This is a genomic window from Arthrobacter sp. MA-N2 (assembly GCF_000517125.1).
In the GTDB taxonomy this organism is placed as follows: Bacteria; Actinomycetota; Actinomycetes; order Actinomycetales; family Micrococcaceae; genus Arthrobacter; species Arthrobacter methylotrophus.
In genome coordinates this window covers 3530990-3588660 of record NZ_KI912155.1, presented here as the reverse complement: position 1 = coordinate 3588660, position 57671 = coordinate 3530990, and the positions used below count along the sequence as shown (strand labels likewise).

The window sequence follows — 57671 nt, the reverse complement described above, 5'->3', positions numbered from 1 at the left end:
ACAAGGACGTCACGAGTGCAGCCGTCGCCGAAACCTGGGCGGGTGGGGTCAGTGGCACCGGCAGCTTTATCTTCATGTACATGGGTACCGGTATTGGCTGCGGGATCGTCCTGAACGACGAGGTGGTCCGGGGAACCTCCGGCAACGCCGGAGAAATCGGCCATATCATTGTCGATCCGGACGGCCCCGAATGCGATTGCGGCCTGCGGGGGTGCGTCAAGTCTTCCTGCATTCCACAGGTCCTCGTGGCCGAGGCTGAAAAGCAAGGCGTGCTGAACGGTTCCCGTAAGAGCACGGAAGGCCCGGAAGTGCAGGAAGGCTTTGCACGGCTTTGCGATGCCGCGGACTCGGGCGACGAACGTGCCATTGCCATCATCGATAAGTCGGCGGTGCTGGTTGCCCGCGCGGTTGCTGTGGTGACCAACACCCTCGACGTCGAACGCGTTGTCTTCGGCGGCCCCTTCTGGGGCCGGATGGCAGAGCGCTACCTGGAACGCATCCCCGCCCTGCTCGCCGCAAACAGCGCTGCCAACAGCATCCACGGCATTGAGGTGGTCGGAACCGGAGTGGGCGAAGACGTGGGCGCCATCGGGGCAGCTTGTCTGGTACTGGAGCACACCCTTGCGCCGCGCGCCCAGCGGCTTTTGTTGGACGGTTAAGGCTTTCTCTTCGCCCTGTTCAGCAGGGCTGTGTTTTTTACATTCATATATATCGGCAAAAAGGCTGGGCCAGCTGAAGTGTGGGGGGCTGCAGCCGCGTGAAGATCGGAGCGTCATGCGTCGCCCAGTCCGGTTCGGAGTAGCATTGCTCGGCGTCGTGGCCCTTTTGGCCTCGGCTGCATGTTCCGCCAACCAACCCCAAGCCAACGACAAGAAGACGATCAAGATCGTCTATCAGAAGACCGACTCCTTCACTGCCCTGGACAAGGTCTTCCAGGACGCTAAACAGGAATTCGAAGCGGCCAACGCGGGCGTGAGTGTGGACCTTGAGCCCATCCAAGCCAACGACGACGACTATGGCACCAAGCTCGCATTGGCCCAGCGGTCTCCCGACACAGCTCCGGACGTCTTCTACGAGGACACCTTCAAGGTCCGCTCGGACGTCGACGCCGGGTACCTCCTGAAACTCGACGCCTTGCTGGCCACATGGGACGGATGGTCCGCCTTCAACGAGAGCGCCAAGGCCGCGGGACGCGGAGACGACGGCGGTATCTACGCTGTTCCGCTTGGCACCGATACCAGGGGCATCTGGTACAACAAGCAAGTCCTCCAGAAGGCCGGCATCCCTGTGCCGTGGCAGCCGAAAACCTGGGATGACATCCTGACGGCCGCCCGCAAAATGAAGGCCGCGGATCCCAGCGTGGTGCCTTTCAACATGTATGCCGGACAAGCCACCGGTGAAGGAACTGTCATGCAGGGCTTCTACGAGCTCCTTTATGGAACGGCGAGCTCCTTGTATTCAGACAGCGAAAAGAAGTGGGTGGTGGGATCCCAGGGATTCACCGACTCGCTTCAGTTCCTGAAGACCCTCTACGACGAGAAACTCGCCGTAGCGCCGGCGGACGCCCTCGATCCCAATGTGTGGAAGAAGGTCTTTGGCGAGTGGCTGCCACAAGGCAAGATGGGCGCCACCGTGGAAGGTTCGTACGCGCCGTCGTTCTGGCAGAAAGGCGGCGCCTACGAATGGGCCGGGTATGCGCAGGATATGGGGGTAGCCCGGTTCCCCACCCAGTTCGGGCAGGATCCCGGGGGAGTGAGCATGTCCGGCGGGTGGACGCTCGCCGTCGATGCCAAGACCAAGAATCCGGACCTGGCCTTCAAGTTCCTGACCACTGCCCTGAGCAAGAAGAACGCGCTGGCCTTCGACGTCAATGATTCCCAAATAGCGGTCCGCACCGATGTGGCTTCCGATCCCGGTTACCAGGCAGCCAACCCGTTCGTGAAGGACGTCTCCTCGCTGGTGGGGGTCACGCACTACCGCCCGGCCACCACGGACTACCCAAAGATCTCGCTTGCCGTCCAGGCCGCTACCGAGGCCGTCATTACCGGCAAGGAGAGCCCGGCAGCGGCCGCAGCGGAGTACGACGCGTCGGTCAAGAAACTTGTCGGTGATGCCAAGGTCGTTCAGAAATGACGCATGACAGCCCCTGAATCCCCGCAGGCCGGCGCCCTGCGCCGCAGATTCCGCTTGCTGCCGGTAGTGCCCTCGGTTCTGCTACTGGCCCTCTTCCTGCTGGGGCCCGTGCTGTGGTCCTTCTATGCCTCCTTCACCAACGCCGCGTTGTCCGGCAAGGCTGCCGCTAATCCTCAATGGATCGGCCTGGACAACTACGCCCGCATGCTGACGGATTCCGTCTTCCCGCTCTCGGCGTGGCTGACGGTGGTCTTCGTGGCCGTTTCGGCGATCCTCGGACAGAACGCCCTGGGCCTGGTCATTGCCTTGTTGATGACCAGATCCGGGGGAGCAACTGCGTCGTTGGTGGGTACGGCGGTGGTCTCTTCGTGGGTGCTGCCGGAAATCGTGGCGGCCTTCGCGGCATACGCGTACTTCAGCCAGGACGGCACGCTCAACCAACTCTTGGGGATGCTCGGTGTTCGTGGCGCCAACTGGTTGTACGCCTTCCCGATGGGTGCTGTCATCCTGGCCAACGTCTGGAGAGGGACCGCGTTCTCCATGCTGGTCTACAGGGCGGCGCTCTCCCAAGTCCCGCGGGACATTTCCGAAGCCGCCCTGATGGACGGCGCCCGGGGTTGGCAGCGCCTCGCCTTCATCACCCTGCCGATCATCCGCGGAAGCATCGCCACCAACCTCATGCTGATCACCCTTCAAACCCTCGCGGTGTTCACCCTCATCTGGGTGATGACGGCAGGCGGTCCTTCCAATGCCAGTACCACGTTGCCGGTCCTGGCCTACCAGGAAGCCTTCAAGCTGGGGGATATCGGATATGGCACGGCGATCGCTTCGGTATTGATCCTGCTCGGCATGGTCTTCGGAGCGGTGTACGTCAGGCTCCTCCGCGGGGCAAAATCGTGACATCCCTGCGCCGCGGGTTGTTGGTCACCGGGAGGCGTCCGACGGCGGTGGCCGGGGGACTGCCCCGTGGCCGGTGGGCTGCCAATGCAGCGTTGGCCGTGATTGGCATGTGCTTCGTGCTACCCCTGGCGTGGCTCCTGCTTGCCTCCGTGGACCCCCACGCCGGATACCAAACGCGGTGGCCGCAATCGCCGTCGTTCGCCAATTTTTCGGCCGTGCTGACGCCCGAGCTGCTGTTCCGGCCGTTGGCAAACAGCTTCCTGCTCTCTGCTGGAACCGCCATCGTGAACTTGGCAGCCGCCGTACTCGCGGCCTATCCGCTGTCCCGGTATCAGTCGCGATTCAACAAGCCGTTCCTTTATGCGATCCTGTTCGGCACCTCGCTTCCGGTCACGGCAATCATGGTCCCGGTCTACGGCTTGTTCGTGCAATTGCAATTGCTGGACTCGATGCCCGCGACGATCTTCTTCATGGCAACCACCACGTTGCCCATGGCCATTTGGATGACCAAGAACTTCATGGACTCCGTGCCGCTCGAGTTGGAGGAAGCCGCCTGGATGGACGGTGCCTCGGGACTGGCCACCCTGCGCAGGATCGTCCTTCCCCTGATGCGTCAGGGCCTGGGCGTGGTGTTCATTTTCGTCTTCATCCAGGCTTGGGGGAACTTCTTCGTTCCCTTCATCCTGTTGCTGTCCACCGCCAAGCAGCCGGCCGCGGTGTCGGTCTTCAGCTTCTTCGGCCAACACGGCGCCATCGCCTACGGGGAGCTCGCCGCGTTTTCCATCGTGTACTCGGTCCCGGTGCTTATCCTCTACGCGGCGGTGGCCCGGGGATCGGGCGACGCGTTTGCCCTCTCGGGGGCCATGAAAGGCTGAGAGGAGGCCTCGAGTCTCAGTCGATGTCCTCCACGATGGTGCCGTAGGGGATCGAATCGTCCAAATGCGCTTGGTGGCCGCTGTGGTTGTAAACCACGCGGACACCGTGAAGCTGGTCCGCGGCCGATTGCATCAGGATGGGGCGGACTGTCTGGACGAACCTTTCGTCTTTGTCGGCGAGGTACTCCTGGTAACTGACTGGAAGCTGGATCATGCCAAAAGAATAGTCCTGGCTGACCTTCATAGGGAGGGCTACGCTGGCAGGCTTCTCCAAGGGGACTTCCTGCCAGCCAGGCCCCGCTCGAGGACCCAGCGAAGAATGTTCAGAAATCGGGTGAAACGTAGCGTAAAACTGCGTCTTAATTCGGTGGACGATTTGTGGCGCCCGAAGCCTCGATCTAGAGTCGTATTCAAGTTACCGCGGTAACGTGTCAGCGATCCTCCGCCGGATCTGTCTCTTGAAGGCAGGCAGGAGGGTGTGGGTGCCCCCATGTGGGCCTGACATTTGCACACGGACAACTTCATTTCAGGCGTAACAGTCGCGGCTGCGCCCTGCTGGAGTTCGTTGCGTGTATCCCCAACTCAATTCACCGATTCTGCAGCGCAGGGACTTGGTTTCACGTCCCTCGGGCAGGCCCGCTGACACACAGCCAAGGACGCAAATGTCACCACCAAGCCTCATTGATACCCATCCCAACTTGACCGGCACTGCTCCCGTTGCCTTGTCCTACGAGCTCTTCCCACCCCGCTCTCCAGCGGCTGCTCAGTCTCTCTGGACCACCATCGGTGAGCTTGAAGCCACGGACCCGGACTTCGTTTCCGTCACCTACGGTGCCAGCGGCTCCAACCGGGACACCGCCGTCGAGCTCATCAACAGGCTCCTGCTTGAAACCACCCTGCGGCCCCTGGCCCACCTCACCTGCGTGGGAAATACTCCTCAGGAACTGGCCGAGATCATCGGTGAACTCCTGGACAACGGCGTTCGCGGCATCCTTGCCCTGCGCGGCGACCTGCCTAAGGATGGCGGACAGCCAGTCAACGGTTCGTTGCGGTATGCCCAGGACCTGATCGAACTGATTCGCCGCGTGGAACAGCGACGGTCGGCCCTGCTGTGTGCAGGCAAGATCGCCGTTGGCGTGGCCGCGTATCCCACCCGTCACCCGGAGTCGCCGAGCATCGAGCACGACGTCGAGGTGCTGCTCGCGAAGCAGCGCTCGGGCGCCGACTTCGCCATCACGCAGGTCTTCTTCCACACCGAGCAATATGCTGACCTGATCTCCCGGGCGCGGCGCGCAGGCGTCACCATCCCGATCATTCCGGGCGTCATGCCGCTGACGAGCCTTCGCCGGCTCAAGCGGCTCGGCGAGCTCACCGGCGTCGAGCCGGCACCGGAGCTCATCGAACAACTTGCCGCGGCGGACAACGACGCCGAACGGCGCAAGATCGGCGTTCGCGCCACGGTGGACCTCGCAAACGCTGCCCTCCAGGCCGGTGCTCCCGGGATCCACCTGTATACGTTCAACGAGCACGCCTGCGCCCTGGACGTGCTGGACAAGCTTGCTCTTCCCCGCCCGGCGCGCCCGGCAAGCAGGCTCAACGCCATCGCCCGCCGCCAAGAACTCGTCAGCTGAACAGCCAACGCTGGTCCGCAACCAAGACACTCCGATTTGTACCTACTGCCCAAGGAAACTCCCATGACTGAACAGAACACCCAGTTCCCCGCAGCCTCGCTGCTCGGCTACCCGCGCATCGGCCGCCGTCGCGAACTCAAGAAGGCCGTTGAAGCCTACTGGGCCGGAAAGATCGACGCCGCGGCCCTGGACGCCGCTGCCAAGGACATCCAGCTGACCATCGCCAAGCGCCTGCAGGAACTCGGCCTCAACGAAGCCGCCGCCGTGCCGGGCACCTTCTCCTTCTACGATCAGGTGCTTGACGCCACAGCACACCTCGGCGCCGTCCCGGCCCGTTTCGGCCAGCTGCTCAACGCCGAAGGTCAGCTCGACATCGATGGCTACTTCACCCTGGCCCGCGGCAACAAGGAACAGCAGCCGCTGGAAATGACCAAGTGGTTCGACACCAACTACCACTACCTCGTTCCGGAAATCGGCGCGGAAACCGACTTCAAGCTCGCCTCCAACCGCATCGTGGAGGAATTCGAGTTCGCCCTGGCCAACGGCATCGAGACCCGTCCGTACATCGTCGGCCCGGTCACCTACCTGCTGCTTTCCAAAGCCTCGGACGACGCTCCCGCGGGCTTCGCCCCGTTGTCCCGCCTCGAGGATGTCCTCCCGGTCTACGTTGAACTGCTCGGCAAGCTGGCCGCCGCAGGCGCCAGCTGGATCCAGCTGGACGAGCCCGCCCTGGTTGTTGACCAGGACACCCCGGCCGCCCAAATCCAGGCTGCCGTCGCCCGCGCTTACGAGGTCCTGTCCGGTGCCGCAGCGCGCCCGCAGCTCTTCGTCTCCACCCCCTACGGTTCCCTCGATGGTCAGCTCGGCACCCTTGCCGCAACCAACATCGATGCCCTGCACATCGACGTCTTCAAGGGCGCTGTCCCGTCCGCAGCTGCCCTGGCTGGCTTGGGCAACAAGACCCTGGTTGCCGGCGTCGTGGACGGCCACAACATCTGGCGCAACGACCTCGCCGTTTCGGCCGCGAAGCTGGACGAATTGAAGGCCGCCGCCGGCAAGCTCGCCGTCAGCACCTCCACCTCCACCCAGCACGTCCCGCATGACACTGCCGAGGAAACCCAGCTCTCGGAGCAGTTGCGCAGCTGGCTCGCATTCGCTGACCAGAAGGCAGTGGAGGTCAAGACCCTGGCGGACTACCTGGCCAACCCGGCTTCCGCGAAGGCCGCCATCGACGAAGCCTCTGCCGTGATCGCTTCCCGGGCTACGGCTGAAGGCGTCCAGCGTGCCGACGTCCGTGCGCGCACCGCGGCCCTTACCGAAGCCGACTTCAACCGTTCCGAGTACTCGGTCCGTGAAGCCGCACAGGAAGCGGCGCTGCAGCTGCCGCCGCTGCCCACCACCACCATCGGATCCTTCCCGCAGACCTCGGAAATCCGTTCGGCCCGTGCCCGCAACAACAAGGGCGACCTCACCAACGAGCAGTACGAGCAGCTCATGAAGGACGAGATCAAGCGGGTCGTCGAGCTGCAGGAAGAGCTCGGCTACGACGTCCTGGTGCACGGCGAGCCCGAGCGCAACGACATGGTGCAGTACTTCGCCGAGAACCTCGAAGGATTCGACGTCACGGTTCACGGCTGGGTCCAGTCCTACGGCTCCCGCTGTACCCGTCCGTCCATCCTCTGGGGCGACGTCACCCGTTCGGCTCCCATCACGGTTGCCTGGGCTGAATACGCACAGTCCCTGACGAGCAAGCCGATGAAGGGCATGCTCACTGGTCCGGTCACCATCCTCGCCTGGTCCTTCGTCCGCGACGACCAGCCGCTGGGCGAGACCGCCAACCAGGTGGGCCTGGCGCTGCGTGACGAGATTGCCGACCTCGAAGCCGCAGGCATCAAGGTGATCCAGGTGGACGAGCCCGCCCTGCGCGAACTCCTTCCGCTGCGCAAGGCAGACCACGCCGCCTACCTGAAGTGGTCGGTGGACTCCTTCCGCCTGGCCACTGCCGGTGCCGCCGACGCAACCCAGATCCACACCCACCTCTGCTACTCGGAGTTCGGCGTGATCATCGATGCAATCGACGGCCTCGACGCCGACGTCACCTCGATCGAGGCAGCACGTTCACGCATGGAGGTGGTCCACGACCTCGAAGCACACCACTTCGGCCGTGGCGTTGGTCCGGGCGTCTACGACATCCACTCGCCCCGCGTTCCGGGCGAAGCGGAGGTCACCGAGCTGCTGGCCACCGCAGTGAAGCACGTCCCGTCCCGCCAGCTCTGGGTCAACCCGGACTGCGGCCTGAAGACCCGCGGCTACGCCGAGACCGAAGAGTCCCTGCGCAACCTGGTCAAGGCCACCAAGACGGTCCGCGCCAGCCTGCTGGAAGCATCCAAGTAGCGCTCAAGTAGTACAAACCGCGGCGGCCGGTCACCTCGAAAGGTGACCGGCCGCCGTCGCACTTTCAGCTCTGACTCTTCCCCCGGAAACTATTCCCAGAGGATTTCGTCGTCCACCACGCCGTCCTCGTCCGCCGCAACCACCAGGAGCTCGTCGGTGAAGTGCGATCCCAGGGTGAAATCCAGGACGAAGTAACGCTCCGGTTGGCCGGGGTAGATCGCTACATGACCCAGTTTGAGGGCCCTGAGAAACACGTCTTTGTTGAGCTGCGTCTTGTCGCGGACGCCGAACACCGCCTCCAGTTGCTCTTCCTTGAGCTGGTTGGAGTGGAAGTGGAGGAACTGCTGGGAGTTGGTGCCGTCCTGGTCCAGTTCTTCGGCGATCATGTCGCGGACCTGGTCCACCAGTTCGGGGAGGTAGCCCAAACGGTAGTCCACCTTGTGGAGCGCCTTCTCGTCGAAATGGTCATGCGCCGTGACGTTCAAGTCCAGTTCGAGGGGATTTCCAGCGAACTCGTGGGAAGCCACGTAACAGCGCTCCCGCCCGTGGTTGAGCTCGATTTCCCCGAAATGCTTGCTCGCTACCTTGCTCATGTCTTCAAGATAGTCCCAAACAAGCGGCGTGTTCCAGCATCCTGGAAGATTTCAGCCGGGTCGCTTGGGCGTTGACTTTTGGGCTGATGTGGGCGTCGTCGCGGCACGTCTGGCCCGGACGGTTGCCGCGCTACCGTGAAGCGTGTCTGCCAGCAATTCGGTGAAGAGCTGCACTTGCGCTGTGCGCTTTTCGTTGATGAGCAGCGCGAAGACGTTGCGCGCGAGCCGGATATCCGGGACATCGAGAACCACCACACCGGGCGGCCGGTGCCGCAGCGCCAGCTCCGGTACCAGTGCGGCACCGAGCCCTGCGGCAGCCATCTCGAGGCTGGCGTGGAAGTCGTCACTGTAAGCCACCACGCGGGGGTGCAGATTGCAGCTGGCAAACAGCCGTTCGATCACCACGGCGTCGCTGGTCCCGGGGTGGTGCATGATCCATGGCATGTCCGAGAGCTGGGAGGCCTGCATTTCTGCCTCCTCCCGGATACCCCACGAGGCGGGGAGCACCACCCGGAAGTCGTCGTCGCCGATCCACTGCCGCTCCAAAGTATGCGGCCACGCCAGCCCCGACTGGCCCACTTGGTACACCAGCGCGAGGTCCAGTTCACCGCCGCTGCGCAGACCTTGGATGGTTTGGGATGGCTCTGCTACCCACACGCGGAGTTCGATGCCGAGCTTCTTCCAGCGCGGGTTCCGGAGGATGTCCGGCAGCACATAGGTGGCCAGGCTGGGGAAGATGCCCAGCCGGAGCTCTTGAACGGGGGAGTCCGTGCTTCTTGATGCGGCCGCCAGCAGGGTGTCGACGTCAGTGAGCACCTTGGATGCATGGCGCACCATGGTCAGGGCTGCTTCGGTGGGGACCACGCTGCGTGCGGAACGGTGGAAGAGTTCGACGCCGGTGTCCCGTTCCAGCGCTGCCATCTGTTGGGATACGGCTGAGGCGGTGTAGCCGAGCCGCCCGGCGGCTGCCGCGAAGGAACCGAGCCGCGTGACTTCAAGCAGCGTCCGCAGGTGGAGAAGGTTGACCATCAGTGATCCTTAGGCTCGGTGTCGGCCGAAATCCGTGCCCAGCCAGCATAGCGTTGTGAATTCGGTCGCGGCTCCTGCCGTGGTGACCGGCCCGGACGACAGGATGTGGCGGGCGACTCATTGAACGTCGTTGGCAGAGATGGTGCGACACGCCGGGAGCGGCGCGACACGCTGACGGTTAATTGTGGCTAAGTAGTCCACAGGGTGTGGATTTCGTCTTTGGATTTGGCGGATTCCCGGACATTTTTACCTTCTTGGCCTGTGGACTACCGGTGCGTAAAATGACATACTTGTAATACATCATCTTGGGGTTCCGCTGAGGCGCTTGCACTACATGTAGTATCGATTTACGGATTGAGCGGGAAACCAGCACAAGACATGAATGCAAGACGTGATAGATAGTTTGGCCGCTTCGCCGGCCAGCGGGCCAGTATCGGAGTGATCAGTTCCGGTCGGGGCCTGCCAATACGAAGAGCTAAAGACTTCAACAAAGAGGACAGGGACCATGACTGTGACGGTTTACACGAAGCCGGCCTGTGTTCAGTGCAACGCAACCTACCGAGCACTCGACAAGAAGGGCATCGCCTACCAGAGTGTCGACATCTCCCAGGATGCCGAGGCTCTTGAGCGCCTCAAGGCCCTTGGATACATGCAGGCTCCCGTCGTGGTGACCGAGCAGGATCATTGGTCGGGATTCCGTCCGGACAAGATCGAAGAGCTGGCACTGGCTGCCGCTTCCGTGGCCTAGTTTTCAAGACTCCGCCGCCACAACAAAGTATTCCAATGTAGTCGAGGTGACTCCCATGGCAGCGCTGGCAACAGCACCTGCACAAGCGGCGACTGAAGCCGTCCGCACGCGGAGTCACCTCATCTACTTTTCCTCCACATCCGAGAACACGAAGCGCTTCGTCCAGAAGCTCGGCGTCGACGCGGCACGCATCCCGCTCCACGCCAAGGACGCGCCGTTGCTCGCACTGGAACCCTTCGTCCTTATGCTGCCCACCTATGGTGGTACGAATGGCGAAGGCTCGGTACCCAAGCAGGTCATCAGGTTCTTGAATAACCCGCAGAACAGGGAACTGATCCGCGGCGTGATCGGGGCAGGGAACACCAACTTCGCGGAAAACTACTGCATGGCGGGAGACATCATCGCCACTAAATGCCGGGTTCCGCATCTCTACAAATTTGAACTCATGGGGACGCCTGAAGACGTCCAAAGGGTCAACGAAGGGCTGGAAAAGTTTTGGACACGACTGTCGCAGATACAGAAGTAACCAAGGGCGCTATGGATACCGCCAACGTCAAGAAGCCGTTGCCGGAGGCCTATAAGGGCCTCGGCTACCATGAGCTCAACGCCATGCTGAACCTCTACGGTCCGAACGGAGAGATCCAGTTCGAAGCCGATCGTGAGGCCGCGCACCAGTACTTCCTGCAGCACGTGAACAACAACACCGTTTTCTTCCATGACCTGGAAGAGAAGCTGGACTACCTGGTCAAGAATCAGTACTACGAGCGCGAGACCCTCGATCAGTACACGATGAACTTCATCCGTGAGCTGTTCAACCGCGCCTACAAGAAGAAGTTCCGCTTCGAGACCTTCCTCGGCGCCTTCAAGTTCTACACCTCCTACACGCTGAAGACCTTCGACGGCAAGCGCTTCCTGGAGCGCTACGAGGACCGCGTCTGCATGGTTGCCTTGCACCTTGCCCGCGGCAACGAAGAGCTGGCCAGCCGCCTCGTGGACGAGATCATCGATGGCCGCTTCCAGCCCGCCACGCCCACGTTCCTCAATGCCGGCAAGGCCCAACGCGGCGAGCTGGTCTCCTGCTTCCTGCTGCGCATCGAAGACAACATGGAGTCGATTGCCCGTGGCATCAACTCGGCGCTGCAGTTGTCCAAGCGCGGCGGCGGCGTGGCCCTTTCGCTGACCAACATCCGTGAGCATGGGGCGCCGATCAAGCAGATCGAGAATCAGTCCTCCGGTGTCATCCCGGTCATGAAGCTCCTCGAAGACAGCTTCTCCTACGCCAACCAGCTCGGTGCCCGCCAGGGTGCGGGTGCCGTGTACCTGCACGCCCACCACCCGGACATCTACCGCTTTCTGGACACCAAGCGTGAAAACGCCGACGAGAAGATCCGTATCAAGACGCTGTCCCTGGGCGTCGTGGTCCCGGACATCACGTTCGAGCTGGCCAAGAAGAACGAGGACATGTACCTCTTTTCCCCGTACGACGTCGAACGCGTCTACGGTGTGCCCTTCTCCGATATTTCGGTCACCGAGAAGTACTACGAGATGGTGGACGACTCGCGGATCAAGAAGACCAAGATCAGCGCCCGCGAGTTCTTCCAGACCCTCGCAGAGATCCAGTTTGAGTCCGGCTACCCGTACATCATGTTCGAGGACACTGTGAACCGGGCCAACCCGATTGCCGGCAAGATCACCATGAGCAACCTGTGCTCGGAGATCCTGCAGGTTTCCACGCCGTCCATCTACGCCGAGGATCTCAGCTACAAGACGGTCGGCAAGGACATCTCCTGCAACCTTGGTTCGATGAACATCGCCAAGACCATGGATTCTCCGGACTTCGGCCTGTCGATCGAGACGTCCATCCGTGCCCTCAGCGCGGTCTCGGACATGTCCTACATCAACTCGGTGCCGTCCATCGCGCAGGGCAACGCCCAGAGCCACGCTATCGGCCTCGGACAGATGAACCTGCACGGTTACCTTGCCCGTGAGCACGTCCACTACGGTTCCGAAGAAGGCCTGGACTTCACCAACATCTACTTCTACACGGTGCTGTTCCACGCTCTCCGTGCCTCGAACAAGCTGGCCATCGAGACAGGTCAGCCCTTTGCAGGCTTCGAGAACTCCACCTATGCAAGTGGCGCGTTCTTCGACAAGTACACCGAGCAGGAATGGACCCCGGAGACCGAGCGCGTCCGCGAGCTCTTCGCCGGCATCCATATTCCGACGCAGGAAGACTGGCGCGAGCTGAAGGCTTCCGTCATGGAGCACGGCATCTACAACCAGAACCTGCAGGCCGTCCCGCCCACGGGTTCCATCAGCTACATCAACAACTCGACGTCGTCGATCCACCCGGTGGCCGCCAAGATCGAAATCCGCAAGGAAGGCAAGATCGGCCGCGTCTACTACCCGGCTCCGTACCTCGACAACGACAACCTGGAGTACTACCAGGACGCGTACGAGATCGGTTACGAGAAGATCATCGACACCTACGCCGCCGCCACGCAGCACGTGGACCAGGGCCTGTCCCTGACCCTGTTCTTCAAGGACACCGCCACCACGCGCGACATCAACAAGGCGCAGATCTACGCATGGCGCAAGGGCATCAAGACGCTCTACTACATCCGTCTCCGCCAGCTCGCGCTGGAAGGGACCGAGGTTGAGGGTTGCGTCAGCTGCATGCTGTAACCGATAACGGTTGACTAATTGCGGCAACCGCCGCGCCATACAACTGAAGAGTACGACGCCGGGTGAGCGCCCGGCGTCGTACGCTTACCTTAAACAACACATACGTTAAGGGGACGAAATGACCGAGAAGGTCAAGCTGCTTAGCCACGTCGAAGCGATCAACTGGAACCGCATCCAGGACGACAAAGACGTGGAGGTCTGGAACCGACTGGTCAACAACTTCTGGCTGCCGGAGAAGGTGCCCCTGTCCAACGACGTCCAGTCCTGGCACACCCTGACGCCCGACGAGCAGCAGCTCACCATGCGCGTGTTCACGGGCCTGACCCTGTTGGACACCATCCAGGGCACGGTGGGCGCCGTGTCCCTGATCCCGGACGCGATCACGCCGCATGAAGAGGCGGTGTACACGAACATCGCCTTCATGGAGTCGGTGCACGCGAAATCGTACTCGTCGATTTTCTCCACCCTGTGCTCCACCAAGGAGATTGACGACGCCTTCCGCTGGTCCCTCGAGAACGAGAACCTGCAGAAGAAGGCGCAGATCGTCATGGACTACTACCGAGGCGACGATCCCCTCAAGCGCAAGGTCGCTTCCACACTGCTGGAATCGTTCCTGTTCTACTCCGGGTTCTACCTGCCCATGTACTGGTCCTCGCGGGCGAAGCTCACGAACACGGCAGACCTCATCCGCCTGATCATCCGCGACGAAGCCGTACACGGCTACTACATCGGCTACAAGTTCCAGAAGGGCCTCGAAAAGGTCTCCGAGGAGAAGCGCCAGGAAATCAAGGACTACACGTTCGAGCTGCTCTTCGAGCTGTATGAAAACGAAGTCCAGTACACGCACGATCTCTACGACGGCGTGGGCCTGGCCGAGGACGTCAAGAAGTTCCTGCACTACAACGCCAACAAGGCCCTCATGAACCTCGGCTACGAGGCCATGTTCCCGGCCTCCGTCACCGACGTGAACCCGGCCATTTTGTCGGCCCTGTCACCCAATGCTGACGAGAACCACGACTTCTTCTCGGGGTCTGGGTCGTCTTATGTGATTGGGAAGGCTGTTAATACTGAGGATGAGGACTGGGAGTTCTAGGGATTCTGTTGACCTAGTTGGAAGACTTCCAACTAGCTGCCACTAAAGCGGGCCCTGCACGGTAAATCATGCAGGGCCCGCTTTGTGAGCTCTCAGCAGACCTTGCCTTGCCTCACGTCCGGGAGCGCCCTCGGCGGGCGACCGCGTCGATCGTCACGGCCGAGACGAGAACCAGCGCGGTGACCACATACTTCGCCGGCGCGCTGTAGCCCTGCAGGCCCATGCCGTTGTCGATCGCTGCGATCACCAGGCCGCCGAGGACCCCGTGCAGCACCTTGCCTCGGCCGCCGAACAGGCTGGTGCCGCCGATCACCGCCGCGGCGACGGCGTAGAGCACCAGCGTGCCGCCGTCGTACGAGGTTGAGACCGAGCGGAGCCGGGACGCGTAAACGATTCCGGCGATTCCGGCAGTGAAGGAAGCGAGCATGAAGGCGATCGTTCGGATGCGCGCGAGATTCACGCCGCCCCGTCGTGCGGCCTCGGCATTGCCGCCAATAGCGTAGACGTAGCGGCCGAATCGGGTGCGGCCGAGCAGCAGCGTCCAGGCCGCGAGGACTCCGAGTACAACCAGCAGTACCCAGGGCACACCGCTGATTTCAACCAGGGTGCCTCGGTTGGTGTTGCAAAGCCAGACGACGGCCACACCGGTGGCGAGCACGGCCGCAATCTTCAGGGCGCTCACGCTGGCTGGCGGCGCGACGAGTCCGCTATCGCGCCGGCGGGCGTCCCTCAGCCAGGTCCAGGTGCTGAACACTCCGGCGACGACGAACATTACGGTCCAGCTGGTCAACGGGCTGAGGTTGCCGCTGGCGATGTCGTTGATGACGTTGTCGTTGATGGGCACCACGCCGCCGCTGCCGAGGATCATCAGCATCACGCCGAGCCAGCCGAGCTGGCCACCGAGCGTCACGACGAATGACGGCAGCCCGAGGCGGGTGATGATCGTGCCATGCAGCACCCCGATCCCGGCGCAGGCAGCCAGCCCGACGGCGATCGCCGCCCACCACGGCCAGCCGGTCGACTCCTGTACGAGTTCGGCCATGATGACACCGCCCACGCCGCCGACGTACCCGATTGACAGGTCGATCTCGCCGAGCAGGAGCACGAAGACCTGGCCCATCGCCAGCAGCATGAACACCGAACCCTGAATGAGCAGGTTCACCATGTTGCCGGGGGTCAGGAAGTTCGGGTTCAGCGATTGGAACAGCGCCGAGATCACGAGCAGGCCCGCGAGCACCGGCAGCACTCCGCTCTCACCGGCCCGAACCCGCGCCAGCGCCGCGCGGAAGTACTCGGGCAGCGACGTGGCGGTGATGTCGGGGTTCAGCGCCAGCGCAGCCTTTCGCGCGGCTGCCGCGGTCGTCGGCTCCTCATGGAGGGCACCTGCGACGGACGGGAGCGGCCCCTTGGCGGCGGGAATCCTGCGTTGCGAAGGCGTTGAGGGCGCGGGTTCCGGTCTTACCCGGTCGGAGACACCGGTGGTCATCAGGTCGACCACGATCTGCCGGTCCACTTCTGTGATGGGCCGAACCTCCACGAGCCGCCCGAGCCTGAGTACGGCGATGCGGTCGGCGACCTGGAAGACGTCGTTCATGTTGTGCGAGATGACGACGACAGCGACGCCGCGGTCGGCGAGCTGGCGAATGAGGTTGAGGACGACCTCAGTCTGGGCGACGCCGAGAGCCGCCGTCGGCTCGTCCATGATGACGAGTTTCGAGTTCCACAGCACAGACTTCGCGATCGACACGGACTGGCGTTGACCGCCGGACAGGGACGCGACCGGCTGCCGGATCGAACGCACGCTCGTCACGGCCAGGCTCGCCAGCGTCTCCCGGGCCGCTATCTCCATGCTCTCTTCATCGAGGAGGAGATGGCGCAGGCGCTCGCGGCCGAGGAACATGTTCTGCACGATGTCGAGGTTGTCGCACAGGGCCAGATCCTGGTAGACGGTCTCGATGCCGAGTTCGGCGGCCTCATGGGGTGAGTTCAACCTGACGGGCTTGTTTTCCCAAAACAGCTGGCCGTCGTCGGGGGCGTAAATGCCGGCTACGCACTTGATCAGCACTGACTTGCCCGCCCCGTTGTCGCCGGCCAGCGCGGTCACCTTCCCGGTCGGCACTTCGAGGGTGACGTCGGCCAGCGCCTGCACCGGCCCGAAGTTCTTGTCGATCCCCACGAGGCGAAGCAATGGACCGGCGTCAGGTCGGGCCGTTGTCGCCGGCTGCGGTGGCGTTTCAGGAATCACGCTAGTTCCTTTGTGAGCGCTGGGGGCCAGGCCGATCCGGTCCTTCCCTGTCCCCTGCAGGAAACGACCGGTTCGAGGGTTGCGAACTACTTGATGTTTTACCTACTTCGCTGTTCCGACTACTGGATGCCGGCCGCGGTGCATGCGTCCTTCACCTGTGAGATGCACAGCGCGGGGACCGTCACAGCGCCGTCCTTGACGACCGTCTCGGCCATGTTCTTCGTGGTAACCCACAACGGGGTCAGCAGGACCGACGCGACATCGGTTTTCGCCGTGTCGTCCGTCGTCTTGCCGTTCACCAGTGTAGAAGGAACGTCCACGCCCGCCCGAAGGTAGAGCGCAGCCGCGGCAGCGGCCTGGGCCTCAAAGTAGATCGGCTTGTACACGGTTCCGCACTGGTAGCCCTTCAGGATGTTCTGCAGGCCAGACAGGGACGCGTCCTGCCCTGTGGTCGGGAAGGTCTTGGCGGGGATCTGCTTGCTCTGCAGGTACGCGATCACCGCGTTGGCGTTGTCATCGTTGGGCGTGACGACCGCGTTGATGTTCGGATGGGCGGTGTACTGCTGGGCGAAGGTTGTCTGTGCTACCGAGGGTGTCCAGGTGCCGGCGGGCTCGCCGGCGTTCACGTACTCGCCGCTGTCGAAGTGCGGCTTGAGCACGCCGTTGTAGCCTTCGGCGAACAGCTTCGCGTTGTTGTCGGTCGGGTCGCCATCCATGATCAGGATGTTTGGCTTGCTGACCTTCCAGTCGCCGATGCAACTGACTTCGCCGTCGCCAATCAGCTGACCGACCTTGACGTTGTCGAAGCTGACGTAGATGCGATCTTTCGCGCCGCCCTTGACGAGCCGGTCATAGTCGATCACCTTGACGCCGCGCGCGGTGGCGGCCGCCTCGATGGCCGCGCCCGAACCCGAGTCGAGAGCGTCGACCAGCAGCACGGATGCCCCGGCCGTGATGTCGGCCTCGGCCTGCGTCTGCATCGTACTCGCGCTGCCCTGCGCGTTGTCGATCTTGAACTTGGTGGAGTCCAGCCCTGCCGCCTCGAACGCCTTCTTCAGGTACGGGGCGTCGAACGTGACGTACCGCGCGGAGGTTGTGGTGTCGGGCAGTAGGACGCCGACCATGCCCTTGCCCTGCGAGCCGAGCGACGTGAGTTGTTTCATCGCTGAGAAGTCGGCGGTGAACGCAGACGCGGAGATCTGCGGTACGGCGCCTCCGGAGCCCGTAGCGCTCGGCGTGGAGGATGGGCTCGGGGAGCTGCAAGCGGCGATCGCCGTGATGGTGAGGGCTGCAACGAAGGTGGTTCTGACGCCTCGTGCTGAATCCTTCAAGTGTTTCAACTTCATCTTTCCTTCCATTGGTTGCGGCTGCAGGCGACTTGGCCTGGCCGGGCCGGGATCTGGGCGTTGTTGCCGGGCGCAGGTCGATGCTCGAGATCGCGGCCATTCTCACCAACGGACGTCGACATGTCAGCACCCCGCTGACTGGCGACTCAAGGTCCAGAGGCTCGACATCCCAAGGTCCTTTCGGGAGAAAACATGCCCGGTATTTCGGCATGCTCGTCGTTGTTGTTCTATGGCTTCGTTGTAGACCTGAAGTCTGTTCTTCGCAAGGCTTCGTCCCGGAGCGTAGCGACGCCGAGGTGACCGTGGGGGGGGATCGCGAGCATCAGGCTCACCTGCAGCGCTTTGAGTTGGGCGTGTGTGAGTTCCTGTTGGGTTTTCGGCCGCTCCGCGATCGCGCGCAGTTTGCCGAGGTTCACACTGTGATCGTCGCCGTGCTTTTCATTCACTTCGCGGGCTCTCGAATCCTCAACCGCTGCCAGCTTGGCCAGGAGCTCATCCACCGTTGTCCCGGCCCTCTCAGCCCCCTATTCCTCGTTCCCTGTATGAGGATCGAATTGATCAGGCGCTCTGGAAAACCACACCTTCTGATAGAGGTTCGTCGAGGGGCGTGGGCCAGCCAAGATTGTCCGTGTCGTCCATGTCGCATGCTGGCCATGGGTGTGTGTCCAGGAAGGAGTGCCAGTGCGGGAAGGGGTCCGGGGGCATTTCGGGCGGTTCTTCGTCCGGGCGTGGTTGTGGGCCTGGTTGTGTGTCGGTAATCGGGATGTGTTCTGGCCAGTGGGGTGGTTCCCAGTCGTGGTGTTCGCTGGGGTAGTGGCGTTGTGAGGGTGATGTCCATCCCGGTGGACTATTTTTGCTGGCTGTGGTGGGGGTCCATGCGGTCCGGTGTTTGAGGCGGTGGTGTTTGGGGCAGGGTTGGGCCAGGTTGGAGATGCCGGTGGTGCCTCCGTGGGCCCAGGCCTGGAGGTGGTCTGCTTCGTTGTCGAGGGAGTGGTTGTTGCAGCCGGGGAAGGGGCATTTGCCGTCGCGGAGCCGGAGCCATTGGCGTTGGGCTTTGGTGATGCGGTAGCTGGTGCGTCCGATTTCCAGCGGGGCGCCGTCGCGGGGGTCGGTGAGGACGCGGTGGAAGGAGTCGGCGCCGTCGGTGATCAGTTGGCGGGCGATGGAGGGCGGGATGGGCCCGTATCCGTCCAGCGTGGCTGGTTCCTCGGTGGCGCCCAGGAGGGACAGGACCGGGACGGTGATCAGCACCTGCGCCCGCGGGGACGGCACACGCCCCGCGCCGCCGGCTCCGGTCCCGCCGGTGCCCCTGCCGCCGTCGTGCACTCCGTTACCGCTGTGATCGGTGAGGAGCCAGGTGGCGGTGAGGTCGGCGCGGAGTTGGGCGAGGGTCCGGGTCTCGTCGGGGTTTTGGAGGGCGCGGGCGGCGGTGGTGGTGCGGTTCCAGATCGCCGCGGCGGTGGCGGCCGGGAGGTGGGCGGAGATCCATGCCATGCCGTCCCTGTCCGGGACGTATTCGATCCGCCGGTCCTCGGCTTTGGCGGCGTGGCGTTTTTCGATGCTGACCCGGTGGTGGCGTTCGCGCCAGGTGCGGGCCTTGGTGCGGAACCGGGACGGGACGAGGTCCCCGGCGGGGCAGCCGCGGGCGGGCTTGGGGGCGTCGGGGTCCAGGAAGTGTGCCTCGAGGGCGGCGGTTCCGGCGGGGTCCAGGGTGTCGGTTTCGTCGATGATGATCCGGGCGTGCTGCCAGGAGATCGTCCCGGACCCAAGGGCGGCCAGGGTCAGTGGCAGGGCCGTGGTCAAGGCGTGGGAGTCGGACAGGAGGGCTCCGGCGGTTCGTTCGCTGACGGTCAGGACACAGGCCACCTCGGCGACCAGGGCGAGTTCGTGGGCGGTGCGGTCCTGCGGGGAGGCGGCCGGTGGCGCAAGCGCCCTGGCCGTCCGGACGTAGTCGGTGGCGAGCTTGGCCTTCAGGGCGGCGGTCCGGGCTTCCAGGCGGGCCACTTCGGCGAGGCCGTCCAGGCAAGCATCCGCCAGAGTGCGCAGGGGATCGGCGCTGTCAGCGCCTGCTCCGGTCAGGGAAGCGAGCACGGCAACGGACGCGGCAACGGCCTCCACGGCCGCGCTGCTGTCCACACTGTTGTCCGCGCTGCTGTCCACACTCAAAGCTGTCCCTCCATCCATACCCACAGCATCGCAGCAGGCACCGACAATTTAACGCGGTCGGGAAAGCTCGGCCTCCAGCTCGCTGATACTGGGCAGCGTTGCGGCGAACTCGGGAAGCGAGCCCGCGATTTCCGCTTCCCAGTCCGCAATGCCGACAGGTTTGTTGAACCCACGCAGAGCGTATTCGGCCACTACATTGTTCTTGTTTTTGCACAGCAACAGCCCAATGGTTGGCTGGTCGTCGGGGTGCGCAAGCAGATCGTCCACGGCAGACATGTACATATTGATTTGGCCAAGGTATTCCGGTTTGAAGGCGGTAGCTTTCAGTTCAATCACCACGAAGCAGCGCAGTTTGAAGTTGTAGAACAACAGATCGGTGAAGAACTCATCGCTGCTGATGGTGAGCCGCACCTGCCGACCCACGAAGGCAAAGCCTTGGCCAAGTTCCAGGAGGAACTTTTCAACGTGCCGGATCAACTGATTTTCAAGATCCCGCTCGTCCCGCTTACCCGTCATGGCAACAAAATCAAAGACATAGGGGTCCTTGAATGACTGTTGGGCCAGATCAGAGCCCGACGGCGGCATGGTCGCCTTGAAGTTGGTGATCGCCTTGCCGGAGCGCTCGTGGAGCCGAGTTTCGATTTGAACCGCCAAGATGCTCCGCGACCAGCCCTCGGCCAGTGCCTGATCGGCATACCAGACCCTATCAGCATGGTCCTCCAGTTTGTCCAGCAAGAGGACGTTGTGCCCCCACGGCAATGTTGCAACGGACTGTTGCAACATTGGGAAGTCCGGCCAAGCCTCCGCAAAGGACTTCATGTACCGCAGGTTCCGTGGCGAGAAGCCCCTTGCCTCCGGAAAGGCGGAGCGGACGTCGGCCGAGAGCCGTGTGACCACCTTGCTGCCCCAACCTTCCGCGGACTCCCGCTCAGCCAGTTGCTTGCCGATTCTCCAATAGGCAACGAGCATCTCGCGGTTAGCGGCCGAGATTGCCCTTGACCTGCCGGAAAAGACCTGGCGAGAAACGGCGGCCAGCAATTCCGGGTACCAATCAGGCATGCCGGAAGTCGCGGGTGTTGATTCAAACGAAGCTGGTATGGACATACGTCTCGGATCCTCTCGGGCGGCAATCTCACCGTGAAACTATCCGCAGGCCCAGACATTCTGTGCCGGACATGAGCTCGTAGCCACTATCCCGTTGCCCACGGGAGGTGCTTTTCTGGGAGGACATGCTTTCCCGCGCCAAACCAGTAGGAGACAAAATGCCCATCTGCCAAACCGCTACTTACCAGGTTCAGCCCGATGCCGTCGGGCAGGTCAAAGCGGCCATCGAAGTATTCGTGGACTACGTCAGGGCGAACGAACCGGGAACTCGGCTCTACTCTGCTTGGCAGGACGCCGAAGATCCCACGAAGTTCGTCCATCTGTTCATTTTCGAAGATGAGGGAGCCCACGAAGCCCACGGGAAATCCGCAGAAGTGGCGGCATTCGAAGCCGTCTACCGGCCTGTTCTCACTGCCGGTCCAGTGGTGTTCAAAGACTTCTCAATGATTGCAAGCAACATCTGAACCGCACCTCGGGGGATTACTCACGGTGAACAAGTTTGGGGGGCCGGCGGCGTCTGGGGTAGAGAGCCCCGAGCCCCGGGCTCAAGGGGCCTCCCGCCGTCGGCCCCGTCCCATACCGGTCCCGGAGGGCCGGTAGCTCATCGAGGTGCCGAATGTGCTCCTCTATATATTCAACCGTCTTTTCCTACGATGGGAAACGAGTGGCGTGTACTCGTTTTAAGCAGGGCTCACTTGATGGGCTATGACCAGCGCTTCCGTTTCGGGAAGGGAATCCTGTCCAAGTCGTTCGCTGCCACGACCGGAATCCCGCCGGAACGCGCCCGGGCTTGCTCGGCGAGCTGCCCGACGTCGGGATAGCGCGACGAGAAGTGGGTCAACAGGAGCATGCCCGCTCCGGCGGTGGCAGCCAATGCGCCGGCTTGCCCGGCCGTGAGGTGCCGGTATTGGGCGGCGAGGACGCCGTCGTCGTCGCTGAACGTGGATTCCGCTACGAGAAGATCGACCCCCTCGGCGAGTTCCTCCGCACCGGCGCAGGGCGCTGTGTCCATCACGAAGGCAAAGCTTTGCCCGGGCCTTGGCACGCTCACCTCCTCAAGGCGCACGTCACCCAGGCTCCCGTCCCGTTGCAGGAGGCTGACGTCCGGCCCGGTAATCCCGGCCGCCGCCAACCGCTCGGGCAGCAGGCTGCGGCCGCCAGGCTCCGTAACCCTATAGCCGTACGTCTCGAGGCGATGCAATAGCGGGCGCACCTCCAGTCCCGAAGCGATAGGTCCCGCGCTTCCGTGCGGATGGAGGCGGAGGTCGACGCCGGGGGACGCGACGGCCACGAGCGCACGGATCATGTCCTCCCCGGAAGCGGGATAGTGCACGTGAATCGGATGCGCCACACGGTCCAGTGCCATGCGCGAAAGCACGCCGGGAAGCCCCAGGCAGTGGTCGCCGTGGACATGGGTGATGCAGATGCGCGTGATTTGGCTGCTCGAGACACCAGCCTGGATCATCTGACGCTGAGTGCCTTCCCCGGGATCGAAGAGCAGGCCCTCGCCGTCCCGGCGGAGCACATAACCGTTATGGTTGCGGGTTCGGGTCGGGACCTGGGAAGCGGTGCCGAGGACGACGAATTCACGCATGGAACCGAGTGTCTCATTGCGGGGCGCGTTTACCCAGTGACCTTGCCTGGCGCTGGTCTTGGGAGGAAGATATGCGGCAAACTCAGGAGGCCCTCCGTGATCCAGCTCGGCAAATTTGAAAAGTACTTGGTCGAAGAGTTCTTCGACGACTACCGCGCGGGAGACATGTCCCAGCGGACGTTCATTCGTCGGGTGGCTTTCATCACCGGGAGCATGGCTGCCGCTTCCTCGACGATGCTGCAACTCGGATGTACTCCGGATGAGATCCCGCGAGGCACCGATCCCATGCCGGGCCCCGAGACCGCAGGAGCGGTCGCGTCCGCGGGGGCAGTACCAGGGGCGAAGAGCCCGCTATCCGTCCCCGAGGACTCGCCCGGCCTGGTGACGGCCACCATCCGGTTCCCCGCTGGCAAAACCGGGATCAGCGCCTATCTCGCCAGGCCTGAAGGGGCCGACGCCGGACCGGCGGTGCTTGTGTGCCACGAGAACCGCGGACTTACCCAGCACATCCAGGACGTCGTGCGACGCTTCGCGAAAGCCGGATACGTTGCCTTGGCCCCTGATCTTCTGAGCAGGGAGGGAGGAACCTCAAGCCTGGATCCCGACGCCGTACCAGGAGCGTTGACGCGTGCCGGAGCCCAGCGCCATGTCTCCGACTTTGCTGCCGGTTTCGACTATCTCCGATCACTTGATTTTGTTGACGGGAACCGGATCGCGATGAATGGCTACTGTTTTGGCGGTGGAATCACGTGGCAGGCCGCAACGGAAATACCCGCGCTTAAGGCCACGGCAGCCTTCTACGGACCCGCACCCGATCTGGACAAGGTCCCGGCCATCAAACCGGCAGTCTTCGGCGTCTATGCCGAACTTGACCAGCGCATCACTGGTGCAATGCCGGCCCTGCGGGATGCGCTCGCTGCCACCGACGTCCATCACAGACTCACGGTCTATCCCGGCGTCGACCACGCCTTCCACAACGACACCAGCGAGCGGTACAACGAAACGCAGGCCACGGCTGCCTGGCAGGACATGCTGGCCTGGTTTGGTGAGTACGTCTGACCGACGCTATTGCGAAAGAATGTTCGCATGAGTGACGCCGCCGGGTTCATCGATGAGGCTTTACGCCGTGAAAGCTCTTGGATCCGTGCGGAAGAGGCGCAGGCGCGGTTGGGAGACGGACTTCGCTGCTACGGATCTTCGATGGGTGCCATCAGGGGAACAGTTCGCGACGCGCTCCGCCGATACCAGGGCCTCTCGCATGACGAGATCACCGCCTTGAGCTCCGAGTTGTGGGACCCTCCGGTCTTCGAACGTCGACTCGCGGCGATCGTGCTGTTGCAGAGCACCGTCCACCTGCTGACCAACACCGATCTGACGCGCTTGGAGGGTTTTGTGCGCGAGGGGAGGCTACGCGAACTGGGCGATCCGCTCGCAGTGGACGTCATCGGACCCTTGATTGCCGGACTGGAGGGGCAGGGCAAGGCCCGGGCTGACGGCGTCCTGGATCGCTGGGCTCGGGATTCGGACGAGTGGCTTTGCCGCGCGGCCCTGCTGTCTCCACTGAGGGCGCTCCGTTCCGGTGGCGGGAACTGGGATGCGTTCGTGCGGCAGGCCACCGTAGCACTCGAGGCGGTTCGGGAGACGGACCAGCAATCGGAGGTGGTCAGTGAAGCCGTTTCCACCGTGCTGAACGAGGTTGCCAAGCGCAGGCCCGAGCTGCAGTTCCCCTCGTCGGTGGCGTGAATCCTAGTGCCCCAAGGCCTGGGCAACGGTTTGGACGGATGTGGTGCCGTTGGCGGTCCGCGCAGCCAGCCAGGTGACAAAGGTATCAAAGAGGCTCGGGCTGATGGTGAGCGTGGGATCCGTTCCGACGGCGATGTGGTGGAATGTCAGTTGGAGCCAACCGCCCGTCGACTCGGCATTGGTGACCAGATCCTCCAGATTCTGCAGGGTCCACGTGCTGTCGACTTCATCCGGGGCCTTGGTCACCAAGGGGTTTTCAGGAGGGAGGGTCTCAGCGAACGGGCAGCCCGCACAGCTTGCGGGCGAGGTGATGTCGCCCAGGCCCCGTCCGCTGGCAAAGCCGCAGTTGGCCACATCAGCCTGAACGGCAGCGTTTTCAGCGGCAAAAGGATAGGCGAAGTCGCTCACTTGGAAGCCCCAACTCGAGAGGGTTGATTTGCCGTCGCAGATTTCCGCGGTGGCGGCTGCCGTGCTGAGAGTGGTCAGGTCCGGGTGGGTGACGGTGTGGCCGCCGATCTCATTGCCATCGGCGGCGATGTTGTGCAGATCCGTCTGGGTGAGGTAGCCCGGGCCACCGATCCAGCTGGTGGTGATGAAGAAGGTTCCTTTCAGCCCATGGGCCTTCAGGACCTGCTCGGCGGCGAGCTGATTGTCGTTGCCATCGTCGAAAGTGAGGCTCACGACTGTCCGCGCTGCGGCATGCGCGGGAACTACCGCCCCGACGAAGGCCCCAGCGGTGAGTAGCAGGGCGCCAAGGGCGGCCATTATCTGCTTGTGCTTGATTGTGCGCATGGCTCCTCCAAGAGACGAGGACCCCAGTGCTCAATATGAAAAAAGGCTACGCCCTAAATCGTGCAAGGTGAACACCAAAAATTGCCAATGGCCATATTCGTGGCTGCCTTGAGGTTTCAGTCGAAACGGGAGGCTCGCCGCCAGCTGTTCCCCTCATTGGCTAAGGCTCGTAATCTGATTCTGGGAGGTGGTTCCTGTGGAAGCAGCCCAGGGAGATCGAATCATCATTCATAGCAGGACTGTCGGAGCGTCCGATCGGCACGGCGAAATCCTCGAAGTTCGCGGTGCCAACGGCGCGCCGCCCTATTTCGTGCGCTTTGACGACGGACACGAGACCGTCCTGTATCCAGGTGGCGACTTCACTGTCGATCACGCGAGAGGGACGAAATAAGCCCAGCCCTTCTTCTCTGCTGAGGTAAGGTGAGACTTACCTGTTGAGAAGACCGGGGGAGGGCAAACGCGTGGAAAAGATCCTCGACCTGCCCTTCGAAATGGCGCTGATGGTGCTCTTCGCGGTGGTGATGCTGCGGGTCAACGCCATGTACTGGATCGGCCGTGGCACGGCGGCGGGCATGCGACGCAGCCGGGTCGCCAGTGCCTTGCGTCGCCCCAAAGCAGCCAAAGCACAGGCACTCATACAGCGCTTCGGTCCCTACGCCGTCGTACTGACTTTCCTTGCTGTCGGACTCCAAACCGCTGTCAACTTGGCTGCGGGAGCCGCGAAGATGCCACTCAGCCGGTATCTCCCGGCAGCAGCGGCGGGCTCGGCAATCTGGGCTTTCGTCTACGCGACCGTTGGACTGGCCGCCATGGAGGCGTGGCTCGCCATCATGGCCGGATCCCCTATGGCAGCGGTACTCCTGGTCCTCTGCATTGCCGGGCTTGCCGGAGTTGCTGCCCGCCTGGTCATGCGGCGTCGACGTCGGACGGCCGTGGCGCCAGAAGATACAGTGGTCTGAGTTCCACTACCGGACCGGCGAAAGGGCAGGCTTTGAGTATTGAGCTTCCGGACCTCGCGGAAGGAAACTTCTACTACGAATCACTCGGAAACGGGCGGTTCCGCTCCACCATCCACGCCCAGGGCGCGTGGAATCCGCATGAGCAGCACATGGCTCCTGCATCGGGCATCATGGCTGATGCGCTGCTCCGCCATGATCCGCGCGACGACGTCCGCATAGCCCGCCTCAGCTACGAAATCCTGGGATTGATCCCGGGAGGCGAATTCACCGTCAGTACCAGCACGCTCCGCCCCGGCAAGACAATTGAACTGATCCAGGCGGAACTCTCGGCGGTAGGCCGCGTGGCTATCCGGGCCACCGCGTGGCGCATGGCCACGAGCGACACGAGCACAGTGGCTGCCATTGAAGACCTGCCAATGCCGGCCCCGGACGAGTGCAAGCCGTGGGACGGTGCGAGCGTGTGGCCCGGTGGCTACATCCGGTCCCTGGAAATGCGGATAGCAGAAGGACACCGGGCAGGCTCGGGCAAAGTCTGGATTCGTACCGAACACCCGCTGACCGCCGCTGCGGACAGCCCTGACGTCGCACGGCTCGTGGGACTCGTGGACACCGCCAACGGCATCGCCGCCCGCGTTTCGCCCGGCAAGAACAGCTACATTTTCCCCAACCTCGACCTCCAGATCCACATGTACCGTGAACCCGCAGGGGAATGGCTGGGCTTGGACAACATGGTCTCCTTTGGCAGTGACGGCATCGGCCTGACGTCCACGGTGCTGCACGACGTCAGCGGCCCCTTCGGCCGCGCAGAGCAGATCCTCACGCTGAGGAAGAGCTGATGGCCGGGGAACTCCCCGGAACACAGCGCACGCTGACGGTGGTGCGCCAGGAAGAATCGCTCGGGGCCGCTGATGACCTGGACTTCGGGATCGAGCTCCTGACCCGTGCCCGTAGGGGAATGCTGGCACCCACGCTGCGGTTGTACCGCCCGCGACCCACCGTGGCGTTCGGGCAACGCGATGCCAAGCTGCCGGGATTCGAAGCCGCATCCGAGGCTTGCCGTGACCTGGGTTTCGAACCGTTGATCCGCAAGGCAGGTGGGCGTGCCGCGGCTTACCATCGGGGCACCCTCGTGATCGACCACGTTGAGCCGCACCCCGATGCGATTGCCGGAGCCAAGGCCCGTTTTTCATTCTTTGGCGAGCTCCTGGCAGGTGCGCTCCGTCGCGTCGGCCTGCACGCCGCCGTCGGGGAGATCCCCGGCGAGTATTGCCCCGGCGAGTTCAGTGTCCACGGCCTGGATCCGGATTTTCCGGCACACCAGATCAAACTGATCGGCACGGCGCAGAGGGTGGTCTCCGGAGGCTGGCTGTTCAGCTCGGTAATCGTCGTGGAGAACTCGGCCCCGATCCGCGAGGTCCTCACCGCGAGCTATGAAGCCCTCGGGCTGGAGTGGGATCCTGCCACCGCCGGGGCCGCCAACGACCTCCTACCGCAGCTGGACGTACCCGCGGTCGAAGAAGCCGTGGTCCAGGCTTACGCCGGATACGCGGAACTGCTCGACGGCGATTTCCAGAGCCTGCTCCCTGTGAAGAACACCAGCGCGCCGTTGTAGACGGATACCGCCAGGACTACGCTTGAGGCCACGACCACGTGGTTCCGGGCGGAGGCATCCTCCCGGGAACGGGATGTGCCGCCCTCCTGAAGTGAGGTAGAGCAGTGGACAAAAAACCAGCCGTTGTTCACGATTCCGACGCGGACCTCACTGTCGGTCCGCCGAAGCGATCCGCCGCGGGTTTGCCCAGCGTGGTGGAATCACTGCCGCATTCGCTGAGACAAATGGGTCCGTCCCGCACGTGGAAGTCGCTGCGGGCGGTGAACCAGAAGGACGGTTTCGACTGCATGGGCTGCGCCTGGCCGGACCCTCCGGAGCGGAAGCTGGCCGAGTTTTGCGAGAACGGTGCGAAAGCAGTCGGGTGGGAGGCCGATCCGCTCAAGGTTCCGTCCGGTTTCTGGGACGAGAACGACGTCGATTCCCTCGCCCAGCGCTCCGAATACTGGCTGGGACAGCAGGGCAGGCTCGTGGAACCCGTCTACAAACCAGCAGGTTCGAGCCACTACCGTCCCATCAGTTGGGACAATGCGTTCCGGATTGTGGCCCGGGAACTGAACGCGCTGGAATCGCCGGACGAAGCCACCTTCTATACGAGTGGACGGACCAGCAATGAAGCCGCGTTTGTCTACCAACTCTTCGTCCGCGCCTTCGGAACCAACAACCTTCCCGATTGCTCCAACATGTGCCATGAGTCCACCGGGCTCGCGCTCGGCGAGACCTTGGGCGTGGGAAAGTCCGCCGTCAGCTACACGGACTTTGCCAAGGCGGATTTGATCATCATCATGGGCCAGAACCCCGGGACCTGCCATCCCCGGATGCTCACCGCCCTGGAAGAGGCGAAGTTGGCCGGAGCCAGCATCGTGGCGGTGAACCCGCTCCCGGAGGCCGGGCTCATCAACTTCAAGAACCCGCAACGGCCCCGTGGATTGCTGGGCAAGGGAACGGACTTGGCGGACCAGTTCCTGCAGATCCGCCTCGCAGGCGACATGGCGTTGCTTCAAGCCGTGTCCAAACGGGTCTTGGAAGCAGAGACGGCGGCACCGGGGGCGGTGCTGGATCACGCGTTCATCGAGGAGCACTGCCAAGGGCTCGAAGAATTCCGGGCCCACATCGAAAAACTGGACGAGCAGGACGTCTTGGCCGCAACGGGCCTGAAAACCGAAGAGATCGACGAGCTTGCCTCCCGCTACCTGCGCGCGGAGAAGGTCATCATTACCTGGGCCATGGGCCTCACGCAGCACAAGAAAGCCGTCGCGACCATCAAGGAGATCGTCAATCTGCTGCTGCTCCGAGGGAACATCGGCAAACCCGGTGCGGGCCCGTCGCCCATCCGCGGCCACAGCAACGTCCAAGGCGACCGCACCATGGGCATTTGGGAAAAGATGCCCGAACCGTTCCTCAACGCCTTGCAGCAGGAGTTCGGCTTTGACCCACCCCGGCGGCCCGGCGTCGATTCCGTGGACAGCATCCGCGGCATGCGGGACGGGAAGATCAAAGTCCTGGTGGCACTCGGTGGAAATCTCGTCCACGCGATGTCGGACACGACGGCGGCCGAAGCCGCCGTCCGTAAAACCCGCTTGTCCGTACAGATTTCCACCAAGCTCAACCGTTCCCACGCAGTGGTGGGTGAACAAGCGATGATCCTGCCGACAATGGGCCGGACGGAAATCGACCGGCAGGCCGGCGGCGAGCAGTTTGTCACCGTGGAAGACACGGTCTGCGCGGTGCACCGCTCGGCGGGACGGTTGGAGCCGATCTCCGGCAAGGTCTTGTCCGAAGTGGCGATCGTGTGCCGCATGGCCGGCACGGTACTCGGCGACAAAGTCCCGGTTGACTGGCAAGGTTTTGAGGCGAACTACGATTCCGTGCGCGAGCACATTTCCCATGTGGTACCCGGCTTCGAGAACTTCAACCAAAAGGCCCGCAGCCGCGACGGTTTCGTCCTGCCGCACGGTCCCCGGGACGAGCGGAGGTTCCCCACAGCCACCGGGAAAGCGATGTTCACTGTCAACGACCTCGAGACCATCCAGGTCCCCCAGGGACGACTCCTGCTCCAGACCGTGCGCTCCCACGACCAATTCAATACGACCACCTACAGCATGAATGACCGCTACCGGGGCGTGAAGAAGGGCCGCATGGTGCTCTTTGCGCATCATGACGACCTGGCTGAACTGGGCCTTTCCGACGGCGGCTACGTGGACGTACACAGCGAAGCCGACGACGGCGTAGACAGGGTCCTGCGTCGGCTGCGGTTGATCGCGTACCCCACGGCGCGCGGATGTGTCACCGCGTATTACCCCGAAGCGAATGTCCTTGTTCCCTTGGATTCGACGGCCGAGGGCAGTAACACCCCCGCGTCCAAGTCAGTGGTGGTGCGGCTGGAACCAGCCGCACCACCGGAGCTTGGCGCGGGCTAGTGGCCGCGGGCGATCCACTCTTCGAGGTGGGGTGCTTCGGCTCCAACCGTGGTGGAGTCGCCGTGGCCGGTCAAGACAATGGTCTCTTCCGGCAATGTGAGGATCTTGGAGCGGATGGATTCGATGATGGTCGGGAAATCGCTGTAGGAACGCCCGGTTGCACCCGGTCCGCCCTGAAACAGCGTGTCACCACTGAACAGCGTTCCTTGGCTCTCCAGGTGGAAAGACACGGAACCGGGCGAGTGGCCCGGGGTGTGAATGGCCCTCAGCCGGGTATCCGCGATCTCGAAGTTCTCGCCCTCGGTGATCTCGGCGTCGGGTTCTGCCTCCGGGTAAACCGCCTTCCACAGCATCCAGTCGTCGCGGTGCAAGTGGATGGGCGCATGGACCAGGTCCCGGAATGCGCCCGCGGAACGGATGTGGTCGTCGTGTCCATGCGTGAGCAGAATGGCCTTGACCTTGCGGCCGCCGATCACCTCGAGAATGGCCGCCGGCTGGTGCGCGGGATCGATCACGATGCACTCGGAATCGTCCCCGACGATCCACACGTTGTTGTCCACATCCCATGTGCCGCCGTCCAGTGAGAACGTCCCGGACGTGACGACGCGTTCAACGCGCACACTTGTGGTCCCGTGGGACACAGCCTCGCCCGTCACAGTTCCACCACCGATCGGAGGACGGAACCGGAGTGCATCTTGTCGAAAGCCTCTTCGATGTCTTCGATACCGATTCGCTCCGTGACGAAGGCATCAAGATCGAGCTTGCCCTGCCGGTAAAGGCTGACGAGCATGGGGAAATCGCGGGAAGGCAGGCAATCGCCGTACCACGAGGACTTCAGGGAGCCGCCCCGGCCGAAGACGTCCAGCAACGGGAGTTCGAGCGTCATCTCCGGCGTCGGGACCCCCACCAGCACCACAGTGCCGGCGAGGTCGCGGGCGTAGAAGGCCTGCTTGTAGGTTTCGGGGCGGCCGACGGCGTCGATCACCACATCCGCGCCAAAACCGCCGGTGAGTTCGCGGATCTGTTCCACCGGGTCGCCCTGGGAGGAATCCACCACGTGGGTGGCCCCGAGCTCGCGCGCACGCTCCAGTTTCTTGACATCAATATCGACCGCGATGACGGTGGTGGCGCCGGCCAAGGCAGCGCCGGCGATGGCGGCCACACCCACTCCGCCGCAACCGATAACGGCCACCGAATCGCCGCGCTTCACGCCTCCCGTGTTGATCGCGGCACCGAGTCCAGCCATCACGCCGCAGCCGAGCAGGCCGACGGCGGCAGCATCGGCGTCGGGATCAACCTTGGTGCATTGCCCCGCGGCGACGAGTGTCTTCTCGGCGAAAGCGCCGATTCCCAAGGCGGGGGAGAGGACGGTGCCATCCTCAAGGGTCATCTTTTGCGTGGCGTTGTGGGTGTTGAAACAGTACTGTGCCTGTCCGCGCTTGCAGGCGCGGCACGTGCCGCAGACTGCGCGCCAATTCAAGATGACGCGGTCTCCGGGAACGATGTCCGTGACGTCCGGGCCGACGGCGCTCACAACGCCGCTTGCTTCATGGCCGAGAAGGAAAGGAAAATCGTCGCTGATGCCGCCCAACTTGTAATGCAGGTCGGTGTGGCACACCCCGCTGGTCAGGATGTCAACCAAGGCTTCGCCGGGGCCAGGATCCGGAACAAGAATTGTTTCCAGAGTTACGGGTGCGCCCTTCGAGCGGACAATTGCGCCCCTGACTGCATGGACCATGGATAATTCCCCTTTGAGGTTTGTGGACGGGGGACGCGGTGCCGCGTCCTATCTCCCATCTGTTTATCACACGACCCGCTTTGAAATCGCGGGGATCTCAGGCAGCGAGACGCGCCTCGACTTCGGCCGCCGAGGGGTTGGTGGCCGCAGTGCCGTCGGGAAAAAGGACCGTGGGAACCGTCTGGTTACCGCCGTTCAGTTTCTCCACGAGTTCGGCAGTACCCTCGACCTCTTCGATGTTGACCTCGGTGTAGCCGATGCCCTTGGCGTCCAGCTGCTTCTTGAGGCGGTTGCAGTAACCGCACCAAGTGGTCGAGAACATGGTGATGGTGCCGGATTCGGGAGTGAAGTCCACGGATTTCTCCTGTCGTCTTTGTTATGAGCTACTCGCATCAACGGTAACCCGCGGGGCGCTATTCCTTCGCGCGCACGTGTCACATGACACCCACCATCGACGGCACTTCCGATGTGAAGTGACTTTAGGCCCTGCAAGACCGTCCGGAATCCCGTCAGGCTTCAAGAACCAGCAGTTCCTCTTCCCGGCAGGAGTAAGTCATGGACCAAGAAGCATCCACAGGCAAGATCGTGGTCGGAGTCGACGGATCTCCCGCTTCAATTGAGGCCCTTAAGCACGCTCGGAGTATTGCCGTGCCGTTAGGGGCCCAGGTGGTCGCCGTGGCGTGCTGGATGTTCCCGCAGGTCTACGGCGGATACGTAGCGCCCGACGTCGGGGACTACGAGAAGGAAGCCCAAGGAATACTTGAGGAATCCTTGGCACGGGCGTTCGGCCCGGCTCTCCCCGGAAACGTCACCTCGCGTCTCCTCTGCGGTCCAGCCCGGGATCTGCTCATCGACGCCAGCAAGGATGCCGACATGCTCGTTGTTGGCCGACGGGGCCATGGCGGATTTGCCGGTCTGTTGCTCGGCTCGGTCAGTTCTGCCTGCGTGGCCCACGCCCTTTGCCCCGTCCTGGTAGTTCGTGCCCCCGAGAACGGTTGATGGGGCGCGGGTATGAACCTTCCTGGGCACCCAGAGCTGGTCACGTGGTTGCTCGAAGGAGATCCGGCACTGAGGTGGCAGGTATTGGAAGACCTCACCGATGCTTCAGATGCCGAGGTTTCGACTGAACGGCAGCGCGTCGCATGGGAGGGCTGGGGCGCTCGTCTCCTCGCCGAGCAGGACGAGGCCGGCACGTGGGCGCAGGGACTCTACCTCCCTAAATGGACGTCCACGACGTACACGCTTCTACTTCTTCAACGGCTCGGGCTCGCACCTGGAAACATCCAAGCCCTGGCTGGCTGCAAGCGACTCTGGGATGGCGCCAGGTACACCGACGGAGGCCTTAACCTGGTCTACCGTTCCCCGGAAACTTGCGTGACCGGGATGCTGGTCCTGCTGGGCTCATACTTCGGTTACCAGGACCAGCGGCTCGGTGCGGCCGTGTCTTGGCTGCTCCGGGATCAGCTGTCCGACGGCGGATGGAACTGCCAAGCCAGACGGAAAGGCTCCCGTCACGGCTCCTTCCACTCGACTATCACCGTCCTTGAAGCCCTCCTTGCCTATCGGCGTTCGGGAGGTGCGGTACTTGTGGATGCCGCGGCCGACTGCGCAGAGGAGTTCTTCCTCCGCCATCACCTGTACCGGTCCCATAGAACCGGGGAGGTCGCGAATGAGGAGTTCCTCCGCTTCCCGTTCCCTCCCCAATGGCATTTCGATATTCTCCGTGGACTCGAATACTTCAGAGCCTGCGGCAATGCACCGGACCCGCGCCTTGCTGACGCAGTGGAACAGGTCCGCCTGGCGCGCCGTCCGGACGGCACCTGGAAGCGTTATCGTCCCTACCCAGGATTCCGCTGGTTCCCCCTTGAAGAACCCGGGGCAAGTCGCATCACGAGTTTGCGGTGTCTCCGGGTGCTGCGCTGGTGGGATGCGCGCTAAGACACGGCGGCGGCGAGTTCTTCCTCCAAACGTTCGACGTCTTTCCGGTGGCACAGTTCTGTTGCCGGGGTCATCGCGGCTGCGCTTCCCGCGGCGAGGGCAGACCTGAAAGCGGCCTCAACCGGGCACCCCTGCGCCAAGCGCAGAACCAGGGCTCCGAGAAAACTATCACCGGCTCCGACGGTGCTGAGCACCCGCACTGACGGCACGGGCAAGCGGATGACCCCTTCCTTGGACGCGAGAATCGCTCCGGCGTCGCCCAGTGTCAGAGCGACATACTCCGCCGATCCGCTGGCCACCAGTGCCGAGGCCGCCTCGATCTGGTTCCGTTCGCCCTCGAGCGGTGCGCCGAAATGTTCGCCCAACTCACGCTTGCTGGGTTTGACGAGAAAGACGCCCTCGGCAAGCACTTCGGCGAGCGGTTGTCCCGAGGTATCCACAACGAATCGCGCACCGCCCTTCCGGACGAGACGGGCGAGCTGCGCATAGAAATCCTCAGGCACTCCCGGCGGAAGGCTGCCGCTGGCCACCACGTATCCGCCCGGCGAGATCGACCGGCCCACAAGCTGCAGGCAGGTGCGCCATTCGTCTTCGCTGAGCTCTGCGCCCTCAAGCACGAAACGGAATTGGTTCCCGGTCGAATTCTCATCAACGGTGAAGTTTTGCCGGGTGCTCCCCTTGATCGGGATGACCAGGGAAGGGACTTGCTCACCTTCCATCAGCCGTCGGTAGGCTTCCCCCGGAGGACCGCCTGCGGTGTACACGGCCAAGACCTGCCCCCCGAGCCGCTGGATTACGCGGGCAACGTTTACGCCACCGCCGCCCGGATCGAGGCGGCTAGTGCCGCACCGCAGCTTATGACCGCTGTAGACCCGATCCGTTGACGTGCTGACGTCCAGAGCAGGATTCATGGTGACAGTGAGGATCGGTTTCGCGCCCGATGGCTGGGAGGCTTCCATAAGACCCAGCATAGGAGACTGCGATCTGGTTCGATCCCCTCGTAGCGTCAGGGTCGAAAGGCCCTTGATCGCTACACCCATCGCGCTGGCCGCCATCAAGCCAAAGATCGCCGTGGCCCTGGCCGCACTTCTCAACCTCGTCGGTGCTTTCCATTCGACGGAAATCATCTTCGCATGCGTTGTTCGGTGGCCTTATCGGCGCAGCAGTCGTAGGCATGGGTCTTGGAGCGGTGGACTTCGATGCCCTGACCGCCAAGGTCATTCTCCCCGCGGTGCTTGCCCCGGTGATTGCAGCAGAAGTCGTCAAGTTGCCCAAGAATGGCAAACCCCGGGTGGTCAGGACCCGGGAGTGATCGCCTGGACAGAGATCGCCTCAGCCGCCGCAATGCGCGGGAGCGTGCGAAGGAAGCTATCCGGGTTGAGCGAGATGGAATCAATTCCTTCGGCAACCAAGAACTCAGCAAACTCCGGATAGTTACTGGGACCTTGCCCGCATATTCCTATCCTGATGCCGGACGCGTGCGCCTTGCGGATAACGTCCCGAATCATGGCCATCACGGCCTCGTTCCGTTCGTCAAACAGGGCAGCCAATTGTGCAGAGTCGCGGTCAACGCCCAGGACCAGTTGTGTGAGGTCGTTGGATCCTATGGAGAATCCGTCGAACCGGGCGGCAAACTGCTCAGCCAGGATGACGTTTGAGGGGATTTCGCACATCATGTAGATCTGAAGCCCGTTTTCTCCCCGGACCAAACCGTTCTCTGCCATCACAGCCAAGACGCGGTCTGCTTCATCCACCGTCCGGCAGAAGGGCACCATCACCATCGCATTTTTGAAACCGCAGTGTTCGCGGAGCCTCTTGATTGCCGCGCACTCAAGATCGAAGCCGGCCCGGTATTTTGGATGGTAGTAGCGGGACGCACCCCGGAAGCCGATCATGGGATTCGCTTCCGCTTGCTCGAATGCGGAGCCTCCGATCAAGTGTGCGTATTCATTGGTCTTGAAGTCGCTCAACCTCACGATTACTGGCGCGGGGAAGAACGGTGCAGCGAGCTTGGCAAGCCCGCGCGCGAGGGTCTCCACGAAGTATTCCGCCGGGTCGTTGTAACCCTTCGCCAATTCAGCAACCGCTCGGCGTTCCTCGACGCTGGTGATTCGCCCGGGAAATGCTGCTGCCATCGGGTGAATCCGGACCATGTCATTGATGACAAATTCCATGCGTGCCAGTCCGATACCCTGTGCGGGCAGGCGCCACCATTTGAATGCCGCTGAAGGGCTCGCGATGGTCAGCATGACATCGGTTCGTGTTGGTGGAAGAGAGCCGAGGTCCACTTCCTCCGTGGTGCTTGCCAAAATCCCGTCGTAGACATGCCCGGTGTCGCCGTCAGCGCACGACACGGTGACCGATTGTCCATCCTCAATGACGGACGTCGCGCTGGAAGTCCCCACGACAGCCGTGATACCGAGTTCGCGGCTCACGATGGCCGCGTGGCTGGTAGCTCCACCCCGGTCCGTAATAATGGCGCGGGCGCGTTTCATAACGGGCACCCAGTCTGGATCGGTTTGTTCCGTGACCAGCACGGCGCCGTCGATGAAACGGTCGATGTCCGAGGCTTGCCTGATGACGCAGGCTGGTCCTGAGGAGATGGAGTCGCCGATAGCGGCGCCTTCGACCAGAAGACGTCCCTGTCCCGTTAGATGGTGTGTCACCAGCAGTGTGCTGCTCTTGCGGGCCTGAACCGTCTCCGGCCTGGCTTGGACTATGAAAAGTTCGCCGGATTCTCCGTCCTTGGCCCATTCCATGTCCATGGGACATCCATAATGGTTCTCAATCCGGACTGCCCACCGGGCAAGTTGGACGATGTCCTGATCTTGCAGGACAAATGCTTGTTGCTCGGATTCGGTGTTGTCCACCATTACTGTCCCGCCATCGTCGCCGGTCCGGTAGACCAGCTTCTGCAGCTTGGTGCCTTTGGTCTTTTCGATGACAGGCGAGAGCGTAGGGGAGGCAAGCAGGGGCTTGAATACGCCGTACTTGTCAGGGTTGACCGTACCTTGGACCACGGTCTCGCCCAGTCCCCAGTTGGCGCTGATCACGGCTGCGCGCGGAAAACCGGTTTCGGTGTCGAGCGAGAACATGACGCCCGACGCTCCGATGTCGGACCGGACCATCAGTTGAACGCCGACGGAAAGTGCTACGCCGGATTCGCCAAAATTCATCAGTTCGCGGTAGGTAATTGCGCGGTCTGTAAACAATGACGCAAAGCAGCGCAAGCACGCATCCAGCAATTGTTGTTCGCCCCTCACATTGAGGAAAGTTTCCTGCTGACCGGCGAAACTGGCATCCGGAAGGTCTTCCGCCGTCGCGCTGCTTCGGACCGCGACGGCGGGATCGTGGCGACCCGCGCGCGCAGCCAGTTCGCGGTATTTTGCTCGAATGCCCTCCTCAAGATCAGGGGGAATCTTCCCGTCGAGAACCATGGAGCGCATGGCCGCGCCGGTGCTTCTTAGGTTCAGCGTCCCTTCCTGGTAGTCCGAGGCAACCTTTGATAGCCGCGGCCCCAGTTGGTTCCATGACAGGAAATTCCGAAATGCGGCAGCGGTCGTAGCGAACCCGTCCGGGACCCTGATTCCCTCGCTGGCCAGGGCGTGGATCATTTCTCCCGACGAGGCATTCTTTCCACCGACTTCCGGGACATCCGTGGCTCTTACGTCCTCCAGCCAGACCACGCTGCGTGCATCCATCATGATTTCTCCTTGATACATTTCGGATATTCGTCTCAGGAAGCCGTGGCCTATGAGTGACGCGGAGGTCAGCATCGAGACTGGCTTCGGCAAGGACCGCTGGCCGGGACGGGGCGTTCCCGGACATTTCGAGTCAACACCCGGGGATGGTTGTCGACTAGGGGACAAAGACACCATCGCGGAGCCGTGGGGGACCTTGGGCCCTACCCGCCGCGGAGCCTCTGGAACAGACTGACGGAAAAGAGGAGGCATCAATGCGCGCGTGGTGGGTGGGCCAACCGGGCCCGATTGATTCAATGCCACTTGTATGGGGTGAGCGTCCGGATCCAGTACCGGCACCGGGAGAGCTGCTGGTCCGGGTCCATATGTGCGGGGTATGCCGGACTGATCTTCACCTGGCCGAGGGCGACCTCATGCCACGGCGCCCCAACGTGATCCCCGGCCACGAAGCGGTTGGCACCGTCCTCGAAGCGGGGGAAGGTTGTACACGGTTCAGGCCCGGCGACAGGGTTGGCGTAGCCTGGCTCGGGAAAAGCTGCGGATCCTGCCGGTATTGCCTTCGTGGAGACGAGAATCTGTGCATCTCGCCCACGTTTACCGGATGGGACCGAGATGGCGGATACGCGGAGCGGCTGACCGTGGCGGAAGACTTCGCATACGCCATCCCGCCGGTCTTTACCGACGAGCAGGCAGCCCCTTTGTTGTGTTCAGGGATCATCGGGTATCGCGCTCTCAAGCGGGCAGCCGTTCCACAAGGCGGACGCTTGGGCATCTATGGTTTCGGCGGATCGGCCCACCTCACCGCGCAGATCGCACGCCACCAGGGTGCGTCGGTGTATGTGATGACCAGATCGGCGGCGGCCCGTTCATTGGCGCGCGAACTGGGAGCCGTGTTTGTCGGGGGCCCCTACGACAGCCCACCCGATTCGCTGGATTCCGCGATACTGTTCGCCCCGGTCGGGGAGCTCGTGCCGGCGGCCTTGCAGGCTTTGGACCGCGGAGGAACCTTGGCCGTGGCAGGAATCCATCTCAGCGACATTCCTGCGCTCAACTACCAACGGGACCTCTTCAACGAGAAGCAGCTGCTCAGCGTCACAGCGAACACCCGGGAAGACGGAGATGAATTCCTGGCTTTGGCCGCAGAGATTCCGCTGGCCCCGACCACAACCATCTATCCGATGACCGCGGCCGACAAGGCCTTGAAGGACTTGTCCACCGACCGCATCACCGGATCAGCTGTGCTCGACATGTTGCGCTGACTACTGTTGCGCTGACTACATAGGGTTTATTCCATACCAGCGCGGGTTGCCTCGTCGAGCGGAGAGGTCCATCTCATAGGCTGGGTCAGCGTGAATCGCCGTCCCGTCACCGATTCCGGGACGATTCTGATCAAATAGTCCTTCCCGATCCCTTGCCACGGGAACAAAGAGCGGCTGATTGAATCAAGGGCTGGTCCCGGCGATGTCTCCTTCCGGGCCTTTCCTCTGACGACGACGCTCCACGCCACGCCGAACTCGGCACTCACGCTGTCGGCTTCCAAAGCGACGGTGGAATCGGCGTCGATGGCTTCCTGCTTGGTGCCTGTCCCCGTCCGGAACACGAGGGATTCGCCATCCACCTTGTAGTTCACGGGGAAGATATCCGGATGGCCGTCCACGGTGAGCGCCAGGCGCCCCACTGATGATTCGGCGAGCAGCCTCCAGCACTCCTGAGGCTCAAGGATGTCCGCCGTTGGGATGTTGTCTTTGCTAGTCATGCTGCCCATGCTAGGGCGTTGTTCCGACGGGCAACTAGGGCACAAGGACCCGATTCATTTTCGCCCGACGAAATGACCTTTGGCACTGGCCAACCGTGAGGATACGGGCGATCCTGACCACAGCCGATTCAGCGAGGACAGGGGACAAACCGTATGGTCACCGGGATTTACGTGAGCGCTGTTGCGCCGGAATCCGGCAAATCACTGGTTTGCCTGGGACTGGCCGACACCTTGCATCGCCATGCCGACAGGATCGGCTTCTTCCGCCCGATTGTCGAGGGCATCGACGCCGACCACGATCCGATGATTCTCATGCTTCGGCAGATGTACGGGCTCGACCCATCCGTCTGCCTGGGTGGAATCACCCTCTCAGCGGCCCTTGGCATGCTGGGAGCCGGCAAAGGCGACGAGATATTCGGGGATGCCGTCGTGAAATACGGCCAGATCGCGAAGCAATGTGATGTGGTGATCGTCGATGGCTCAGACCTGAGGGGACACGACGCGGCCGCCGAATTCGACCTGAATGTCCGGCTGGCCAACAATCTGGGATTGCCCGTCCTGGCGGTGGTGGGCGCCAAGGGTTTGTCCCCGGACGAAACCGCGGACGCCGTCGACGTGGCTCGCAAGCAGCTGGCCTCGATGCACTGTTCTCTTCTGTCTGTCATGGTCAATCGGGCCGACGCCGGTGCCGTCGGCGACATTCATGCCGCGTTGCGCCCAGGCGCCAGCAGGCGCCCCGTCTACGTCATCCCGGAAATCGCAGAAATTTCGCGGCCCACGGTAGGCGACGTAGCGGCTGCCCTTCGCCTCGGCCAGGTGGCCGGCAGCACCGAGCTTGACCGCGACGTCGGTCAGGTCATGGTGGCCGCCATGAACGTAGGAAATTTCCTGAGTGGGCTCGGCGCAGGGGACTTGGTGATTGTGCCCGGAGACAGGGCAGACGTGATGGTTGCATGTTTGGCGTCTGCCTTGTCACCTCAATTTCCCACGCCCAGCGCCATGATCCTGACCGAAGGTTTGGCCGCTGACGCCAATGTTCGTCCGCTGCTCAACCATGCCCCGTTTCCGATATTCGCCAGCGACAACGGCACGTACACCACAGCGCACCTGGTCGCCGGGGTGCGCAGCGAAATCCATGCAAACCAGCATCGCAAAGTGGCTGCGGCACTCGGCGCATGGGTCCGCTGCGTTGACGAGGCCGAGGTTCTGGAGAGGTTGTCCTTGCCCAGGCCCACCACCATCACCCCTTTGCGTTTCCTGCACGAACTCATCGAACGGGCCCGCGTGCAGAAGCGCAGGATCGTCTTGACCGAAGGGGAGGACGCCAGGGTGCTCCGTGCCGCTGAACTGCTGCACCGGCGGGACGTCTGCGAGCTGATCATCCTGGGGAACAAGGCCGCCGTGGATGGGCTGGCCGCGGCCCAGGGGATCGATCTTGACGGGCTGGCCGTTGTGGACCCGGCAACGTCGAGCCTCCGGGAGCGTTTCGCCGAGGAGTACCAGCGACTGCGGGCGCACAAGGGAATGGGCTTGGCGCGCGCCCGGGAAATCATGATGGAGGGTGCCTACTTTGGCACCATGATGGTTCAACTGGGTGAGGCAGACGGGATGGTTTCCGGAGCTTCGCACACCACGGCGAACACCATCCGTCCGGCGTTGGAATTCGTGAAGACCCGCGACGGAGTCCGCACAGTGTCATCCGTATTCTTCATGCTCTTCCCGGACCGTGTCCTGGTTTACGGGGACTGCGCCGTCATTCCCGAACCGACGGAATGGCAGCTTGCCGACATTGCGATCGCATCTGCGGACACCGCTTCACAATTTGGCGTGGAGCCCAGGGTAGCCATGCTGTCCTATTCCACGGGAGGTTCGGGCGCAGGCGGTGCAGTGGAGAAAGTGCGCCGCGCTACTGACTTGGTCCGGGCAGCCCGGCCGGACCTTCCCGTTGAAGGACCAATCCAGTACGACGCCGCCGTCGATGCGGCCATTGCCAACTTCAAACTGCCCGCATCCGCCGTGGCCGGCCAAGCAACGGTGTTCATCTTCCCCGACCTGAACACCGGCAACAACACCTACAAGGCGGTGGAACAGTCCTCGGGGGCGGTCGCCGTCGGGCCCATCCTGCAGGGTCTTCGCAAGCCAATCAATGATCTCTCCCGAGGTTCAACGGTGGAAGACATCATTAACACGGTTGCCATCACAGCGATACAGTCCCAGACGGTGAGCGCCAGCCCGGAGCCACCGTCCGCGCACGCCCAAAGAGATGAAATCGGCGCGCGGCTCCATGGGACCTGAGTGTCCGGTCCTAGAGCGACTCTTCGACGGCGACCCCGGACTGGAACTCCCGGCCGTCCGCTTCGCTGAAGGCCGTCATCACGTGTCCTTTGCCGAGACCGTTGATCGCCGAGAGGGGAAAGTTGCCCGTAATGGTGTTTCCGGAGTGCTCAACGCCGTTGAGGTCGTAGTTCTCTTCGGCGCTTTGGTCGTGGTTAAAGGAGAAGAAAGCGATTGGCTCCCCGTTCATGAACTCGATTCCCAGTCTTCGTTGAGAGGAATAGTCCGGACTCGCCGCTACGAGGCCCACAACGAAGGCGCCGGAACCAGGGATGTTCCCCTCGATCTCGAACTTGGCCACCAGCGTGGCTTCCGTGGCGGTGATGCTGGCCTGCTTCAGGAGTGCGTCATGGGTGCTCATGGCTCAATCCTGCTCTGTGCGACTCCTGCCGTCCAGACCTGATTCTGGTTTTGTCCGAGCCGTGGCGTTAGACGGAATTGATCGCACACCACGCCGTAATCGGCCCTGACCAGCCAGGAGACGTGGTGATACAGGTAATGATGGGGCCTCCTTCACCGGCCGGAAGGCTTCTACGGTTGAGGCATGAAGCGTTTGCTCGTTCCGTCCGCCGCGCTGTTGTGGGGCCTCCAGTTCGCCTTCCTCAACCCAGCACTGGCGCTCCTGCTGGTGGCCCTGTTCAACGCGAGCCCGGCCGAAGTGGGCTGGGTGCTGGCGGTCTACAACGCCAGCGGCTTCGTGGCTTCCCTGCTGTTGCCGGCTTACGCGGACCGTGCAATGGATTACCTCCGGCCCATGCTTGCTTGCGGAGTTCTGACCCTGGTCTTGGCCGCAGTCTTGGCGGTGAGCACTTCGCTGCCGATCGCCGTCGTGGGCTTGATAGTCCTGGGCGGTCCGGCGGGGGTGGGCAGTTCGCTCCTGTTCGCGCATCTCAAGCATTCAGGTGCAGGGACCGCAGATGTCGTGAACACGCGCGCCATTGTCTCCTTCGCCTGGGTGGCGGGGCCGCCCTTGGCGACGTTCATCATGGGCGGCCTGGGCAATCGCGCGATCTTGCTTGCCCTCGGAGCAGTTGCGGTGCTCAATGTCGTCACGACGGCCGCCATGATTTACCGGCGGCGGTCGGTCCCCATCGAGACCCGTCCCCGGGCCGACGCCGACGCCGGGCAACTGTTCTCAAAAACGGGTGTCGCCGCCGTCGTGGTCAGCTTTATCGCGCTGCAGGCCACCAACAGTGCCGCAGTGTCCATCATGGGCCTTTTCGTCACTCGAGGGCTCGGCGTGGATGTCATCTGGGCCGGGATCGCACTCGGCGTCTCGGCCGCGCTTGAGATTCCTGCGCTCTTCCTTATCGGCCGGCTATCCCGGCGCTTCTCCAGCCGGGCACTTATTGCTTCCGGATGCGTGGCCGGATTCGCTTACTACGCAGCCATGGCCTTTGTCTCCAACCCTGCCACCCTCATTGCGCTGCAGATGCTGAACGCCTGGTTCTTCGGGATTGTGGCCGGTGTGGGGTTGACGTTGTTCCAGCGGCTCATTCCCCGTCCGGGCCTGGCCTCCGGCCTGTACACCAATACACGGCGCGTCGGCGCTATCATGTCAGGTCCCGTCATCGCCCTAGGGTCGACGACGGCGATCGGTTACCAGGGGGTGTTTGCCACCTGTGCCGCGCTCACCGTCCTGGCGCTGCTTGTGATGGTGTTGGCCGGCCGGGAGCCCCGGCGGCTGCCCCGGAGAGAGCGCCTCGCCACCGCGGCCCGGAAAGCGGGTTTTGAAGTTAGCGATTGATCCTGACCGCGCGCAGGATGATTCCGACGGCGAACATGGCGACGCCGAGGCCGGCTGAGAGCGGCGGGAGAGTCGCTACCAGGACGACGCAAGCCAAGGCCCCGAACGCTTGGAGTGCCTTGGGGTACTTGCGGTTTTCGGCCGGCTGGGTGAACGCAGCAATATTTGCGACCAGATAGTAGATGAGCACCCCGAAAGAGGAGAAGCCGATCGCGCCGCGCAAATCCGCGACCGCTACGATCATGCAGATCACGACGGCCAGGGCGACTTCGGCCCTGTGCGGGACCCGATAGCGGGGATGGACCGCCGCGAGCCAGTGCGGCAGATCGTGGTGCCTGGCCATGGCGAGCGTGGTTCGTCCCAAGCCTGCGATGAGTGCCAGCAGGGCACCCAAGGCTGCTACTGCGGCACCTGCGCGGACCACGGGGACGGCCCACGGCAGGGAACCGGTTCCGACCGCAACGGCGAGTGGTGTTGGCGTGCCTGCCACGCCGTCCGGACCCAGAGCCGCGAGAAGGGTTACGGCAATGACGGCGTAGAGAACCACCGTGATTCCCAAAGCAATCCCGATGGCGCGCGGGATGGCGCGTCGGGGATCGCGGACTTCTTCCCCCATGGTTGCGATCCTTGCGTAACCGGCGAAGGCGAAGAACAGCAAACCGGACGATTGGAGAATCCCGTACCAGCCATGTGCCAGCAGCCCATCGCCGAGAATGTTGCCTGGTGCGGGAGAGGAACCTCCCCAGCAGGCTGCGACAGCAATGGCGAGGGCCACCAGCACGGCGAGAACCAGAACGCGGGTCAGGCCCGCGGTCCGGGTGACGCCGTGGTAATTCACCACGGCGAGGACGACGACGGCGGCGATCGCCACGGGTCGTTCCCACCCCGCCGGGGCGGCATAGGCAGCGAAGGTCATGGCCATGGCCGCGGCACTGGCCGTCTTGCCGATCACGAAGCCCCACCCGGCCACGAATCCGGCCCACGGTCCCAGCCGTTCGCGACCGTAAATGTATGTTCCGCCCGACGTCGGGTAGACGGCCGCGAGCTGGGCGGACGATGTCGCGTTGCAGAAGGCCACCGCGGCCGCGACGACGAGGCCGAGCAACAGCCCCGAGCCTGCGGCGGAAGCTGCCGGAGTGAAGGCCGCAAAGACGCCGGCGCCAATCATGGAGCCCAGTCCGATGACGACTGCGTCAAAGGTACCCAGCCGGCGGGCCAGGGCTTGGGGGTTGCTCATGGGGGTTCTCCTTCGGCGTTCACACCAAGCTTAAGTCCTGCGGTCCCATGGAATGTGCAGCGGATTCGTCGGCTGGATGCGCCTAGGATTTCCCCGTGAGTGTCAGGATGATGAGGACACAATTGAGGCCCACAATGAGTGCCGCGCTGGTCCATCCGGCAATCTTCAATGCCGTTGAATCGGTGTGGATGCCCATGATCTCGCGCTTTCCGGTGAGCCGGATCAACGGAATCAAGGCGAAGGGAATGCCGAAGCTCAACAGGACCTGGCTCAGCACGAGTGCAAGGGTGGGTTCTATGCCCGCGCCGAGGATGACCAAGGCCGGGACCAAAGTGACTACCCGGCGAATCACCAACGGTACGCGGATCTTGAGGAGGCCACCCATGACTGTTGCTCCGGCGTAGCATCCAACGGATGTTGAAGCCAGTCCCGAGGCCAGCAAACCGACGCCGAAGGCCGCGCCGATGACCGGGCCAAGCGCCGAAGTGACTGCGGCATGTGCCCCAGCGATGGTGTCGGTTCCCTCGACTCCCCGCAAGCTGGACGCGGCCAAGAGGAGCATGGCGATGTTCACTGCCCCGGCCAGCGCCAAGGCCCCCACGACGTCCACGCGCGTTGTCTTGATGAGCCTCGTCCGCACGGCTGGATCGTCCGAGAAGCCATGCCTGTCACGTGCCAGGGCCGAGTGCAGGTAGATGGCATGCGGCATGACCGTGGCGCCGAGCATGCCTGCAGCGAGGAGGACGGTATCCGTACCTTCGAAACGCGGCACCAAACCTGCCAAGACACCCCCGGTCTCCGGAGGATTGACGAAAAGCCCCGAAACGAAACCGATGGCGATGACCGCCAGAAGCATCATGATCGCGTATTCGAAGGACTTCTGGCCGCGTGAGGACTGCAGCCCCAACAGCACCATGGACGCGAGCCCGATGATGGCCCCGCCCATGAGGAGGGGCAGCCCGAAGAGGAGGTTGAGGGCCACGGCGCCGCCAATGACTTCTGCCATGTCGGTAGCCCCGGCAACCACCTCAGCCTGAACCCAGTACAGCCTGCGACGGCGGGTTCCCAGCCTTTTGCCGAGTAGTTCCGGAAGGCTGTGCCCGGTGGCCAAGCCCAGTTTTGCCGACTGGTATTGCACCAGGACCGCCATGATGTTTGCTGCAACCAAGACCCACACGAGCAGGTAGCCGTAGTTCGCGCCGGCCGTCAGGTTCGCCGCGACGTTTCCCGGATCCACATACGCGATCGCGGCCACGAAAGCCGGCCCCAACAAGAGCAGCCGGGACCGCCATCGGGACTTGACCGCTAGTTGCTCGACAATCGTTGTAGCCATGGTTTCCTCAACATCGGGGATGTGCACATGATGAGGATACCGTTAAGTTAGGCATGCCGAAAAGAAGGTTTTAGGCATCCCATAGTTAGCCCCGCCCAACTAACTCGCACTTGTGGTCGTTTTCGGGGCTGAGAACGACAACAAGTGCGAGTTAGTTGGGTTCAGGCGTGGGTAGGTTCTTCGACCAGCGCGGTGGCGATGCTGTCGGCATCCTCGAGGGCGGCGAGATACCGCTCGGCATCCAGGGCCGCGGCGCATCCTGTGCCGGCCGCTGTAATGGCTTGACGGTAGCGATGGTCCACCGCGTCTCCGCAGGCGAAGACTCCGGAGAGGTTGGTGACGGTGGTAGGGGAGTCGACCTTGATGTAACCCTCGGCATCGAGCTCCACCTGCCCCGCAACAAGAGACGTCCGGGGGACATGTCCAATGGCCACGAATATGCCCGTAGCCGCAAGTTCGCGCGTTTCACCGGTGCGCGTGTCCGTCAATGTCAGGCCAGTGACCTTGGGGTCGCCGTGAATGGCGCTGACGACCGAATTCCATGCGAAGCGGATTTTCGGATTGTCCTTGGCCCGCTGGGCCATGATCCGGGAGGCTCGGAGCTCTCCTTTTCGCACGACGACGGTCACCGTCTTCGCGAAGCGCGTCAGGAACGTCGCTTCTTCCATGGCCGAGTCTCCGCCGCCCACCACGACAATGTCCTGTTCGCGGAAGAAGAAGCCGTCGCATGTGGCGCACCACGAGACGCCGTGTCCGCTGAGCTTTTTCTCCTCTGGCAGGCCGAGTTCCTTATAGGCAGAGCCGGTCGCGAGGATCACGGCCGGTGCTTCATGGGTGTCGCCCGATCCGGTGACCACGCGCTTGAGGTGCCCGGCCAAGTGGACTTCCGTGGCGTCGTCGAACACTATCTTGGCGCCGAAGCGCCCGGCTTGCTCCTGCAGCCCGTCCATGAGGTCCGGGCCCTGGATGCCGGCGGGGAAACCGGGGAAATTCTCCACCTCAGTGGTGTTCATCAGCGCACCGCCGGCGGTGACCGATCCGGCAAGGACCAAGGGGCTCAGACCCGCCCGGGCGGCGTAGATCGCGGCGGTGTACCCGGCAGGTCCGGATCCAATGATGATTAGCTGCTTTTTGCTCATAGACAAGTGCAACAAGGACGAGGACTTCAATCAAGGGCTCGTCAATCCCAGCGCATAATGGGTGAATGTTCACCGAAGCCGAAGCCGAAGCCGAAGCCGTCCTGATCCGGCCCATGAAGCTGGACGATTGGCCCGAGGTCAGCGCGATCTTTATGGAGGGGATCGAGACCGGGCAGGCTACGTTCGAAGCGGCCGTCCCGGAGTGGGAACAATTCAACACGGGCCGCCTCCCGGATCATCGCTTCGTTGCCGAACTGGCGGGCCAAGTGCTGGGGTGGACGGCGGTTTCGGCGATATCGGCCCGCCCGGCATATGCCGGCGTCGTCGAACACTCCGTGTATGTCGCCGGGTCTGCGCGCGGACAGGGCGTTGGAAGCCTGCTCCTGAAAGCTCTGGCAGCATCCACCGAGCGGCATGGAATCTGGACCATTCAGTCCAGCATTTTCCCCGAAAACCAGGCCAGTATCCGTCTTCATCTGGCCCAGGGCTTCAAGATCGTCGGCCGACGCGAACGCATCGCACGCATGAGCGCCGGGCCGCTGGCCGGCCAATGGCGCGACACCTTCCTGCTTGAACGCCGCTCATCTCTGCTTTGATTTCGGAACCTGCGGGTCCCACGCCCGCTACCTGGGCGGGCCCTGCTGCGCACGGACGACAAAATGCTCAACCCGACGGTCCGGAACCAACCAGATCAGTGCCACCACCGTGTACGTGGCGACGGCGAGCAGCGGCTGAACGAAGCAGAGGCCAAGCCCGGCAAGGTAGATCAGGGGCGAGGTCTTGCCCTTCCAGTCCCGGCCAAGCGCCTGAGCCAGCGCACCTTGCCTGCCCTGCTGACGGATCAACGACTGCTGCAGGACGAAGTAGGCAACTGCCGCGCAGAGCAGGTTGAACCCATAGGCCAACACCGGGACTTGCGCGAAACCGGACTCATCCATCCACCGGGTGCTGAACGGGAAGAGGGACAGCCAAAACAACAAGTGCAGGTTCGCCCAAAGGATCGCTCCGTTGACCCGATCGGCCAAGTGGATCATGTGGTGGTGGTTGTTCCAGTAGATCCCGACATAGACGAAGCTGAGCAGGTAGCTAAGGAACGTGGGGAGAACACTGAGGAGGCCATTCCAGCTCGGTTCCGGCGGCACGCGCAGCTCAAGGACCATGATGGTGATGACGATCGCGAGGACGCCGTCGCTGAATGCCTCGAGCCGGTTCTTGTTCATCGGGTTGCCTTCATGAGCACATCATCGTTGCTGCGGCCTCGAGTCGCCAGACGGTACTCCAAGGGGCCGCCGCGCTCCGGAACCGGATGACCGTGTCCCGAAATGACCGTGTCCCGAATTGACACTGTCCCGAAACGACCCTGTCCCGAAGCGCAGCGGCGAAACTTCGGCTTAGACCAGCGTCGACACGTCAATAACGAAGCGGTACCGCACATCGGAGGCGAGCACCCGCTCGTAGGCGCCGTTGATCTTGTCGGCCGGGATGACCTCGATCTCGGCGCCAAGCCCATGTTCGGCGCAGAAATCGAGCATTTCCTGGGTCTCCCGGATGCCCCCGATCGCGGATCCGGCGAAGGACCGCCGTCCCGTGATGAGCGAGAAAACGTTGACCGGCAGCGGTTCCGCCGGGGCCCCCACATTCACCAGCGCGCCGTCGAGCGTCAGCAACTGAAGGTAGGAGCTGATGTCGATGGGGGCGCTGACCGTGTTGATGATCAGGTCAAAGGTTCGAGCGAGCTTTTCGAAAGTGGCCGGCTCGCTCGTAGCGAAGTAGTGGTCAGCGCCCAGTCGCAGGCCGTCTTCCATTTTCTTCAGCGATTGGGACAGTACCGTGACGTCGGCGCCCATGGCGTGTGCCAGCTTGACGGCCATGTGGCCCAGCCCGCCGAGTCCGACGACGGCGACCTTCTTGCCCGGGCCGGCACCCCAATGCCGAAGCGGCGAATAGGTGGTGATTCCTGCGCACAGCAGGGGAGCGGCGGCGTCGAGCTCGATTCCTTGTGGGATACGCACGACGAAGTCTTCCGTCACCACGACGTGCGTGGAGTAGCCGCCTTGGGTGATGGTCCCGTCGCGGTCTACGGCGCCGTAGGTGCCGGTCATGCCTTTGAGGCAGTACTGCTCCTCGCCCTTGCGGCAGTTCTCGCATTCGCGGCAGGAGTTGACCATGCAGCCGACGCCGACCCGATCGCCGATCGCGTGCTTGGTGACTTCGGAGCCGATCGCACTGACAATTCCGGCGATTTCGTGGCCCGGGGCGAGAGGGTAGGACTGCGGTCCCCAATCGCCGCGGACGGTATGGATATCTGAATGGCAAATGCCTGCGTACTTGATCTCGATCAGCACGTCATGGGCGCCGACGTCGCGGCGCTCAATGGTGGTGGGGACGAGGGGTTCGTTCGCCGAAGGGGCGGCGTAAGCGTTCACGGAAAACATGTTTCTCCTGTTGGTGGACGGAGGTTTGGTGTTCGCGGTGTCTGGCGCGACGGCCCGTTGGGGGCAGCTGGCTCCGGGGTTCAGAGCGGCACTATCCATCAAACAGGAGATTTCCGACGTGAGGGAGGCCCTGTTGGTAGGGGTACTGGCAGGGCCTCCCTCACGCAGCTGCTAGCTGTTACCGAGGAAGATGGGGTTCGTCAGTGCCGCCATGGGGCCGAGCGGAATGACCGTACCCATCTCCGTCCCGCTGCCGGAGGTGCCGTCGATCTTCGGATGCCTGACCTCTACACGCACGTACGCGGCGAGCTGCGGGGTGGTAATCCACGTGCTTGTTCCTTGGCCGGACGCGGGAAGCGTGACCTGCTGGGTCTGTCCTTCATCCGTGATGAAGCGTACGACGCCGTTCGGCACGCCTGTGATTTTCGCCGTCACCGTGACCGGCGTGTCTGCCGCGACGTTGAGCCGGTCTCCCACGGAGGCGCTCTTTCCGCCGGACTTGACCTGGAAATCCACCGAGATGTCAGCGGACTCGGCGATCCAGTTCCGTCCGTTACGGATGCCGTCCAGCAGGGCATCGCGGGACAACGCCGTGGCGTTGACCACGTTGTGTGGGAGTCCGATGACCTGCGGAGCGCTGTGGGCGTCGCTGTTACCCATGGCCGGGAGCCAACGGCCACCCGTTCGCGCGGAGTGGGCCAGCATCGAGTCCCAGGTGTTGACGGAGGACTCGTCGTCCAGGGTCCAGGGGCCCGTCCATACCTCGACCGCGTCGGCGTCGTCATAACCGAATTTCCAGCGGCAGGCGACGTAGGGGCAATAGGGGTGGGCCGGGACAACGATTCCACCGGAGGCGCGGATCCTTTGGGCTTCCTTCTCGAATCCCTTGTCTCGGGCCCGGTAGCGCCAGTCGATCCATTCGCCCGGCTCCAGGCCGAGGGCGAGGTAATGGCCGTTCCGCGTGGTGACTTCCTCGCCCGTGAGGATGAGCAGGTCGTTGCCGGCGAGAGGCCCCCACACCCCGTGCGACGCGGGCGTGTTGTGGTCTGTGGAGATCATGAAGTCGAGACGCGCGGCACGTGCGCCCGCTGCGACCTCCTCGGGGGTGCGCTTTCCGTCCGAGTAGACCGTGTGCAGGTGGGCATCGCCGCGGTACCAGGCCGCGCCGCGGCCCGCGATCTGCTGCGGCGGGTACTGGGGCGTGTATGGCGTGCCGTCGGGTCCGTACTCAAGGGTGACGTTCACGGTGTAGTCAAGTCCTTGCTCGGCAACCTGATAGGGGCCGAGGACAATGTTCCATGTGCCTTTTCCGATGGAACCCGGCAGGTAGCCCGGCGTCGTATCGCCCCCGGCGCTGATACTGAATTCTGTCCGGAAACCGCCTGACCAGCCACGGAAGCCCTTGCCTGCGAGGTCGGTGCCTTTTTCATCGAAGATTCCGATGTCGCACGCATTGCCTAGAAGCCCGGGGGCCACCTGGGGTTTGCTGTAGGTGTAGGAAACGCTGATCTTGTTGACACCTGCCGGGACGTCGACCGGCAAATACACGAAGTCCGCGGTTCCGGGCTCAAGGTGGCCGGTAATTGTTTTGGTCTTGCTGGTTCCGGTCGCGGCTGCCGCGAAAGACACCGGCGCGAGGGTCAAAGCGGCGCCGGTCAATGCAGCGGCCAGAAAGCCGCGCCGGGAAGGGGAGAAAGAGACATTGTCGCCCGCATGGGCTTTGCATGGTGAAGTCACCCGCTCGATGATGCCGACGGTTACTGAACAGTAGGGAAAGCGAGTGAGAACGCCTCATGAAACCATGTCAGAAGCAAATCGTGTCCGACTAGTGGACCCGCTCAGCCTTGACCCCCTGCCGCAAGATCCATTTTCATCCCGCAGCCATCGGTCGTCTGGTGACAGTCGCCCTCGGCGCTTCGGCGGCTTTTGCAGCGGCGGCCTCGCGGGAAAGGAATGCTCCGAGCTCACCGATGGTGCTCATCAGGGGCGCAGGGAAGACCACCGTGGTGTTCTTGTCCACGCCGATCTCCACCAAGGACTGCAGATTGCGCAGTTGCAGGGCCAAAGGGTGGGCCATCATGGTGTCGGAGGCCATGCCAAGTGCTGCGGCGGCCAGGGACTCGCCTTCGGCGGCAATGATCTTGGCGCGCTTCTCACGCTCTGCCTCGGCTTGGCGGGCCATCGCGCGCTTCATGCTGTCCGGCAATTGGATGTCCTTTAGTTCCACGAGGGTCACTTCGACGCCCCATTCCAATGTCAGTCCATCCAGAATCTGACGGATGTTGGCATTGATGACATCCGTTTCTGCGAGTGTCTCGTCGAGCGTGTGCTGCCCCACCACCTTGCGCAGCGTCGTTTGGGCGATTTGGTCAATCGCGGAGTAGACGTTTTCGATGGCGAGCACGGACTTGATCGCGTCCACCACCCGGAAATAGGCGACGGCGGAAATGTCCAGGCTGACGTTGTCCCGCGTGATGATGCCTTGGGATTGGATGGGCATGGTCACGATCCGCAGGGAGACTTTCCGCAGCCGGTCGACGAACGGGATGATGATCACGAGTCCCGGGGTCTTGAGGCCCTGGACCCTTCCGAGCCTCAACAGGACACCACGCTCGTACTGCGTGACAATGTGGACAGCCATCGAAAACCAGATGACCAGCAGGACAATCAAGACAATCAACCAGGTGATGGAGTCCGCTGTCATGGCCGCTCACCTGCTTCGCTGCTAGGTGCTGACACGTTCATGGCGGGGATCCTTCGGGGGTTGCAGTGTTGCTGAAGCGGGAGGCCTGATCCCGCACGATGTGAAAGGAGCGCCCCAAGCGGGACGTTCCTTTCACCCTTGTGGACTAGACCCTTTCGCGGGTCCGGTCGATCACCGGTTCCGGATCGTTCGTGAACTCACGATGGCGGCGTGGGAATTCCCAGAACTTGAAGTCCTTGGCGTCCACCTTGGGCTCAGGGCGTTCCTCGGGTTCCCGTGAGGCATCTTTCCTGGTGTCCCGCTGGAAATCCTTGCTGTACCCGTAGCACATCACTGACCTCCTTCTAGCGACTGCCCTTTAATCGTCCTCCCGATCGGGCATGCAGTCCACCTTTCACGCACCTGTTCCGCATGTATGCACAATGGAGGGGTGAATTCCCCAACCGTCGCCCGGGACGCCGCGCCTACTTGCCGCCTTTTCGACCTGGAATCCATCGGGGCCGGGCTGGTTTTCGCAGACTCCTTGGGGGAGCTCACCCAGTCGTTGGCTGCAAGCGGGTCCGTGGGAACCGCCGTCGTTCAGGCACCTCCGGGGACCGGAAAGACGACGCTTGTCCCGCCGCTGCTCGCGAACATCGCCGCTGGCGTGGCGAGCGGGGACGAACGTCCCCGCATCGTGGTGACCCAACCACGCCGGGTCGCTGCCCGTTCCGCCGCACGGCGCCTCGCCGCCCTTGACGGCAGCCGCCTCGGTGACCGCGTCGGGTATACGGTGCGGGGAGAAAGCAAGACGAGCCCGGGAACCCTCATCGAGTTCGTCACTCCGGGGATCCTCTTGCGTCGCCTGCTCGCGGATCCGGGCCTCGAAGCAACAAGCGCCGTGATCCTTGATGAGGTCCACGAACGCGGCCTGGAGACAGACCTGCTGCTCGGAATGCTCATCGAGGTCCGTGAACTGCGGGACGACCTCACCCTCGTGGCGATGTCGGCAACCCTTGACGCGCCACGGTTCGCTTCCCTGATCGGAAAGCACGACGGCGGCGGGCCGGCACCGGTCGTCGACTGTCCATCCGCGCTCCACCCCCTGACCGTCGACTGGGCGCCCGCGGCAGGTCCGCGGATGGACGGACGCGGCGTGACGCGCCCCTTCCTGGACCATGTGGCGGACACGGCCGCGGCGTCGCACGCGGACACACTCGCAGCTGATCCGGACATCGACGCCCTGGTGTTCGTCCCTGGTGCGTGGGAGGTCTCCTACGTCGCTTCCCGGCTCCGTGCCCGCCGGGCCTCGAGGGTACCGGACGCGGAAGTATTGGAGCTTCACGGACAGGCAAGCCCGGCGGAACAAGACCGGGCTGTTTCCGGCCGGAATCCCGGCGACCCTCCCCGCATCATAGTGTCGACTGCGCTCGCCGAATCATCCCTGACGGTTCCGGGAGTGCGGTTGGTTATCGACTCGGGTCTGTCCCGGGAATTACGGCGTGATTCCAACCGCGGCATGTCCGGCCTGGTCACGGTCTCCTGCTCCCGCGCGTCCGCCGAACAGCGAGCCGGACGCGCGGCACGCCAAGGCCCCGGGCGCGTGGTCCGCTGCTACGAACAAATTGCCTTCGCTGCCGCGCCAGCCCACCCCACACCGGAAATTGCGTCCGCGGACCTCACAGGCGCCGCGCTGGTCCTGGCCTGTTGGGGATCACCCGGTGGCAGGGGACTGGCACTTCCGGACGCCCCGCCGCAAGCCACGATGGATGAGGCCATCGAAGTGCTCCGGGAACTCGGAGCGGTTTCGCCGGACGGTCTTGCCACCGAGCTGGGAAAGACCCTGGCCAGGATTCCCGCTGACCCACGCCTGGCCCGCGCCTTACTGGATGGCGCCGCCACGGTCGGTCATCGTACGGCTGCCGAAGCGGTCGCCCTCGTGGCAGGGGACCAGCGTGCTCCCGGAGCCGATTTGACGCGCCTTCTGGCCACGCTCAGGGCAAGCAAGGACCCCGGGGCCAGGCGTTGGGCGGAGGATGTCCGACGCCTGGAGGCGATCGCGCGGCAGGAGAGGTCCGCCGTCGTACCCTCCCTGCCCACGCCGGTGAACTCGTCATCCCCGGCGAGCGCCGCTGAAGCCTTGGGGTTCGTCGTCGCGCTCGCGTTTCCGGCCCGCGTGGCGCGCCGCGTTCCGGGGACGGGGCCCGAGCGCTACCTGCTGAGCTCCGGCACGCGGGCCGGCCTGCCATCCGGCAGTCCCCTCGCCGGGCACGAATGGCTCGCGGTGGCCGAAGTATCCCGCGCGGGCGGTCGGGATGCCGCAGGGACCGGTGCCGTCATCCGTTCGGCCGCGCCGGTGGCTGCGGACACCGCGGAGGCTGCCGCGAGCCATCTCCTCCTCGATACCGTGGAAGCAGAATTCACGCAGGGCCGGGTGACTGCCCGGCGCGAACGGCGACTGGGGGCGATCTTACTTTCGTCCACACCGGTGAGGCCCTCCCCGGACGAAGGACGCGCCGCCGTGGCGCGCGCCTTGGCAAAGGAGGGTTTGGGCACCATCGGGTGGTCGGCGGCCGCGGATTCCTTGCGTCGGCGCCTCGCCTTGCTGCACCGCGAACTGGGTGCTCCTTGGCCGGACGTCTCCGAGCCGGCGCTGCTGGCCCGGCTGGACACCTGGCTGGCACCCGAGCTTGAAGCGCTCGCCGGAGGAGCGGGGACGAACGGGATCCACTTGACCGAACCGCTGCAGCGGCTGCTGCCGTGGCCGGAGGCGGCACGTCTTGGCGAACTGGCGCCGGAATGGCTTGAGGTGCCGAGCGGTTCGCGGGTGCGAATCGACTATCCGGACGTAGCGGACGACGGCGGGCGGCCGGTAGTGGCGGTCAAGCTGCAGGAATGCTTCGGCTGGGCTGAGTCGCCCCGCGTTGCGGGCGGCCGGGTGCCTGTGCTGTTCCACCTGCTTTCCCCGGCCAGGCGAGCGCTCGCCGTGACAGACGACCTGGCTTCCTTCTGGTCCGGCCCCTATGCGCAGGTACGGGCGGAAATGCGGGGCCGCTATCCGAAGCACCCCTGGCCGGAAGACCCTTGGACTGCGCCCGCCACGGCCAAGACCAAACGGAAGATGTGACTTCGGCGAGGCAGAAGACAGCGGGCTGCGGTTCCAGCGGTCTGAAAGGCATTCACAGGCTTCTTCTCTAGGATGCCACGGTGATGAACATGGAATTGCGTCCTGCTGACCTGGTCAACGATTGGTGGCAAGCCGTGCTGCGGGGATTCACCACGGCAGAGGTCCCGAGCATTTCGACGCCTGTTGTCTTGGGGATACTCGCTGCGGCCGTCGTACTGAGTATCCCGCGCGTCACATGGCGCTGGTTCGGCCTCTATGTGACCTTCGTGCATGAACTGGGTCATGCGTTCGCCGCTCTCATGACGGGGCGCGTTGTCCACGGGCTTCGGATTGGACTCGACCACTCCGGGCAGCTCCTGAGCAGCGGGCGCGGCAAGTTCGGCGCCGTCTGGTCCGGGTTCTGGGGCTATCCCTGCCCCGCGGTGGTGGGCGTTGCCCTCATCTGCTCGGTGTCAGCGGGACGATCGGGCGCGGCCATGTCCATCGGCGCGTTGGTCCTGCTGCTCGCGCTGATCTTTCTCCGGAATTTCACCGGTATCTTCGTCGCGCTCTGCAGTGCGGCGATCGCCCAGTTGCTCGTCATGTTCGCCAGCGCCTCCACGGTGAGCCACGTGGTGCTGGGGCTCGGCATCGCCCTGGAGGTAGGCGCAATTCGGGATTGGTTCAAGGTCGCATCAGTCCACACCCGGCGTCGGGACCGGCTCGCGTCCTCGGATGCCTACATTCTGGCCCGTTCCACCGGCGTGCCGTCGTTGCTGTGGCTCGTCGCTTTCGCAGTGGTCATCGGAGCAAGCGCGGCCTTGTCAGCTCGTGTGGTGTGGGGCATGCTCGCCTAGCGGCCGGCACCGGGGTTTCGGCATAGTCTGCCTGCCTTGCTCTTGCCGTGCGCCGGTGGAGGGTGTGGAATCGGTTAGCAAGGGACGCGGGGGACTCGGCTGCTATTCCAGGAGGTGCTCATGTCGGTGAAAGGCTCAGGCAGTGCAACGAAGGGGGCGAACCGGACCAACCCCGATCTTCGGCGCGCGGACCCTTCCTCGGCGGCGGCCGCGCGGCCCGAAAACATCCGCAATGTCGTCTTGATTGGCCGCTCGGGCGCGGGGAAGACCATGCTGCTCGAGTCTCTGCTCTACGCCACCGGCGTCGTCACCCGCATGGGTTCGATCGTTGAAGGCACCACGGTGAGTGATTCGGAAGCAACGGCCATCCACCAGCAACGATCCATCGGACTCTCAGCAGCGCCGCTGGCTTTCGATGACATCAAAGTGAATCTCCTCGACACTCCGGGCTACGCCGATTTCATGGGCGAATTGCGTGCGGGGCTGCGGGCGGCGGACGCGGCGCTGTTCGTTGTGTCGGCCGTGGAGGGCGTCGACGCCGGAACCACCTCACTGTGGAACGAATGCGAGCGCGTCGGAATGCCCCGTGCGGTGGTGATCAGCCGGCTTGATCACCCGCGGGCGAACTACGACGCCGTCCTCGCCGAGTGCCGCGGGGCGTTCGGTGATTCAGTCCTGCCCCTTCATTTGCCGGTGCGGAAAGGGGACACAGTCTCCGGATTGCTCGGTCTGCTTTCGGGGTCGGTTTCGGAGTACACCGCCGGGGATCCACGGCCCGCAGTTCGTCCCGCGACGAAGGAGGAACTAGCCAGCTCGGACGGTATCCGAGGTGAGCTGATCGAGGGCATCATCTCCGAGAGCGAGGACGAGACGTTGATGGAGCGCTACCTCGGGGGAGAAGAGGTCCCCCTCGAGACCCTCGTGGAGGACTTGGAGACCGCGATCGTCCGCGGGACCTTCTTCCCTGTGCTGGCAAGCTCCTCGGCAACCGGAGTGGGCACAGCCGAGTTGCTGGAGGTACTGACCAGGGCGTTTCCGGCTCCCACGGAGCGGAAACTGCCCACGGTAACCGACCTGGGCGGGACGGCAGCCGCACCCTTGACCTGCGATCCGGACGGCCCGCTCCTGGGCGAAGTGGTGCGGACTACCGTTGACCCGTTCCTGGGGCGTGTGTGCCTGGTCCGGCTCTTCTCGGGAACCCTTCGCGAGGACTCGGCCGTGCACGTAGGCGGGCATGGGCTGGCTGAAAGAGGCCACCCCGACCACGATAGCGACGAGCGGATCACCCACCTGTATTCGCCGTTGGGGTCCAGCCTTCGTCCGGTTCCGTTCGCAGTAGCCGGGGACATCTGCGCGCTCGCGAAGGTGGCGAGCGCCGAAACGGGAGACACCGTTTCCGCCCGCGAGGCTCCGCTGCTGGTGGAAACCTGGGACATGCCCGAGCCGTTGATGCCGGTCGCGATCGAAGCGGCCTCGCATGGCGATGAGGACGCACTGTCCAAGAGCCTGGCCAAAGTCGCGGCAGGAGACCCGACTCTGCGGGTCGAGCGCAACGCTGAAACACACCAGCTGGTCTTGTGGTGCATGGGGGAGGCGCACTCGGAGGCG

52 protein-coding genes and 1 pseudogene (2 of these 53 running past the window's edge) are annotated in these 57671 nt (G+C 63.4%); 28 read left to right on the top strand and 25 right to left on the bottom strand.

Annotated elements, in window-relative coordinates:
* The 4 genes from A3M3_RS0117535 to A3M3_RS0117520 all read left to right on the top strand — a co-directional run.
* Positions 1–659, top strand: partial view of an ROK family protein gene (locus A3M3_RS0117535; protein WP_028267429.1) — the 3' portion only. Its footprint begins 595 nt before the window's first position; 659 of the gene's 1254 nt are visible here — the last part of the coding sequence; the start codon falls outside the window, past its left edge; it ends in the stop codon at positions 657–659.
* Positions 660–774: 115 nt separating this feature from the next.
* Entirely contained in the window at positions 775–2133 is a 1359-nt protein-coding gene (locus A3M3_RS0117530; RefSeq protein ID WP_028267428.1) for an extracellular solute-binding protein, read from the top strand.
* Positions 2134–2136: 3 nt separating this feature from the next.
* Complete coding sequence (locus tag A3M3_RS0117525) at positions 2137–3033, top strand: carbohydrate ABC transporter permease (protein WP_035741991.1); 897 nt, start codon at positions 2137–2139, stop codon at positions 3031–3033.
* The gene (locus A3M3_RS0117520; protein ID WP_442853121.1) at positions 3027–3908 is read left to right on the top strand and encodes a carbohydrate ABC transporter permease; all 882 of its coding nucleotides are present in this window, start codon (positions 3027–3029) and stop codon (positions 3906–3908) included. Before A3M3_RS0117525 ends, A3M3_RS0117520 begins: the two co-directional genes overlap by 7 nt.
* Before the next feature lie 16 nt (positions 3909–3924).
* Here A3M3_RS0117520 and A3M3_RS0117515 read toward each other — a convergent pair whose 3' ends face one another.
* Positions 3925–4122, bottom strand: coding sequence for a hypothetical protein (locus A3M3_RS0117515; protein ID WP_231497296.1), 198 nt, complete (start codon positions 4120–4122; stop codon positions 3925–3927).
* Between the two features lie 448 nt (positions 4123–4570).
* Here A3M3_RS0117515 and A3M3_RS0117510 point away from each other — a divergent pair, with 448 nt between their 5' ends.
* Both A3M3_RS0117510 and metE read left to right on the top strand, forming a co-directional pair.
* On the top strand, positions 4571–5539 hold the full coding sequence (locus A3M3_RS0117510; protein WP_028267424.1) for a methylenetetrahydrofolate reductase: 969 nt from the start codon (positions 4571–4573) through the stop codon (positions 5537–5539).
* A gap of 63 nt (positions 5540–5602) precedes the next feature.
* Positions 5603–7933, top strand: coding sequence for a 5-methyltetrahydropteroyltriglutamate--homocysteine S-methyltransferase (gene metE / locus A3M3_RS0117505; RefSeq protein WP_028267423.1), 2331 nt, complete (start codon positions 5603–5605; stop codon positions 7931–7933).
* Between the two features lie 89 nt (positions 7934–8022).
* Here the strand turns inward: metE and A3M3_RS0117500 are convergent, their stop codons facing one another.
* On the bottom strand, positions 8023–8526 hold the full coding sequence (locus tag A3M3_RS0117500) for a DUF2004 domain-containing protein (RefSeq protein ID WP_028267422.1): 504 nt from the start codon (positions 8524–8526) through the stop codon (positions 8023–8025).
* 51 nt (positions 8527–8577) lie between these two features.
* On the bottom strand, positions 8578–9555 hold the full coding sequence (locus tag A3M3_RS25735) for a LysR family transcriptional regulator (RefSeq protein ID WP_051423251.1): 978 nt from the start codon (positions 9553–9555) through the stop codon (positions 8578–8580).
* A gap of 505 nt (positions 9556–10060) precedes the next feature.
* Here A3M3_RS25735 and nrdH point away from each other — a divergent pair.
* The 4 genes from nrdH to nrdF all read left to right on the top strand — a co-directional run bounded on the left by nrdH (position 10061) and on the right by nrdF (position 14081).
* A complete protein-coding gene (gene nrdH / locus A3M3_RS0117490) occupies positions 10061–10303 on the top strand; it encodes a glutaredoxin-like protein NrdH (RefSeq protein ID WP_028267421.1) in 243 nt (80 codons plus the stop codon).
* A gap of 55 nt (positions 10304–10358) precedes the next feature.
* The gene (gene nrdI, locus A3M3_RS0117485) at positions 10359–10829 is read left to right on the top strand and encodes a class Ib ribonucleoside-diphosphate reductase assembly flavoprotein NrdI (RefSeq protein WP_028267420.1); all 471 of its coding nucleotides are present in this window, start codon (positions 10359–10361) and stop codon (positions 10827–10829) included.
* Between the two features lie 11 nt (positions 10830–10840).
* Complete coding sequence (nrdE, locus tag A3M3_RS0117480) at positions 10841–12988, top strand: class 1b ribonucleoside-diphosphate reductase subunit alpha (protein ID WP_197023327.1); 2148 nt, start codon at positions 10841–10843, stop codon at positions 12986–12988.
* 118 nt (positions 12989–13106) lie between these two features.
* Positions 13107–14081 (top strand): class 1b ribonucleoside-diphosphate reductase subunit beta, encoded by a 975-nt coding sequence (gene nrdF, locus A3M3_RS0117475; protein ID WP_028267418.1) that lies wholly within the window; start codon positions 13107–13109, stop codon positions 14079–14081.
* A gap of 112 nt (positions 14082–14193) precedes the next feature.
* Here the strand turns inward: nrdF and A3M3_RS28195 are convergent, their stop codons facing one another.
* The 5 genes from A3M3_RS28195 to A3M3_RS0117450 all read right to left on the bottom strand — a co-directional run bounded on the left by A3M3_RS28195 (position 14194) and on the right by A3M3_RS0117450 (position 20897).
* Positions 14194–16326: an ABC transporter permease subunit gene (locus tag A3M3_RS28195; protein WP_155854414.1), complete on the bottom strand. Its 2133-nt coding sequence runs from the start codon at positions 16324–16326 to the stop codon at positions 14194–14196.
* A 119-nt stretch (positions 16327–16445) separates the two neighbouring features.
* Entirely contained in the window at positions 16446–17672 is a 1227-nt protein-coding gene (locus A3M3_RS0117465) for a sugar ABC transporter substrate-binding protein (protein WP_028267416.1), read from the bottom strand.
* 227 nt (positions 17673–17899) lie between these two features.
* Positions 17900–18172, bottom strand: coding sequence for a hypothetical protein (locus A3M3_RS29590; RefSeq protein WP_028267415.1), 273 nt, complete (start codon positions 18170–18172; stop codon positions 17900–17902).
* Positions 18173–18230: 58 nt separating this feature from the next.
* On the bottom strand, positions 18231–19856 hold the full coding sequence (locus A3M3_RS25730; RefSeq protein WP_081736854.1) for an HNH endonuclease signature motif containing protein: 1626 nt from the start codon (positions 19854–19856) through the stop codon (positions 18231–18233).
* Positions 19857–19886: 30 nt separating this feature from the next.
* Positions 19887–20897 carry a PDDEXK nuclease domain-containing protein gene (locus A3M3_RS0117450; protein WP_231497295.1) on the bottom strand — a complete coding sequence of 337 codons (1011 nt, stop codon included), beginning with the start codon at positions 20895–20897 and terminating at the stop codon, positions 19887–19889.
* 203 nt (positions 20898–21100) lie between these two features.
* Here A3M3_RS0117450 and A3M3_RS25725 point away from each other — a divergent pair, with 203 nt between their 5' ends.
* Positions 21101–21406: a putative quinol monooxygenase gene (locus tag A3M3_RS25725; RefSeq protein ID WP_051423250.1), complete on the top strand. Its 306-nt coding sequence runs from the start codon at positions 21101–21103 to the stop codon at positions 21404–21406.
* A gap of 239 nt (positions 21407–21645) precedes the next feature.
* On the opposite strand, the gene A3M3_RS0117440 is transcribed toward A3M3_RS25725, so the two are convergent.
* Positions 21646–22536 (bottom strand): ribonuclease Z, encoded by an 891-nt coding sequence (locus tag A3M3_RS0117440; protein WP_028267413.1) that lies wholly within the window; start codon positions 22534–22536, stop codon positions 21646–21648.
* A 96-nt stretch (positions 22537–22632) separates the two neighbouring features.
* Here A3M3_RS0117440 and A3M3_RS0117435 point away from each other — a divergent pair, with 96 nt between their 5' ends.
* Both A3M3_RS0117435 and A3M3_RS0117430 read left to right on the top strand, forming a co-directional pair.
* Complete coding sequence (locus A3M3_RS0117435; RefSeq protein WP_028267412.1) at positions 22633–23595, top strand: dienelactone hydrolase family protein; 963 nt, start codon at positions 22633–22635, stop codon at positions 23593–23595.
* 27 nt (positions 23596–23622) lie between these two features.
* Positions 23623–24279 carry a DNA alkylation repair protein gene (locus A3M3_RS0117430; protein ID WP_028267411.1) on the top strand — a complete coding sequence of 219 codons (657 nt, stop codon included), beginning with the start codon at positions 23623–23625 and terminating at the stop codon, positions 24277–24279.
* 3 nt (positions 24280–24282) lie between these two features.
* On the opposite strand, the gene A3M3_RS25720 is transcribed toward A3M3_RS0117430, so the two are convergent.
* On the bottom strand, positions 24283–25071 hold the full coding sequence (locus A3M3_RS25720) for a polysaccharide deacetylase family protein (protein ID WP_051423249.1): 789 nt from the start codon (positions 25069–25071) through the stop codon (positions 24283–24285).
* Between the two features lie 196 nt (positions 25072–25267).
* On the opposite strand from A3M3_RS25720, the gene A3M3_RS27610 reads away from it, so the two are divergent.
* The 5 genes from A3M3_RS27610 (at position 25268) to A3M3_RS0117400 (ending at position 30059) form a co-directional block, all read left to right on the top strand.
* Positions 25268–25462 (top strand): DUF1918 domain-containing protein, encoded by a 195-nt coding sequence (locus tag A3M3_RS27610; protein WP_081736928.1) that lies wholly within the window; start codon positions 25268–25270, stop codon positions 25460–25462.
* A 43-nt stretch (positions 25463–25505) separates the two neighbouring features.
* Positions 25506–26030: a DedA family protein gene (locus tag A3M3_RS0117415; RefSeq protein WP_231497294.1), complete on the top strand. Its 525-nt coding sequence runs from the start codon at positions 25506–25508 to the stop codon at positions 26028–26030.
* A gap of 32 nt (positions 26031–26062) precedes the next feature.
* Positions 26063–26866 (top strand): thioesterase family protein, encoded by an 804-nt coding sequence (locus A3M3_RS0117410; RefSeq protein ID WP_028267408.1) that lies wholly within the window; start codon positions 26063–26065, stop codon positions 26864–26866.
* Positions 26866–27642, top strand: a complete 777-nt coding sequence (locus A3M3_RS0117405) for a lipoate--protein ligase family protein (protein ID WP_028267407.1) — start codon at positions 26866–26868, stop codon at positions 27640–27642. The genes A3M3_RS0117410 and A3M3_RS0117405 overlap by 1 nt, the downstream gene beginning before the upstream one ends.
* Before the next feature lie 104 nt (positions 27643–27746).
* On the top strand, positions 27747–30059 hold the full coding sequence (locus A3M3_RS0117400) for an FdhF/YdeP family oxidoreductase (protein WP_028267406.1): 2313 nt from the start codon (positions 27747–27749) through the stop codon (positions 30057–30059).
* On the opposite strand, the gene A3M3_RS0117395 is transcribed toward A3M3_RS0117400, so the two are convergent.
* From A3M3_RS0117395 to A3M3_RS0117385, 3 genes are all read right to left on the bottom strand, one after another.
* Complete coding sequence (locus A3M3_RS0117395; protein ID WP_231497293.1) at positions 30056–30715, bottom strand: MBL fold metallo-hydrolase; 660 nt, start codon at positions 30713–30715, stop codon at positions 30056–30058. The two genes, A3M3_RS0117400 and A3M3_RS0117395, sit on opposite strands and share 4 nt — an antisense overlap.
* Positions 30712–31797 (bottom strand): S-(hydroxymethyl)mycothiol dehydrogenase, encoded by a 1086-nt coding sequence (locus A3M3_RS0117390; protein WP_028267404.1) that lies wholly within the window; start codon positions 31795–31797, stop codon positions 30712–30714. Before A3M3_RS0117390 ends, A3M3_RS0117395 begins: the two co-directional genes overlap by 4 nt.
* 97 nt (positions 31798–31894) lie before the next feature.
* Positions 31895–32152: a mycoredoxin gene (locus A3M3_RS0117385; protein WP_028267403.1), complete on the bottom strand. Its 258-nt coding sequence runs from the start codon at positions 32150–32152 to the stop codon at positions 31895–31897.
* Positions 32153–32352: 200 nt separating this feature from the next.
* Here A3M3_RS0117385 and A3M3_RS0117380 point away from each other — a divergent pair, with 200 nt between their 5' ends.
* Positions 32353–32796: a universal stress protein gene (locus A3M3_RS0117380; RefSeq protein WP_028267402.1), complete on the top strand. Its 444-nt coding sequence runs from the start codon at positions 32353–32355 to the stop codon at positions 32794–32796.
* 12 nt (positions 32797–32808) lie between these two features.
* Complete coding sequence (locus A3M3_RS0117375; RefSeq protein ID WP_035741984.1) at positions 32809–33735, top strand: hypothetical protein; 927 nt, start codon at positions 32809–32811, stop codon at positions 33733–33735.
* Here the strand turns inward: A3M3_RS0117375 and A3M3_RS0117370 are convergent.
* On the bottom strand, positions 33732–34694 hold the full coding sequence (locus A3M3_RS0117370) for a 1-phosphofructokinase family hexose kinase (RefSeq protein ID WP_028267400.1): 963 nt from the start codon (positions 34692–34694) through the stop codon (positions 33732–33734). The two genes, A3M3_RS0117375 and A3M3_RS0117370, sit on opposite strands and share 4 nt — an antisense overlap.
* Before the next feature lie 67 nt (positions 34695–34761).
* Here A3M3_RS0117370 and A3M3_RS27605 point away from each other — a divergent pair.
* A pseudogene (locus A3M3_RS27605) lies at positions 34762–34996 on the top strand (inorganic phosphate transporter); the annotation flags it as partial.
* A 34-nt stretch (positions 34997–35030) separates the two neighbouring features.
* Here the strand turns inward: A3M3_RS27605 and ppsA are convergent.
* Complete coding sequence (ppsA, locus tag A3M3_RS0117360; RefSeq protein WP_028267399.1) at positions 35031–37436, bottom strand: phosphoenolpyruvate synthase; 2406 nt, start codon at positions 37434–37436, stop codon at positions 35031–35033.
* Positions 37437–37690: 254 nt separating this feature from the next.
* On the opposite strand from ppsA, the gene A3M3_RS0117355 reads away from it, so the two are divergent.
* Positions 37691–38695: a zinc-dependent alcohol dehydrogenase family protein gene (locus A3M3_RS0117355; protein WP_028267398.1), complete on the top strand. Its 1005-nt coding sequence runs from the start codon at positions 37691–37693 to the stop codon at positions 38693–38695.
* 26 nt (positions 38696–38721) lie between these two features.
* On the opposite strand, the gene A3M3_RS0117350 is transcribed toward A3M3_RS0117355, so the two are convergent.
* The gene (locus A3M3_RS0117350) at positions 38722–39192 is read right to left on the bottom strand and encodes a pyridoxamine 5'-phosphate oxidase family protein (protein WP_028267397.1); all 471 of its coding nucleotides are present in this window, start codon (positions 39190–39192) and stop codon (positions 38722–38724) included.
* A 153-nt stretch (positions 39193–39345) separates the two neighbouring features.
* Between A3M3_RS0117350 and pta the strand changes: the two genes are divergently transcribed.
* Positions 39346–41487, top strand: a complete 2142-nt coding sequence (gene pta, locus A3M3_RS25715) for a phosphate acetyltransferase (RefSeq protein ID WP_051423248.1) — start codon at positions 39346–39348, stop codon at positions 41485–41487.
* A 10-nt stretch (positions 41488–41497) separates the two neighbouring features.
* Here the strand turns inward: pta and A3M3_RS0117340 are convergent, their stop codons facing one another.
* Positions 41498–41887 (bottom strand): hypothetical protein, encoded by a 390-nt coding sequence (locus A3M3_RS0117340; protein WP_028267396.1) that lies wholly within the window; start codon positions 41885–41887, stop codon positions 41498–41500.
* 183 nt (positions 41888–42070) lie between these two features.
* On the opposite strand from A3M3_RS0117340, the gene A3M3_RS25710 reads away from it, so the two are divergent.
* Entirely contained in the window at positions 42071–43273 is a 1203-nt protein-coding gene (locus A3M3_RS25710) for an MFS transporter (protein ID WP_051423247.1), read from the top strand.
* On the opposite strand, the gene A3M3_RS0117330 is transcribed toward A3M3_RS25710, so the two are convergent.
* From A3M3_RS0117330 to trxB, 3 genes are all read right to left on the bottom strand, one after another.
* Positions 43263–44510: an APC family permease gene (locus A3M3_RS0117330; RefSeq protein ID WP_028267395.1), complete on the bottom strand. Its 1248-nt coding sequence runs from the start codon at positions 44508–44510 to the stop codon at positions 43263–43265. The genes A3M3_RS25710 and A3M3_RS0117330 overlap by 11 nt on opposite strands.
* 82 nt (positions 44511–44592) lie before the next feature.
* Positions 44593–45843, bottom strand: a complete 1251-nt coding sequence (locus A3M3_RS0117325; RefSeq protein ID WP_028267394.1) for an Nramp family divalent metal transporter — start codon at positions 45841–45843, stop codon at positions 44593–44595.
* 161 nt (positions 45844–46004) lie between these two features.
* Entirely contained in the window at positions 46005–46982 is a 978-nt protein-coding gene (gene trxB / locus A3M3_RS0117320) for a thioredoxin-disulfide reductase (RefSeq protein ID WP_028267393.1), read from the bottom strand.
* Between the two features lie 65 nt (positions 46983–47047).
* Here trxB and A3M3_RS0117315 point away from each other — a divergent pair, with 65 nt between their 5' ends.
* Positions 47048–47578, top strand: coding sequence for a GNAT family N-acetyltransferase (locus tag A3M3_RS0117315; RefSeq protein WP_051423246.1), 531 nt, complete (start codon positions 47048–47050; stop codon positions 47576–47578).
* Positions 47579–47605: 27 nt separating this feature from the next.
* On the opposite strand, the gene A3M3_RS0117310 is transcribed toward A3M3_RS0117315, so the two are convergent.
* The 5 genes from A3M3_RS0117310 to A3M3_RS0117285 form a co-directional block, all read right to left on the bottom strand.
* Entirely contained in the window at positions 47606–48202 is a 597-nt protein-coding gene (locus A3M3_RS0117310; RefSeq protein WP_028267391.1) for a TMEM175 family protein, read from the bottom strand.
* A 171-nt stretch (positions 48203–48373) separates the two neighbouring features.
* Entirely contained in the window at positions 48374–49417 is a 1044-nt protein-coding gene (locus A3M3_RS0117305; RefSeq protein ID WP_028267390.1) for an NAD(P)-dependent alcohol dehydrogenase, read from the bottom strand.
* 171 nt (positions 49418–49588) lie between these two features.
* Entirely contained in the window at positions 49589–51154 is a 1566-nt protein-coding gene (locus tag A3M3_RS0117295) for a CehA/McbA family metallohydrolase (protein WP_197023287.1), read from the bottom strand.
* Positions 51155–51287: 133 nt separating this feature from the next.
* Entirely contained in the window at positions 51288–52121 is an 834-nt protein-coding gene (locus tag A3M3_RS0117290) for a slipin family protein (RefSeq protein WP_028267388.1), read from the bottom strand.
* A 145-nt stretch (positions 52122–52266) separates the two neighbouring features.
* Complete coding sequence (locus A3M3_RS0117285; protein ID WP_028267387.1) at positions 52267–52452, bottom strand: hypothetical protein; 186 nt, start codon at positions 52450–52452, stop codon at positions 52267–52269.
* 99 nt (positions 52453–52551) lie between these two features.
* Here A3M3_RS0117285 and hrpB point away from each other — a divergent pair, with 99 nt between their 5' ends.
* From hrpB to A3M3_RS0117270, 3 genes are all read left to right on the top strand, one after another.
* Complete coding sequence (hrpB, locus tag A3M3_RS0117280) at positions 52552–55227, top strand: ATP-dependent helicase HrpB (protein WP_028267386.1); 2676 nt, start codon at positions 52552–52554, stop codon at positions 55225–55227.
* A gap of 83 nt (positions 55228–55310) precedes the next feature.
* On the top strand, positions 55311–56063 hold the full coding sequence (locus tag A3M3_RS0117275) for a M50 family metallopeptidase (protein WP_231497348.1): 753 nt from the start codon (positions 55311–55313) through the stop codon (positions 56061–56063).
* A 120-nt stretch (positions 56064–56183) separates the two neighbouring features.
* A protein-coding gene (locus tag A3M3_RS0117270; RefSeq protein ID WP_028267384.1) for an elongation factor G-like protein EF-G2 crosses the window boundary here: on the top strand, positions 56184–57671 show its 5' portion. 687 nt of this gene lie beyond the right edge of the window; only the first 1488 of its 2175 coding nucleotides appear in the window; its start codon is at positions 56184–56186; its stop codon lies off the right edge, out of view.

Bases quoted from the DNA above. Each gene is read 5' to 3' on its own strand.
- A3M3_RS0117370 (WP_028267400.1), bottom strand. From the start codon at position 34,694: ATGGAAGCCTCCCAGCCATCGGGCGCGAAACCGATCCTCACTGTCACC.
- A3M3_RS0117340 (WP_028267396.1), bottom strand. From the start codon at position 41,887: ATGAGCACCCATGACGCACTCCTGAAGCAGGCCAGCATCACCGCCACG.
- A3M3_RS0117525 (WP_035741991.1), top strand. From the start codon at position 2,137: ATGACAGCCCCTGAATCCCCGCAGGCCGGCGCCCTGCGCCGCAGATTC.
- A3M3_RS0117285 (WP_028267387.1), bottom strand. From the start codon at position 52,452: ATGTGCTACGGGTACAGCAAGGATTTCCAGCGGGACACCAGGAAAGAT.
- pta (WP_051423248.1), top strand. From the start codon at position 39,346: ATGGTCACCGGGATTTACGTGAGCGCTGTTGCGCCGGAATCCGGCAAA.
- A3M3_RS25725 (WP_051423250.1), top strand. From the start codon at position 21,101: ATGCCCATCTGCCAAACCGCTACTTACCAGGTTCAGCCCGATGCCGTC.
- A3M3_RS0117310 (WP_028267391.1), bottom strand. From the start codon at position 48,202: ATGAACAAGAACCGGCTCGAGGCATTCAGCGACGGCGTCCTCGCGATC.
- A3M3_RS25735 (WP_051423251.1), bottom strand. From the start codon at position 9,555: ATGGTCAACCTTCTCCACCTGCGGACGCTGCTTGAAGTCACGCGGCTC.
- A3M3_RS0117450 (WP_231497295.1), bottom strand. From the start codon at position 20,897: ATGCCTGATTGGTACCCGGAATTGCTGGCCGCCGTTTCTCGCCAGGTC.
- A3M3_RS25730 (WP_081736854.1), bottom strand. From the start codon at position 19,856: ATGGATGGAGGGACAGCTTTGAGTGTGGACAGCAGCGCGGACAACAGT.
- A3M3_RS0117275 (WP_231497348.1), top strand. From the start codon at position 55,311: ATGAACATGGAATTGCGTCCTGCTGACCTGGTCAACGATTGGTGGCAA.
- A3M3_RS0117325 (WP_028267394.1), bottom strand. From the start codon at position 45,843: ATGGCTACAACGATTGTCGAGCAACTAGCGGTCAAGTCCCGATGGCGG.
- nrdE (WP_197023327.1), top strand. From the start codon at position 10,841: ATGGATACCGCCAACGTCAAGAAGCCGTTGCCGGAGGCCTATAAGGGC.
- A3M3_RS0117305 (WP_028267390.1), bottom strand. From the start codon at position 49,417: ATGTTTTCCGTGAACGCTTACGCCGCCCCTTCGGCGAACGAACCCCTC.
- A3M3_RS25720 (WP_051423249.1), bottom strand. From the start codon at position 25,071: ATGCGCACAATCAAGCACAAGCAGATAATGGCCGCCCTTGGCGCCCTG.
- A3M3_RS0117440 (WP_028267413.1), bottom strand. From the start codon at position 22,536: ATGCGTGAATTCGTCGTCCTCGGCACCGCTTCCCAGGTCCCGACCCGA.
- A3M3_RS0117315 (WP_051423246.1), top strand. From the start codon at position 47,048: ATGTTCACCGAAGCCGAAGCCGAAGCCGAAGCCGTCCTGATCCGGCCC.
- A3M3_RS0117515 (WP_231497296.1), bottom strand. From the start codon at position 4,122: ATGATCCAGCTTCCAGTCAGTTACCAGGAGTACCTCGCCGACAAAGAC.
- nrdI (WP_028267420.1), top strand. From the start codon at position 10,359: ATGGCAGCGCTGGCAACAGCACCTGCACAAGCGGCGACTGAAGCCGTC.
- A3M3_RS0117350 (WP_028267397.1), bottom strand. From the start codon at position 39,192: ATGACTAGCAAAGACAACATCCCAACGGCGGACATCCTTGAGCCTCAG.
- nrdF (WP_028267418.1), top strand. From the start codon at position 13,107: ATGACCGAGAAGGTCAAGCTGCTTAGCCACGTCGAAGCGATCAACTGG.
- A3M3_RS0117430 (WP_028267411.1), top strand. From the start codon at position 23,623: ATGAGTGACGCCGCCGGGTTCATCGATGAGGCTTTACGCCGTGAAAGC.
- A3M3_RS0117375 (WP_035741984.1), top strand. From the start codon at position 32,809: ATGAACCTTCCTGGGCACCCAGAGCTGGTCACGTGGTTGCTCGAAGGA.
- metE (WP_028267423.1), top strand. From the start codon at position 5,603: ATGACTGAACAGAACACCCAGTTCCCCGCAGCCTCGCTGCTCGGCTAC.
- A3M3_RS0117390 (WP_028267404.1), bottom strand. From the start codon at position 31,797: ATGGTCCATGCAGTCAGGGGCGCAATTGTCCGCTCGAAGGGCGCACCC.
- A3M3_RS0117380 (WP_028267402.1), top strand. From the start codon at position 32,353: ATGGACCAAGAAGCATCCACAGGCAAGATCGTGGTCGGAGTCGACGGA.
- ppsA (WP_028267399.1), bottom strand. From the start codon at position 37,436: ATGGATGCACGCAGCGTGGTCTGGCTGGAGGACGTAAGAGCCACGGAT.
- A3M3_RS0117465 (WP_028267416.1), bottom strand. From the start codon at position 17,672: ATGAAGTTGAAACACTTGAAGGATTCAGCACGAGGCGTCAGAACCACC.
- nrdH (WP_028267421.1), top strand. From the start codon at position 10,061: ATGACTGTGACGGTTTACACGAAGCCGGCCTGTGTTCAGTGCAACGCA.
- A3M3_RS0117405 (WP_028267407.1), top strand. From the start codon at position 26,866: ATGGCCGGGGAACTCCCCGGAACACAGCGCACGCTGACGGTGGTGCGC.
- trxB (WP_028267393.1), bottom strand. From the start codon at position 46,982: ATGAGCAAAAAGCAGCTAATCATCATTGGATCCGGACCTGCCGGGTAC.
- A3M3_RS0117290 (WP_028267388.1), bottom strand. From the start codon at position 52,121: ATGACAGCGGACTCCATCACCTGGTTGATTGTCTTGATTGTCCTGCTG.
- A3M3_RS0117355 (WP_028267398.1), top strand. From the start codon at position 37,691: ATGCGCGCGTGGTGGGTGGGCCAACCGGGCCCGATTGATTCAATGCCA.
- A3M3_RS0117500 (WP_028267422.1), bottom strand. From the start codon at position 8,526: ATGAGCAAGGTAGCGAGCAAGCATTTCGGGGAAATCGAGCTCAACCAC.
- A3M3_RS0117330 (WP_028267395.1), bottom strand. From the start codon at position 44,510: ATGAGCAACCCCCAAGCCCTGGCCCGCCGGCTGGGTACCTTTGACGCA.
- A3M3_RS25710 (WP_051423247.1), top strand. From the start codon at position 42,071: ATGAAGCGTTTGCTCGTTCCGTCCGCCGCGCTGTTGTGGGGCCTCCAG.
- A3M3_RS0117510 (WP_028267424.1), top strand. From the start codon at position 4,571: ATGTCACCACCAAGCCTCATTGATACCCATCCCAACTTGACCGGCACT.
- A3M3_RS0117530 (WP_028267428.1), top strand. From the start codon at position 775: ATGCGTCGCCCAGTCCGGTTCGGAGTAGCATTGCTCGGCGTCGTGGCC.